A 56,841-nucleotide genomic window follows, 5' to 3' on the forward strand; every position below is an offset into this window, starting at 1 on the left:
TGTCGGAGACGCCGTACTCCGAGGCGAGCTCGGTGACCCGGACACCGCCCGTGGCACGGACCCGATCGAGGATCGCGGCCTGTCTCTGCTGAGCCAACATCAGTTGGACCGCACTAATTCGAACACACTCGAACAGTACCCTGTGATCGGGTTGGTTCGAAAGGGTGAGTTCAGATACCCCGGCCGCGTTTGTGCAGCGCCGACAGCACGTTCTCCACCTTCACGGCCCCGGTCATCGCCGCCAGCGCGATCGCTGTCCGCGGCTCCCGCCAATTCGCTCGCACCGCCTCCTTGCTGTAGCGCCAGGCCGCGCCCCGGTTGCCGGACGCCGCCGACCAGCAGGCCAACTGCCCGTACACCCGGGCCGCCCCCGGACGGCAACCGCTGATCTCCGGGTGCCTCTGCATCATCCACCGCAGCGAAGAGATCTTGGTGGCGTATTCATACGCGTAATGCGAGGTCCGCCCCCACAACACCCGGACCAGCGGCTCGTCCAGGTGCACGACCGGACTGCGGCGGGCCGCCCGCAGCAGAAGATCCCAATCCTCGTTCTGGCTGCCCGGGGCGTCCTCGGCGACCAGCCCGATGGCGTCCTCGGCCAGCGCCTCCCGGCGGAACAGGAACGACGACGAGTGCAGCATCGACATCCGGGAACGGGCCAGATCCTCCACGGTCACCCGGCTCCGGCCGGCCAGCCGCGGGGTGCACCGGCCCTTGTACTCCACCTCGATCGCACACGTGGCGAACTCGGCCGACGGCTCCGCCAGCAGCGCCGCCACCTGACGGCGCAACTTGTCCGGCAGCCACCGGTCGTCGTCGTCACAGAACGCCATCAGTTCGGTGTCCAGCGCCAGCAGACCGGTGTTACGGGCGCCGGCCAGACCCGAGGCCCGCCAGTTCGTCAACACCAGCACCGGTACGCCGTCCGTGGACGCCAGCAGGTAGTCCGGCTCGGTCTGGTCGTACACCACGACGATCTTGAGTTCGCCCGGGTAACGCTGTTCGCGGACCGCGGTGATCGCCCGGCGGACCAGCTCCGGACGGTTCCGGGTGGGGATCACGACCCCGACCGACGGCCAGTTCATCACGCCTCCGATGCGATGTTCAACGGGTAGCCGTACGCCCTCAGCAGCGGCCCGCAGACCGCACCCACCAGGCGCCGCTGCGCGCGCGGCAGGGCGTGCACCCAGGCGTCGTCGCGGCGCAGCGGCAGCCGGCCGACGGCGAAACGCATCGGATTGCCGGCCGCGCTGTGACCGACCCGCAGGTCGGCGTGCTCGGCCCGGAGAAACCCGAGGTCCTCCGGCTGCAGCGCCAGGCCCGCGAAGTCGGCCAGGCGGATCAGGCCGGCCCGCGGATCGGCGAGGAACTCCTCGTAGCGGATCCGGCGCACCGGCACACCCCGGCGGGCGAGCAGGCCGAAGGCGGCGTTGTGCGCGTTCCACAGCAGCGCCGAACGGCCGGGGGAGTAGCGGGTCATCTCGTCGGCGCCGTCGGTCTCCGGGCGGCTCACCGTCTTGGTCCAGGAGTAGGCCACGCCGCGGGCGTCCCGGACCACGTGCACCACCCGCAGGTCGATGCCGTCCGCCCAGCGCAGCACGTGGGCCAGCGACGAGTGCTTGGAGGAGTCGATCACCATCCGGGCACCGGCCACCTCGGCGGCGGCGGCGTAGACCCGGGCGTAGTAGGAGGCGTACTCGCGGACCTGGTCGGTGGCGGCGGTGGCCGAGGCGAGACGCGGGATGTGCCGGGTCCGCTCGACCGCGTCACGGAGGGTGTGAACCCGGTCGACGTCGACGTTGGTCCAGCCGTTGAACGCCAGGTCGCCGACGCGGCGCCAGAACGTGCAACCGGAGAAGCGGGAGCCGCAGCCGCATCGCTCGTCGTCGCGGATGTCGCGTTGCCACAGGTGAACGACCTCACCCAGGGCACACATCCCCGGCAGTTCGCCGAGTAGACGTTCGACGAGCGTGGTTCCGCTTCGCCCCAATCCGCCCAGAAATAGCACTTGTGCCACTTTGGCTCGCCTTCGCTCGTTTCGCTCTGGTAACGAGTGAAGCAGGCAGAAGGAGGCGTTAGGTGACTATCGAGGCTTTCGACCGCGTGCACCTGGATGGCACCGGAATCGACCGCATCACCGAGGACGAGGTCGTCGCCGTGGTCCGGGACGCGATCGCCCACGGACGCGGTGGCCGCATCGTCACCCCGAACATCGACATCCTCCGCCGCGCGGCCGCCGACCCGGCCGTCCGCCGCCACCTCGACGACGCCGACCTCATCGTCGCCGACGGGATGCCGCTGATCTGGGCCAGCCGCCTCGGTGGCGTCCCGCTCCCCGAGCGGGTCGCCGGCAGCAGCCTGATCTGGTCCCTCTCCGAGGGTCTCGGCCGCGACGGGCGCTCCGTCTTCGTGATCGGCGGCACCCCCGCCGACCCCCGGCCGGCCGTTCCTGACTCGGCGGGAGCGTCCAGCGTGATCGGTGGTGCCTCCGCCGATCGGCGGCCCGCCGCTCCGGAACCGGCCGGAGCGGCCCGCGTCATCGGCAAGGTCTCGGGCGATGGGCAGGTCGCGGTCAGTGGCCGATCCTCCGGTACGGCGCCGCCCGGCGGTGACGGCGCGGCCCGTGCGGCAGCCCGGCTCGTCGGCGCGTTTCCCGGCCTGCGGATCGCCGGGACGATCAGCCCCGACTTCGGTTTCGAGCTGGACGAGTCCACCTACGCCGACTTCTGCGCGAAGGTGGCGGACGCCGAACCGGATCTGGTCTTCGTCGGTCTCGGCTTCCCCAAGCAGGAGAACGTGATCGAACGTCTCCGCCGTGATCTGCCCCGCACCTGGTTCGTAGGTTGCGGCGCCGCGATCAACTTCGTGGCCGGTGACATCGAGCGCGCCCCGCGCTGGATGCAGCGAACCGGCCTGGAGTGGGCCCACCGTCTCGGTGTCGAGCCGCGCCGGCTGGCCGGACGCTACCTCCGCCACGACGCCCCCTACGCCCTCCGGCTGCTGGCCCGGGCTCCGCGCCGCCGCGCAGGCCGTCGCTGACTCGGCCGGCAGGGCGTTACCGGTGATGGTTGCCGCCCTCACCGCCCGGGGAGCCCCAGCGGGAGCGGGCGGCGCGGTGACGCTGGGCCCGGCGGAGCGCGCTGCCCGGGATGCCGCGGAAGGTGGCGCAGCGCAGGCCCGCCCGGGTGACCGGCACGCCGAGCGTGGGCTGGGGGAAGCGCTCCGCGTCGTAACCGCTCTGCCAGGGGAACCGGTCGCCCGGGTCGGGCCAGGCGATCTGGAGCAGCCGGACCCGGTCGTCGCCGTAGCGCATCAGGGCGGCGCCGGGGAACAGCTCGGCCCGGATGTCGCCCGCCACGATCCGCACCTCCTGCCCGGTGATCAGGCCCCGGATGCGGTGCCCGTGGCGCAGCTGGAGGCCCTCGTCGCGAACCCGCCCGGCCACCTCGTTGAGCAGCTGGTGACCGACCTCGGGGGAGACCCCGGCGATGGCCAGCTCGGGGTAGCCGTAACCGGTGAGGCCCACCGTGTAGGCGAAGGGGACCGTCTCGGCCGGATCGTCGTCGCCCGGCAGGACGTGCACGACGGCCCACCCGAACCTCTCGATGATCTCGCTCTGTTCCTCGAAGAAGTCGTCGAGGTAGGACACCGGTGACACCCCCGCGGCTCGGTCTGGCTGACTGAGCCAACTATGGAACACACGTACGACACTTTTTCCGGCTTGGTCAACAGTACGCCCGTACGGTTAAGATCTGGTCATGGGTTTTCGCATCGACGACCTGCACCATGTGCAGCTGCTGATCCCGCCCGGTGGCGAGGGTGTGGCCCGAGATTTCTACAGCGGCGTTCTCGGCATGGCCGAGGTCGTCAAGCCGCCGGAGCTGGCCGCGCGGGGTGGCTGCTGGTTCCGGGCGGGCGGCTGGGAGGTGCATCTCGGTGTGGTTCCGGACTTCGCCCCGGCCCGCAAGTCGCACCCGGGTGTGCTTGTCGACGGCCTGGACGCGCTGGCCACCGCGCTCACGGCCGCCGGCCACCCGGTCGAGTGGGATCCCCACTTCCCGGGCCACCGGCGGCTCTACTCGGCCGACGGGCACGGCAACCGCCTGGAGTTCCTAGAGCGGATCAGGGGTTGAAGTAGGGGTCCTTGACCAGGCGCAGGAAGGCCTTGAAGGCCCGGTCGTCCCCGCTGAGCTGGAACTGCTGGTTGGGTCCGTTGCCGTCGGGATCGGACTCGAAGTAGGCGACAGCCTTGATCTGCTTGTTCACCTTGAAGGTCCGTTCGGCGTCCTTGAGCCAGGCGGCTCTCGCCTCCGAGCCCCACGCCCGGGCCACGCCGAACTCGCCGATCACGATCGGTTTCGGACGCTGCGCGGCCCACTGGAGGAACGGTCCCATCAGTGTGCCGATGGGCTGGAACTCGAAGCCGGCGTAGACGTCCACACACGTCCAGTCGACCTGGTCGTCGCCGGGGTAGAACCCGGGGGCGTCGCCGCGGATGAAACCCTCGGCGGTCGGGCACCACACCCAGGAGACGTTGTCGGCCCGTTCCTCGCGGAAGATCTTCCGGACGTACCGCCAGGCCGCGATGTAGTCCTCGCCGGACCACATGGTGGCCCGCAGGTTGGGCCGGTCCATCTCCCACCGCATCCGCAGCATCACCGGATCCTTGATCCGCCGGACCGCGCGGGCCTGCTTGCGGATCAGATCGTCGTGCTCGCCGGCCAGGATGGACCGGTTGTCCCCGGTGGCCCAGCTGATCATCAGTTTGGCGCCGTCGGCGAGGAACGCCTCGTCCGAGGGGGTGCCCATCATCTGCTCGAACCGGCGGTACGTGTTGATGAAGTGCAGCTTGCGGCCCAGCGACTGTTCCAGCGTGGCGACCGCGGTGAGCCGGCCCACCTGGGTCAGCTCCTCCGGCTTGATCCACGCCCCGAAGTAGGCGCCGTGGCGGGGCGGCTCGAACGGGCCGGCCCGGAACGGCCCCTTGGCGACGGCGACCGCCCGTGGCGGCGTGCTCAGGTCGGGCGACGGCGACGGCGGGGGCTCCTTGCGATCGTCCGAGAAGCAGCCGCCGAGCAGCAGGAGCGTGAGGCCCGCGGCGATCAGCCGGCTACGCATGGAGCCGCCGGGCGGTGTAGAGGACGTTCACGGCGTACGCGTCGCTGCCCGGCATCCGTCGTGCCGCCGAGTCGGCGAGCCGCGCCACCCGGTTGTCGTGCAAGGACGGCGTGAGCATGGAGAAGCCCCGCCGCTCGACGATCTCGAAACCGTGCCGGGCGAGGAGCCGCTCGACGTCGTTGTGGGCGAGTTCGGCGAACCAGCGTTCGCCGTTGTGCCGCCGGGCCCGCAGGTGCCGGACCGATCCGGCGTTGCCGTGGTTCTCCACCACGAGCAGCCCGGATCCGCGGTGCGGCAGCACCTTGGCGGCGAACGCCAGGGCCCGGTCGCGGACGGCCTCGTCGACGTTCAGCAGCAGCCGGAAGATCGTGACGACCGCCGGGAACCCGGCCGCGACCGGCTGCGGCACCGGACCGTCCTGCGGAACCAGGTGCCAGTAGGCCCGCGACCCGACCTCGGCGGCTTTCGCCATCATCTCGGCCGACGTGTCGTACCCGTGTGCCTCGCGGACCAGGCCGTGCAGGGCCCGGACGGCCCGGCCGGTGCCGCAGGCGAAGTCGTGCTGGACCGGTGGGTGCTCCGGGAACTCACGGCGCACCAGGGTCCGCAGGTAGTCCCGCTGACGGTCGTTGATCCGCGACGCGTAGCTGTCCGGGGCGTACGTCACGGTCTCGTACTTCTCGACCGCCTCGGTGTCCTGGAACACCCCTGTGTAATCGCTGGTCAACTCTTCCTCCTGAATGCGCCGAGCATCAACGGTCCGCGAAGCAGCCAAGCCCCCAGGGCGTAGGCCGGGACGGCGATCACGATGGCCGCCGGGAAAAAACTGATGGGTCCGAAACAGGTGAGCGCCAGGAGCGCGGCGGCGAGCGTGCCCCGGCCGAACGGGTGCAGGCCGGCGCCGCGGTACACCTGGGCGAGCGGGAGCAGATTGTTCACCACCATCGCGCCGGCCAGCCCGGCCGCCGCTCCGAGCGCCCCCCACCGGGGGATCAGCAGCACGTCCAGGCCGATCGTCACGGTCAGCGCGATCAGCACGTTGCCGAGGTTCAGCGAGGTGCGCCCGGCCATCGCCAGCACCATGTCGACCATGCCGCAGCCGGTCGCCACCAGCATCGCGCCGGCCAGCACCCGGACCACCGGCACACCGGAGGCGTACCCGTCGCCGAACAGCCGCAGATACCACGGCGCGAACGCGATCACCAGCAGGTTGACCGGCCAGGTGACCAGCACCAGCCAGCCGGTCGCGGTCTGGTAGAGCCGTTTCGCGCCGGCCGGGTCACCGCCGCTCAGCGCCTCGGCGAGACGCGGCTGCACCGACTGCGACACGCCCTGGTTCGCGAACTGGATCAGCACCACGAAACGGCCGGCCACCGCGTACATCGCGGCCGGTGCGAGCCCGCCCAGCGCCGCCACCAGCAGCACGTCCACCCGCTGCAACGCGAGTTGGGCGACCGTGGCCACCGCCCGCGGGCCGGTGAAGACCCAGAAATCCCGGCGCAGGCGGCGACGCTCACCCCGACCGACGGTCCGGCTTCCACGACCCGAGGCGTACGCGCGACGCGCGGCCACCGCCGCCAGGATCGCCACCGGCAGATACGGCGCCGCCCAGGCCAGCGCGAAGACCGGCAGGGAGGCCGTGGCCCAGAGCGCCGCCACCCCCGCCGCGCCGACGGCCAGCAGTTGCAGTCCACTGCGCAGCAGCCGGTCCAGCAGGACGGTCGGCCGCATGCTGCGGTAGCCGCGGGTCACGGTGAGCAGCACGTCGGTGAGGGCCTGCAACGGCACGAAGACGGCGAGTACCCGGAGCCCGGCGGTGTGCCCGGCGACCACGTGCGGTGACCCGCCCGCGGTGAGGTGGGCGATGTCCGGCGCGGCCAGCCACATCGCCGCCGCCAGCACCAGCGAGAACACCACCACCGGAGGGATGCCGGCACGCAGGCAGGCGCCCAGCAGGTGCTCCTGCCCGGTGGTCCGCAGCCGGGCCGGCCAGTACACCAGCCCGGTCTGGGTGCCGAGCTTCGCCAGCCCGCCGACCAGCACGAACGCGGCCGTGGCGGCGAAGAACGCGCCGGCCTGCTCGGTGCCGAGCCCGCGGGCCACGATCCAGGTGACCGCGACGCCGGTCCCGCCGGCCAGCGCCGAGCCGGCCATGTTGGCCAGCCCGCCGCGGGCCGCGCCCCGGGTGGCGTTCCGCGGATCCGGCGGCGCGGTCGTCGCCGTCACGGGCGGCGCCAGACCGGGGTGTGCCCCAGCCAGCCGGCCAGCGCCTCGTCGTGCGGCTGGTAGTAGGCGTACAGCTCGCGGCGCAGCCCCGGATCCATGTCGGACTCGCGGGGCCGGGCGTTGTGCCGTTCGAACGCCGGCCGCTCCAGACCGGACGGCAGTCCCAGGAAGTCGCAGACCTCGTCGTAGACCGGCTCCGGATCGCTGAAGAAGCGCTCGCTCTCCACCACGTGGATCCGCTCTCGTCCCACGTGCTGAGCCATCACGCTCAGATAGCGGGCGTACTCGCCGCGAGCCCGGTACGCGTGATGCTGGTGGGCGAAGCTGTAGTACGACGGGTCCAGGGCGAGCCGCTCCTCCTGACGGTGCAGACGGGCCGCCTCCAGGGCCAGGGCCGCGCCGAAGTCGCGTTCCGGCTCGTAGGCGCGGGCGACCTCGTGGTGGTGCTGCGAGTAGGCGCGTTCCACCGGGTCCCGGACCAGGACCACGAGCTTGGCGTACGGCAGGTCGCGGGCGATCCGGGCGGTCGCCTGCGGGTGGTACATGTAGTACGGGCTCGACTCGAAGGTCTGCGCGCGTACCCCGTGCCGTTCGGCGATCCGTTCGGCGCTGCGCAGCGTCGGGAAGTGCCCGCGATACCACTCCGGCCCGCGCTGGTAGGACGTGTCGAAGTAGTGCACGCCCTTGTGCAGCACCGCCTTCAGCACGACCGGGTGCGCGGCCAGCGCCCGGTAGAGCGACGTGGTGCCGCAGCGCTGCCCGCCGCAGATCAGGAACGAGGGCAGCATCCGGCTCTCCGAGGTGAGCCGCCCGTACGACCGGGAGCCGAGGTGCACGAACCGCTTCACCGGCGCGGGCAGATTCCGTACGTGCATGGTCTACAGCTCCTCCACGCGCCGGATCAGCACCGGCAGCAGCCAGGTCCCGAGCACGCCCAGCCGGGCGCCCGCCTCGGCCTGCTTGTCGGTCAGGTAACGGACCGCGAGATCGACCAGATAGAGCAGCGCGGTGATCTCGCGGGCCACCGGAGCCACCCCGAACGGGGCGAGCAGCTCGTCGGCCCGGTGCACGGTCCCCTCGACCGCGGCCCGGGCGTCGCCGGTGGACTGGATACGTTTCTGCAGCTCGTGATGGATGGCGTCGAAGCCGAGCGGCACGCCGATGGCGAACCGCTCCCAGTCCCACACGAGCAGGGCGCCGGCCAGGTTCGCCATGTTCCACGGTGCCCAGTCGCCGTGCCAGGCGCCGTAGCGCAGCGCCGTCTCACCGCTGTGCGCGGCCAGCACGTCCACGGCCGCGGCCAGCCCGGCGCCCTCCGGCCGGTCGGCGACCGCCGCGAGCCGGGACTTCAGCTCCCGCCAGTAGCCGCTGCCGGTGAGCGGCCCGGTCGAGTAGCCGCGGCAGCCGGCGACGTCGAGCATCGCCGCGGTGAGCCGTCGCTGGGTGAGCGGCGCCCGCGGCAGCCAGACCGGCAGCGCCGACTGGACCAGCACCTGCATACCCCGCCACTGCCCGGCGTGCAGCACCCGCGGCACCTTCAGCTTCGTGAGGCCGCTGTCGCCGAGCTCGGTGAGCGCCGCCGTCTCCGCCTTGACCAGGCGCCGGGTCAGCGGCCCGGTGCCCAGCTTGCCGAAGGCGAAGGTGTCGCCGTCCGGGCTGAGCAGTTGGAGCACCGGCTTGCGGTTGGCGCGCGCCGGGCCGATGTGGATGCTGACCGCCAGATCCCGGCGCAGCGCCTCGCTCAGGTAGCCGTCGATGCCGGCCGACAGCGGGCCGGTCACCCGGATCCGGTCCCGGAAGAGCAGGCCGGTGGCCCGGGCGTGCACCGCGGCGACCACGGCGTCCCGCTTGAGCCGGGCGATCCGGCTCTGCGGCTCGGCGTAACGCCGGACGGCGGCCGCCGCGACCGCGGGGGAGTGCGTCGGGACCAGCAGCCGGGGGCGGTGCGCGTTCGGGACGACCAGGTACTCGGTGACCAGCGGACCGGGGGTGCCGTCGGTGCGGCACGGTTCGGGGTAGAGCAGGTGGAGGACCTCGGTCAGGTACTGGGTTCGCAGGGCCGCGTCCCCGGCGGTGAGTTCAGCGGGAGCGGTCCTGACCGGGCTCATGCCGCCACCCCCGCCGCTGAGCCGAATGTTTCGCACGCGAGCTCGCTCAATCGGTGTTCCCCTCGATCCAGTTGCGCCAGAGCAGCGCATATGCCAGAACCATGAAGGCCAGAGGGGTGACCAGCGAGTTGTACCAGAGCATCGCGGAGAAGCTGGAGACGAGCGCCGCGCTGCCGGCGATCCCGATCGGGCTGCGGTCCCGGCGGAACCGCCACAGCCCGTACCCGAAGAAGCCCAGATATCCGGCCGTGCCCACCGCGCCGTGCGCGTAGAGCAGTTGCCAGAGCTGTCCGTTGCCGCCCACGGTGAAGTTGCCGCAGCGCTCGCAGCCGGCGCTCTCCCCGACCGTGATCGAGTTCCGGCCGCCGAGGGTGTTGCGGGTGCCGCCGTACCCGATCACCGGCGATCCGGTGAAACCGTCCACGGCCTTCTCGATGAGGAACGAGCGGACCCCGTTGGACTTGCCGTTGTCCAGCCGGGCCTGCACCGTCGCGCCCAGCGGGGTGGCCGTCAGCGCCACCGCCAGCGCGACACCCACCAGCGGCAGCAGCGCCAGGATCCAGAGCCGCCCGGCCAGCACGTAGCGCACCGCCACGTAGACCAGCACCAGGCCGATCCCGATCCACAGGCCCCGGTTGAGCGACGCCACGGCGGGCACCACCGACACCACCAGGCAGAGCACGGCCGGCACCTTGCGGCCGGCCCGGTGACTCGCCCAGGCCGCCACCACGAGCCACGGCGCCAGCAGGCAGAAGTTGTTGCCCCAGGTGTTCGTGTAACCCCACGGCGCGGCCGGGCGCGGCTTGTCGTCCCCGACGATGTCCATGATCTGCGCGGCGTACGGGTGCACCAGTGACCGTACGAAACCCTTGTTGCGCACCCCGGACGGCAGCAGCCACTCCACCGGCGAGGTGAACTCGAAGGTCCCGGCCACCATGCCGAGCAGCCCGCCCAGCACGGTCAGCACGAACATCCCACCCAGCAGGCGGACCAGCCGGCGGCGGGACAGCTCGGCCTCGGCCAGATTGCCGGCGTACACCAGGAGAACCGTGAGGGACACGTACATCGAAAGCTTGTAGACGACCGCGACCAACCGCTCGCCGGCCCGTTCCGGAACCGTGCCCGGCGGGTCCGCGCCCAGCGCGGCGATGCTGATCACCACCGCGACCAGGAAGATCGCCCACCAGGCGAAGCCTGGCGGCAGCAGCAGCGGGCGGCCCGCCGCACGCCTGCGCAGCAGCAGGAACAGCATCGGCGCGGCCATCAACGGGAAGATCAGCACGCCCAGGCCGAGCGCCCACCACAGCGGATAGAGCAGCAGGATGCCGGCCACCGGCCAGGACGGCAGCGAGCGGTTCTTGGGGGAGGTGCGGGGCGCGGTCCCGGCGTGCGCTACCGCCGCGACCGCGGTCACTTGTCGTCGCCGTCCGCGGTGCCCTTGCCGGACAGGTCGATGACCGCGGTGGCCTCCGGATTGTCCGTCCCGCCCGGGCGTTGCCGGCCGGCGAACGACAACTGCTGCGTCGGGCCCTCGGCGGCCGCGTCCTCGGCGTTCGGCGCCGGCAGGGTGACGGCGGGCTCGGTCAGGTCGCCGGGGCGCATGGCGGTGAGCCGCGGCAGCACCACGGCCCCGAGCAGCCGGGTGCCCACCCGTTGCAGCTGTTCGGTGGCGTCGACCAGAGCCGGGCGCTGGGAACGGCGCAGCTCCACCGCCAGGATCGCGGCGTCGGCCAGGCTCGCGAGGCTCTGCGCGTCCGCGCTGCTGCTGGTCGACGGGGCCTCGATCACCACGTAGCCGCCCTGCTTGCGCAGCGCCTGGAGGGTGTCCTTGAGCCGCTGCGACTGCATCAGCCCGGCCGCGGTGGCCGCCCCGCCGGTGGTGATCACCCGCAGCGACGGGATTCGCGGGGTGCGCTGCAGGGCCCGGTTCAGCCCGACCCGGCCGGCGAGCAGATCGGAGAGGCCCGGCATGGCGGAGACCCCGAACATCCGCGCCAGCGGTGCGGCATCGATCACGCTGTCCGGCAGGTGCGCCCCGATCAGGACCACTTCACTTCCGGTACGGGCGAGCGCGGCCGCCAGGTTCGCCGCGACCAGGGTGCTGGCCGAACCGCGGCTGGTCCCGGTCACCACGATGATCTGGTCGTCGGACTCCAGACTGGCCAGCACCTCGTTGCGCAGCCGGTTGAAGACCCGACCGCCCGGCCCGTACGGCTGGAGGACGTCGTCGAAGTGCGGAGTGCTGCGCTCGTCCAGTGCGGCCAGCACCGGCACCCGGCCCCGGTCGCGTACGTCGTTCGGCGTGACCAGCCGCCGGTCGAACCGTTCCCGCAGATACGCCAGGGACAGCCCGAGCAGCAGCCCGAGCATGCCGCCGGTACCCACGTTGAGCAGCGTGTTCGGGCTGCTCGGCGTGTCCGGCAGGCGCGAGTCGCTGATGATGCTGCCGCCGCCGACCATCGTGGTGGTGAGCTCGTTGAGCCGCCCGGTCAGCGAGTTGAGCTGGTTCTGCGAGTTGTTCCGCAGGCTCTGCAGGTTGCCGGCGGTCGGGCTGTCCTTCGGCGCGACCGCCAGTTTCGCGTTGATCCCGGCCAGCACCGTGGTGAGCTGCCGCACCTTCAGGTTGAGCGACTTGATCTGCTTGTCCAGCTGGGCGCGGGCGCTCTCCTCCCGGTTGCGCAGGTACGCCTCGGCGAACGCGTGCGACCCGGCCTGTGCCTCGCGCGGGTCGTCCGCCTTGAAGGTGATCACCAGGACCGTGGTGTTCGCCGGCACCTGCACCGACACCGACTTGGCCAGCTCGATCGGCGAGCGGTCGCTGCGCAGCAGGGTGGCCGCCTTGACCGCGACCGCTCCCGAGCCGACCAGCTGGGCCTCGGTGTCCAGGTTGACGGCGCCCTTGGTCCGCCCGCCCTGCGCGTTGGTGTCCTGGCCGACCGGCTCCACCAGCACCGACGCCGAGGATTCGTAGACCTTCGGCATGGCCTGTGCCAGGACCGCCCCACCACCCAGGCCGGCACCCGTGGCCACCAGGGCGATCCACCAGTGGCGGCGGAAGGCACCCAGGTAGTGCGAGAGATCGGACGAGGGGCGAGACGGTTCCATCAGTCTTCGGCGGCCCTTCCGGGAAGTGTGCGTGTCAGCTTTGGGCGTTTCGCCCCAGGAAGACAACGCGACACGACCGCCGCGAGTGATGGTCTACGACATTTTGGGCTCCACCCAGCCGCTCTCCACCAGGTAGCCGAGCACCATGTCGACCGCCTCCGGGACGGTCATCGTGGTGGTGTCGACGGTCAGTTCGGCGTTCGTGGGCTCCTCGTACGGGTCGTCGATCCCGGTCATGCCGCGCAGCTGACCGGCGCGGGCCCGCGCGTACAGGCCCTTGCGGTCCCGGCTCTCGCACACCTCCAGCGGCGTCGCCACGTGCACCAGGATGAACCCGGCGCCGGCCTCCACCGCCATCCGCCGGGCCGCCGCGCGGGCCGCCTCGTAGGGCGCGATCGGGCAGGCCACCGCCATGCCCCGGTGCCGGCCCACCTCGGCGGCCACCCAGCCGATCCGGCGGACGTTACGGTCCCGGTCGGCCTTGCTGAAGCCGAGTCCGGCGGTCAGCTCCCGGCGCACCACGTCGCCGTCGAGCAGTGTCACCGTCCGGTCGCCGGTCTCCCGGAGCACGTCGGCCAGGTTGCGGGCGATGGTCGACTTGCCGGAGCCGGACAGGCCGGTGAAGAACACCACCAGGCCACGGTGCCGGCGCGGCGGCCGGACCCGGGACAGCTCCTTGGCGACGGCCGGCGGGGTGTGCCACTCGGGCAGCGGGAAACCGCGGTCCAGCAGGTCGTCGATCTCGGCCGGGGACATCGCCAGCCGCCGGTTGCGCGGCGGGATGTCGTCGCGCCAGCGCCACTGGCCGTCCCGGTTGTCGTAGGCCAGCTCGCGCGGCAGCAGCACCCGCAGGCCGGCCCCGGACAGCGAGTCGCCGGTCGACAGCACGTGCGTGACGCCGTAGGCCTGGGCCACCCGCGCGCGCAGCAGCGCGTCGCGCATCTCGTCGCCGCGGGTGAGCAGCGGCACCGCCGCCACGGTGGCCGGGGGCATCCGGTCGCGGGCCGCGAAGATCGAGCGGACCAGCGCCTCCGGGGGCAGGCCGTCCGGGCCCGGCCCGCTCACCGGGATCAAGATCAAAAGATGAGCCGCGAGGGTACGGGCGGCGTGCGCGATCTGGGCGAGCTGTGGCCGGTGCAGCGGCCGGTCGGCGATCACCCCGAGCACCCGGCCCGGGGGGAGCAGCGCCCGCACCTCCTCCGGCAGGCGCCGCAACCGCTGGAACGGGCCGTGGCCTCCGTCACCCATCCGGCGAACCGGGCCGCCGATGCCGAACCGGTTCTCCCCGCTCTGCCAGATGTCGGTCACCTCGATGGCGGCGACCGGGGCGCCCTCCGGGTCGGTCAGCACCAGGGTCCGCCGGGTGGGGTCGGCCGGGTTCAGCGTGGACGCGATCTCGCCGGGGATCTCGCAGGTCACCGGAACCGGCCAGGAGGCGCCGTCGGCCAGCCGGCCGCGGCGGGCCAGCGAGATCAGGTCGGCGCGCCCGAGGAAGCCGGTCAGCGGCGCGTAGGCGCCGGAGAGCAGCAGTTCGAGGTCCGCCAGCTCGTAGGGGCGGGGCGTGAAGGAGGGAGCATCCCGGAGCACGTCCTCGGGCAGTACCGAACCATTCACTTCGAATCCCCCTGCAGGTATTTGGGGGACAGTTTCGCAGCCTCGATCCAACCGGTCGAGCCGGGCTCTGGGTCTTCCCTCAGTCGGGATGGAAACCCTATAAGGTAAATCTCTGTTTAAATTAGGCAGTTACTGGACAAGTCGCCATGATCGTTTGATACTCGGCCTTTGTGAAACAGACCCGATCCCGACTACTGCATCTCGCCGCACTGACCACGGCCTTCGCCATGTCCGTGACCGCGACCCTGTCCTGGGCGTGGACCGGTGGCGTCGACCAGCTCGGCATCCCGCCGTACGGCGGTCCGACGTTCGTGGACCCGGCCGTCGCACCGGCCACGGTCGCGCCCGGACCGTCGCTCCTGCCACCGCGGATCGAGCCCGATCCCACCTGGAAACCGGGCGACCCGCCACCCGGGGACACCGTGGTCCGGGCCCTCCCCGCGGCGGGCCTCCCCGCGGCGGGCCTCCTCGCTGTGGGCGGCGAGCGGCACACCGTGATGCCGGTCCGGCATCGCGGCGAATCCGGTCGGGGCCGGGACTGCCGCACCGGATCCCGGCTGGTGCCCACCTGCGGGATCCTGTGGGGCGTGGCGCCCGGGGCGCGCACCGAGGAACGGGGCCGGCAGGCGCTCAACGAGTTCGAGCGCAAGACCGGGCGGCATCAGGCGATCTTCCACGCGTACCACAAGGGGACCCGGCAGCTGTTCCCGACCGAGCAGGAGATCCGGATCGCCCGGGAGCCGGGGCGCAAGCGGATCCTGCTGCTCAACTGGAAGCCGGAGACCGCCACCTGGGCGCAGATCGCACGCGGGGACCGGCGCGTCGACGCCTTCCTCGACCGCCTCGCCGTACACCTCAAGGAGAACTTCCGGGAGAGGTTCTTCTTCGCGGTCCATCACGAAGCCGAGGACCAGGTACGCGAACGGGCCGGCTCCGGCTACACGGCCCGCGACTACGCGGCCATGTTCCGGCACGTGGTGAAGCGGCTGCGGGCCAAGGGCGCCACCAACGTGGTGACCGTCCTCGTGCACATGGCGTACGTGCCGCACACCACCAAGAGCTGGTTCCAGCACATGTACCCGGGCGACGACGTGGTCGACTGGATCGGCTTCGACACCTACTCCTACAGCGAACCCGGCTACGGCCACGGCGACTTCGACGAGCTGCTCAACCGCCGGTCCGCGAGCAAACCCGGCTGGCCCGGTTTCTACAACTGGGTCCGCGCCCGGCACCCCGGCAAACCGCTGATGGTCGCCGAGTGGGGCGTCTGGTTCTCCGAACGGAACCCGGGCCACATGGCCGAGTTCTACCGTGAGGTGGGCCGGCAGATCGGCCGGTTCCCGGGCATCAAGGCGATGGTGCACTTCGAGACCCCGGCCAACCACAAAGGCCAGGACTCGTCGGTCGACAGCACACCCGCCGCGCTGCGCGAATACCGTCGTCTCGGCAAGCTGCCGGTCTTCCAGGTCTCGGTAAACTGAGAGCCCGCTGAGAAACCCTGATAGAGCCTCAGGGGTTTTCCCGATCCATCGAGGTGCGCGGTCTTCATAGGCTGTGCCCGTGACCATCATCGTTACGGACGGGCTGACCAAGACGTACGGCGGCGGGGTGACCGCCCTCGCGGACCTCACCGTCGCGGTCGATGCCGGCGTCATCGGGCTCGTCGGCGCCAACGGCGCCGGCAAGAGCACCTTCATCAAAATCATGCTGGGGCTGGTGCCGCCCACCGGCGGCACCGTCCGGGTCTTCGATCTCGACCCCGTCACACAGACCGACCGGGTCCGCGCCCGGGTCGGCTACATGCCGGAGAACGACTGCCTGCCACCGGACGTCTCGGCCGCCGAGTTCGTCACCCACCTGGGCCGGATGAGCGGGCTGCCGAAGACCACCGCCCGCGAGCGCGCCTCCGAGGCGCTGCGGCACGTCGGCCTCTACGAGGAGCGCTACCGGCAGATCGGCGGCTACTCCACCGGCATGAAGCAGCGGGTCAAGCTGGCCCAGGCGCTCGTGCACGACCCCGACCTGCTGCTGCTCGACGAGCCCACCAACGGCCTCGACCCGGCCGGCCGCGACGCCATGCTCGCCCTGGTCCAGCGGATCGGCACCGAGTTCGGCATCTCCGTGGTGGTCTGCTCGCACCTGCTCGGCGAGGTCGAGCGGATCTGTGACTCGCTCATCGCCATCGAGGGCGGCCGCCTGCTGCGCGCCGACCGGATCTCGTCGATGACCGCCGCCTCCGACGTGCTCGCGGTCGAGGTCGCCGACGGCGCCGACGACCTCGCCACCGCCCTCACCGAGATGGGCCTCGCCGTCACCCGGGACGGGCGGGTGCTGCTCGTGTCGATGGAGTCGGATGCCGCGTACGACCGGATCCTGCGGGCCGTCACCGACCTCGACCTCAACCTGCACCGACTCGACCAGCGCCGGCACCGTGTCGCCGAGCTCTTCACCACGAAGGAGACCGCCGATGTCTGAGACCGGCGTAATCCATGACATCGGATACCAGCGGTACGACGGGCCCCGGCTGGGCCGCGCCGCCATGCGGCAGGCGCTCTACGTGCACGGGCTGCGCTCGGCGTACGGGCTGGGCCGCTCCGCCAAGGCGAAGATCTTCCCCTGGCTGGTCTTCGGGATCATGCTGCTCGTCGCCGTGATCCTGGCCGCGGTCCGGTCCACCGTCGGCGAGGTGATCTTCACCTACGACCAGTTCGCCGACCAGATGAGCTTCCTGATCATCTTCTTCGTGGCGATCGTCGCGCCGCAGCTGGTCTCGCGCGACCTGCGGTCCGGCACCCTGCCGCTCTACTTCAGCCGGCCGCTGCGTGCCGCCGACTACGTGACCTCGAAATACGCCGCCCTGGTCAGCGCGATCTGGCTGCTGCTCGGTGTGCCGCAGTTCATCATGTTCCTCGGCGCCGCGTTCACCACCAAGACCGGCTTCAAAGGCGTGTGGAACGAGGTCCTCGACCTGGTGCCCGGCTGGGGCTACAGCCTGCTGTGGGCGCTGATGTTCGCCGGCATCGGCCTGCTGGTCGCCTCCTTCACCGGCAAGCAGGCGTTCGCGGCCGGCGGCATCGTCGCGGTCTTCCTGATGACCACCCCGATCGTCGGCGTGCTCGCCTCGCTGCCCTCCACCACCGCCAACAGCCTGGCCGGCCTGGGCAGCCCGATGACCCTGATCGGCGGCGTCGGTCAGTGGATCAGCGGCGGCCCGGGCATCGGCCTCGACCTGGGCCGGTTCGGGCCGATCTACGCCATCGAGGCGGTCTGCCTGATCGCCGTCTGCCTCCTGCTCCTGCTGGCCCGCTACCGGAAGGTGGCCTCCCTGTGACCGCCCAGACCCTCCCGGCCGAGACGTCCACCGCCGCCACCAACGGCGTGGTCGACCTGGTCAACGTCTCCCGCTGGTACGGCAACGTGGTGGCGGTCAACGACATCTCGATGTCGCTCAGCCCCGGCGTCACCGGCCTGCTCGGCCCGAACGGCGCCGGTAAGACCACCGTGCTGCACATGATGGCCGGCTTCCTCGCACCCTCCCGGGGCCTGGTCACCATCGACGGCAAACCCACCTGGCGAAACCCGGCCGTCTACCGCGACCTCGGCCTCGTCACCGAGCGGGAGGCGGTGCACGGCTTCCTGACCGCCCGCCAGTTCGTGACCGCCTGCGCCAAGATGCAGAAGCTCAAGGACCCGGAGGGCGCCGCCCAGCGGGCCCTGGAACTGGTCGAGATGACCGGCGCCGCCGAACGCCGCATCGAGACGTTCTCCAAGGGCATGCGCCAGCGCACCCGGGTCGCCGCGTCGCTCGTGCACGAGCCCCGCGTACTGCTGCTGGACGAGCCGTTCAACGGCATGGACCCGCGCCAGCGGATGCACATGATGGAGCTGCTGCACTCGCTCGGCGACCGCGGCCACACCATCCTGTTCAGCTCGCACATCCTGGAGGAGGTCGAGCAGGTCGCCGGCCTGGTCCAGGTCATCGTGGCGGGCCGGCTCGCCGCCTCCGGCGACTACCGCAAGATCCGCCGGCTGATGACCAACCGGCCGCACGTCTTCGCCGTGCGCAGCTCCGACGACCGCCGGCTCGCCGTCGCGCTGATGGCCGAGAAGTCGGTCGCCGGCATCGAGATCGAGGCGACCGGGCTGACCGTGCGCGCCTCCGACTACGGCAGCTTCACCCGCGTGCTGCCCCGCATCGCACTCGACCAGGGGATCCGCCTGCACCAGCTGGTGCCGTCCGACGAGTCCCTGGAGAGCGTCTTCTCCTACCTGCTGGAGGGCTGATGTCCACGGTCGCTTTCATCACCGCGCGCGGCCTCTTCGGCCGCCGCCGGGCCCTGCTTCTCCTGCCGCTGCCGGTGCTGCTCATCGGCCTGGCCGCGCTCTGCCGGCTGTACGACGTGTCGCCCGACATGTGGGGCCAGGCGGTCATCGTCGCCCTCGGCCTGGCCGTGGTCCTGCCGGTCGTCGCCCTGATCGTCGGCACCGGCGTTCTCGGCTCCGAGGTCGACGACGGCACCATCGTGCACATCCTCACCAAACCGCTGGCCCGGCGCGACATCATCCTCGCCAAGTACGCGGTGGCCGCCTCGGTCACCACCGTCGTCTCGGCGGTGCCCCTGTTCGTCACCGGCGTCCTGGCCGGCTCGGTGAAGCTCGGCGGCGCCCTGGCGGTGGCAGCCACCGTCGGCGCCTTCGCCTACTCCGCGCTGTTCCTGCTGTTCAGCCTGATCAGCCGCCGCCCGGTGCTGGTCGGTCTGGTCTACATCCTGGTCTGGGAGGGCCTGCTCGGAAACTTCGTCTCCGGCACCAAGAACCTGGCCATCGGCCAGTACGTCATCGCCATCACCGACAAGATCGCGCCGAACGGCATGATGCAGACGCCGGTCGGCCTCACCACGGCCATCGTGATGAGCGCGATCTTCACCATCGTCGGCACCGTCTTCGCCATCAACCGCCTCGGTTCCTTCAGCCTGGCCGGCGAAACCAGCTGACCGCTCAAGACAGCTGGGGAAGGGCCTTACCCATACGGGGAAGGCCCTTCCCCAGCTTGGCGTACGACAACTAGTCTGTTGCTGGTAGGTCGATGACCGTCGGGGCGGGATGTGTTGAACAGAAACGTTCATCAAGGTCTGCACGGTGAGGGTTTCATTTAGGCGCTGGCATGCGCGGGTGGTTTCACCACCTCCCGGATGAATCTGGATCTTGACGGTGTGGACTGGCAGATCGCATGCCCCGGCCCACGTGGGACGACTCGCTCACCCAAGATCGAGGTTCAGGTGAAGACCTCCGCCGAGATCGAGGTCAACGAAGGCAGGATTCGCCATCGGCTGCGTGTCGCCCACTTCAACAACCTGGCCGGTCCGGGCTTCCAGATTCCCCGTTTCTGGCGCTGGTGTCCTCGCGTCGCAGCGCTCGCCGACTGGTATCGGGCCTGACTTACGGACGCGGAACGCGACGCGGTCGCTGCGGGGTGAGGGCCGAGTCCGGGTCGGCGAGGCGAAAGCCCTATGTCGATGCTGGAGAAGCGAGCCTGTCAGGCGATGGCCGCGATGTTGCCGTCGTCGAAGTAGATGGCCTGGTGAAGGCGCCCGCCGAGGGCGGAGGCGTACCGGGCCAACACGTCCTGGCCCGAGATCTTTCCCTGCTCGATCTGGGACACCCGGCCTTTGGTCACGCCCATCCGTTCCGCCACCTGTTGCTGCGTCAAGCCCCGGGCTCGGCGTACCTCGGCCAGCCGATGACCGATGACGGTCGCGAGTATCTCGTTCTTGCCGTCGGCCACGGCCTCCTCGCCGCCCGCTCGTTCGACGTGCTCGTCCCGGATGTCGACCCACCGAGCGTAGCTATTCATCTCGGTCTCCCCCCCTCGTCGGCGCGTTCCTTGAGGTACGTCTCGTAGCGTCGTTCCGCCAGCGGAATGGCCTCGTGGTACCACTCGTTCCAGCGGCCGGACTTGTCTCCTGCCACGAGAAGAATGCTGGACCGCCATGGATCGAAGGCGAACAGGATCCGCACCGTGCCAGGACGTAATTCTTTCAGATTGGCTATGGAGGAGCCGTGGATCGTGTCCACGACCGGACGGCCGAGTCCGGGGCCGTGTTCGGCCAGGAGATCGAGTGCCTGGGTCACCCGTCTGTGGGTGGTGTCGTCGAGTCCTTCGATCCAAGTGCGCACCTCGTTGACAAGGTAGATGTCCCACTCCGCCGTGGCCATACGCGAAAGTGTAGCGATCGGTAAACCTGCGGGAATCGCTGGATCGGAGGTCGGCGTTCGATCGGTAGGCCCTGTGCAAAACCCGCACCTGTGGCGCACCTGTGGCGCACCTGTGGCGCGATCGGCCGGCCGGCAACGCTCGCGTGGTACCGGACGGGCGCTGCGCGACAAGGATCTGGTCGGCCGAGAAGGTAAGGCACAGTCGCGCCTCGCGAGGTGGAAAGCGAGAACGGAACGATGACGGCGAGGCCCCGTACCGGGATCCGGTACGGGGCCTCGCCGTGTGGAAAGGGCGACGGTCAGCCGGTGTTGCGCATGCCGGCGGCGATGCCGTTGACCGTGGTGAGCAGGGCGCGTTCCAGGGCCGTCGAGTCGGACGGGCCGCGGCGGGCGCCCGGGGCGGTCGGCATCTGGCGGCCCGCGTCGCCCAGCTCGCGGTACTGGCGCAGCAGGGCGACCTGGAGGTGGTGCAGCGGCTCCAGGTAGGTGTCGCGGACGCCGAGGGTGCGGGAGAGCTCCGGCTGGTTCGACAGGAGCTCGGTGTCACCGGTGATCGCCAGAACCTCCTGGACGGTCAGCGCGTACTCCTGCTCGATCTTCTCGAAGATCGGGTGCAGCCCCTCGGGGACCAGGGTCTCCACGTAGCGGCGGGCGATCGACAGGTCGGTCTTGGCGAGCATCATCTCGACGTTCGACAGGAACGTGCGGAAGAACTGCCATTGCTCGTGCATGGCGTCGAGTTCGGCGCCGAGGCCGGCGGCACGGACCGCGGCCAGGCCGGTGCCGACACCGAACCAGCCGGGGACGATCTGCCGGGTCTGGGTCCAGCCGAACACCCACGGGATCGCCCGCAGGCCGCTCAGGCCGGCGTCCGCGTTGGGACGCTTGGCCGGGCGGGAGCCGATGTTCAGCGCGCCGAGCAGCTCGGTCGGGGTGGCGGCCCAGAAGTAGGCGGCCAGGTCCGGGTCCTCGACGAGCGACCGGTACCGGGCGAACGCCGCGTCCGAGGCGGTGTCCATCACCGAGTCCCACTCCGCGAGGCGCACCGGGTCGACCGAGAGCGTGGTGTGCAGCAGGGTCGCCTGGAGCACCGCGGCGACGGTCAGTTCCAGGTTCTCCCGGGCCAGCGACGGGAGCGTGTACTTGTCGGAGATGACCTCACCCTGCTCGGTCACCTTGATCGCGCCGTCGAGCGTGCCGTACGGCTGGGCCAGGATCGCCTCGTGGGTGGGACCGCCACCGCGGCCGACCGTGCCACCGCGGCCGTGGAAGAGGCGCAGCCGCACCCCGTGCCGGGCCGCCACGTCACGCAGCGACCGCTGCGCCTTGTGGATGCGCCACTGGCTGGTGGTGATGCCGGCCTCCTTGTTGGAGTCCGAGTAGCCGAGCATGACCTCCTGGATGTCGCCGCGCGCGCGGACGATCTCCCGGTACGCCGGGGTGGAGAGCATCTCGTCCAGCAGGTCACCGCCGGCGTCCAGCTCGGCCGGGGTCTCCAGCAGCGGCACGATGCCGACCTGGGCCCGCCCGGTGTGGATGTCGACGAGCCCGGCCTCGCGGGCCAGCACGGCCGCGGCGAGCACGTCGTCGACGCCGAGGGTCATCGAGATGATGTACGACTCGATGACCTCCTCACCGAACCGCGCCTGCGACTCCCGGATCGTGTTGAACACGTCGAAGGTCTTGCGCGCCGAATCGGTGAGCGGCGTGTCGTTGCTGGACAGCGGCCGCCGCCCGGTCAGTTCGGCGGCGAGCAGCTTGGTCCGTGACGCCCGGTCCAGGGTGGCGTAGTCGTCCACCTCGCCGACCTGCGCGTACATCTGCTGGAGCACCTCGTGGTGCTTCTCGGCGTGCTCGCGCACGTCGAGGACGGCCAGCTGCATGCCGAACGCGGACGCCTTGCGGATCGCGGTGGAGACCACGCCGACGGCGGACAGCTGCCCGGAGTTGCGGGCCAGCGAGGCGCGCATCAGCTCCAGGTCGGAGATCAGCTCGGCGCTGCCCAGGTAGTCGCGGCCGGGCACGTGCGGGGTGCCGTTGACCAGCCGGGCCCGGGTGTTGGCCAGCTTCGCCTTGATCGCCCGGACCTTCAGGCGGTACGGCTCCTCGGCGTTGACCCGGCGGAACCGCGGCGCCACCTCGGGCAGGTTGTCGAGGTCCTGGGCGAGGCTGGCGGACAGGTCGAGGGAGACGCCGCGCAACCGCCGGGAGACCGACAGCTCGTCGATCAGCTTGTCCATCGCCTTCTCGGTGGCCTGGATGCCGTGCTCGTGCTGGATGAGCAGGACGTCCCGGGTGACCGCCGGGGTGACGAACGGGTTGCCGTCCCGGTCGCCGCCGATCCACGAGCCGAAGGTGAGCGGCCGCGAGGTGGGCGCGGTCTCCACACCGAGCCGGCGCAGCGTGTCGGCCAGGTCGTCGAGCACCTGCGGGGCGGCGTCGGCGTACAGATCCTTGAGGTAGTAGACGGCGTTGCGGGCCTCGTCGGTCGGGTCCGGCCGGTCCAGGCGCAGCTCGTCGGTCTGCCAGAGCAGGTCGATCAGCTCGGCGAAACGCTTGGTGGAGGTGGTGGTGTCGGTGTCGCCGAACAGCGCGGCGGCGGCCGACTCGGCGTCCAGCGAGTCGGCGACCTGGCGCAGCTTCGACAGGATCGACCGGCGGGAGGCCTCGGTGGGGTGGGCCGTGAAGACCGGGCGGATGGCGAGGCGGCGGGCCGCGGCGGCGATCTCGTCGGCCGGGACGCCCTTCTCGGCGATCCGCTTGGCGGCCTGGTCCAGCCAGCCGCCGTTCTTCGCCCGGCGGCGGCGCAGATCGCGCGAGCGGTGCACCTGCTCGGTGACGTTCGCCAGGTGGAAGTAGGTGGAGAAGGCCCGGGCCAGCTTCGTGCCGGTGGTGATGTCCATGGCCGAGAGGCGGTCGGCGGCGGCGCGGGCGTCCTGCCGCACCAGGGCGCGGATCTCCTCGACCAGATCGAGCAGGGGCCGCCCTTCCTGGCGGGCCAGCGTCTGGCCGAGCAGCGTACCGATCCGGCGGATGTCGGCACGTAGCGCGGCGTCGGATCCCTCTCGATCGTCGAGTTGGGCAGGCTGCTCTGTCATCGGGGCGCTCCTTCACTCGGATGGCTCCAGGACGGCGCTGTCCCGACTTCGCCGATGTTATCGGCGCACCCCGGTCATGGGGTGGATTGGTTCAAGAGTCTCATGACCCGGTCAGTGATCGTGCATAGGTCGGATACCAGTGACCTGCGGGTGGAGCCCCGGAGACACAGTCACCGTCCGATTCCCCGGGCCTTTTCACCCAGAGGTACGCGTCCGCGAGCCGATGTCCGGTGCGGCGTGTCGGCGCTGTCCCGAGCCGTCGTCCGGGCGGGTTGCACCAGCGCCGGTCGCCGGTCATCCGGCGGGCCGGGCCGTTGCCGTTGCGGCTCGTGTCGACGACGAAATGACGGCCGCCGAGGAGACGGGACACTTCCGTTCCGTACCGCAGGTTGTCGGCCGTGGTCTCGAAGTTGGCGACGTTGAGCGAGAAACCGCGGGCGCGGGTGGCGCCGGCCCGGCGCAGCGCCGGCGCGATCCGGGCGGCCGGGATCCACCGGGGGTGGCCGGCGTCCACGTAGACGGCGACGCCGGGGTTCGCCCGCAGCGTGTCGACGGCGTGGGCGAGCAGCGCGTACCGCTGGGCCACGCCGCGCGGGCCGAGACAGTGCCCGCCGGCGGCGTGCGCCACCGCGTCCGGTTCGAGGATCACCAGGGCGCGGTGCCCGCGCATCGCGCCGGCCATCGAGGAGATCCAGTTCCGGTACGTCCGCGCGGTGCGGGCGCCACCGGCCGAATACCCGCGGCAGTCCCGGTTCGGGATGAAGTAGAGCGTCAGCACCGGCGTCCGCCCGGCCCGGCGTGCCGCCCCGACGAGCGCGCGAGCCCGGTCGGCGAACCCGGGCCGGGCGTCGGTGAACCAGACCGCGGCGGGCCGGTCGGCGATCCGCCGGATGACGGTGGCCTCCGCGTGCCGTCCGGACGCGCGCAGATTACGCAGGTAACGCGCGGCCTGCCCGCCCGGGTCGACGTAGAAGCCGGCGGCCGGTGCGGGGTGGCCGGGCTGGTGCGGGGGCAGCACGCCGCCGCCCGTGCCGAGGAGGAGGGCCAGCAGCAGGGCCCGGCGCCGGCCCGTCAACGAACCGGTCCCCACCGGGCCGGGGACAGTACGCCCTGGTCGCTCACGAGGACAGCATGAGGCACCCGGACGGCGCCGGAGCCGTTCGCCGGCCACGGTCACCCGGACGGCGTAAGCGGGAAAGGAAGCCCCTATACCGGACATATCATGCGATAACGCGCGGGTTGCGGGTTGTGTCGGCGAGTCGGACTAAGCTGAGCAACGCACCCCCGCCCGGGTTTCCGGACCGGGGTCGTTCGTCGTGCCCTCAGGGGGTCTTCTTCCATGCAACTCTCCGGTCTGATTCCCGCCGCCCTGCGCGACCGAGGTCTGGCCCGCGCCCGTGATCTGGCGGCCAAGGGCTTCGTCGACTCCGACTCGCTGGACCTGACCGCACCGGTCTCGCTCCGGCCGTTCGTGGTGGCCACCGTCGCCGGCGCGGCCGACATCGGCGGCGCCCAGCGGCCGGTCCTCGCGGTGACCGCCACCTCCCGGGAGGCCGACGACCTGGCCGACGCCCTCGGCTGCCTGATCGACCCGTCGCTGGTGGCCGTCTACCCGTCCTGGGAGACGCTGCCGCACGAGCGGCTGTCGCCGCGCTCCGACACCGTCGGCCGCCGCCTCGCCGTGCTGCGCCGGCTCGCCCACCCCGGCGACACGCCGCTGCGGGTCGTCGTGGCCCCGGTCCGGTCGATGCTCCAGCCGCAGCTCAAGGGCCTCGGCGACCTCGAGCCGGTGGAGCTGACCGCCGGCGGCGCGGCAGAGCTGGAGACGGTCGCCCGGCGGCTGTCCGACATGGCGTACGCGCGGGTCGACCTGGTCACCAAACGCGGCGAGTTCGCGGTCCGCGGCGGCATCCTGGACGTGTTCCCGCCCACCGACGAGCACCCGTCCCGGGTCGAGTTCTGGGGCGACGAGGTCGAGGAGATCCGCACCTTCGCGGTCGCCGACCAGCGCACCATCGACCAGGTGCCGCGGCTGTGGGCGCCGCCCTGCCGCGAGCTGCTGCTCACCCCGGCCGTCCGGGACCGCGCCCGGCAGCTGTCCACGCGGTACCCGGAACTGGCCGAGATCCTCGACAAACTCGCCGAGGGCATCCCGGTCGAGGGCATGGAGTCGCTGGCGCCGGCGCTGCTCGACGACACCGACAGCATGGAGCTGCTGATCGACTGCATGCCGGCCGGCACCCACGTGCTGCTGTGCGACCCGGAGCGGATCCGCACCCGGGCGCACGACCTCACGCGTACCTCCGACGAGTTCCTGGAGGCCTCCTGGGCGGCGGCCGCCGTCGGCGGCCAGGCACCGATCGACGTCGGCGCCGTCGCTTTCAAGAGCCTCGCGGACGTCCGTGCGCACGCGGCCGTTCTCAAGCAGCCGTGGTGGACCGTCTCCCCGTTCGGCCTGGCCACGGCCGAGGCGCCGGCGGAGGCGCTGCCCTGGGAGGACGCCACCCCGGTCGAGGTGAGCCCGGATCTGGGCGACGCCGTCGCGCTGGCCGCCCAGCCGGTCCCGCTCTACCACGGCGACACCGCCCGCCTGGCCGCCGACCTGTCCGGATGGGCCGCTCAGGGCTGGGCCATCGCGCTCGTCTTCGAGGGCAAGGGCACCGCGCAGCGGGCCGCCGAGCTGCTGCGCGACGCCGGCCTGGGCGTCACCCCGGTCGACGCGATCCCCTCGGCCATCCAGGACGGGCAGCTGCTGATCACCTGCGGCGGGCTGAACCACGGCTTCGTCGACGAGGCGTCCCGGCTCGCGGTGATCACCGGCAACGACATCTCCGGCGGCCGCGGCGCGTCCACCAAGGACATGCGCAAGATGCCGGCCCGGCGCCGCAACACCATCGACCCGCTGGAGCTCAAGACCGGCGACTTCGTGGTGCACGAGCAGCACGGCATCGGCCGCTACATCGAGCTGGTGCAGCGGACCGTCAACGGCGCCGACCGGGAGTACCTGGTCATCGAGTATGCCGCGTCCAAACGGGGCCAGCCCGGCGACCGCCTCTACGTGCCCACCGACCAGCTCGACCAGCTGTCCCGCTACGTCGGCGGGGAAGCGCCCAGCCTGCACAAGATGGGCGGCACCGACTGGCAGAAGAGCAAGGCGCGGGCCAAGAAGGCGGTCAAGGAGATCGCCGCCCAGCTCATCCAGCTGTACGCGGCACGCCAGGCCTCCTCGGGCCACGCGTTCGGGCCGGACACCCCCTGGCAGCGCGAGCTGGAGGACGCGTTCCCGTACACCGAGACCCCGGACCAGATGGCCGCCATCGTCGAGGTCAAGCACGACATGGAGCTACAGGTCCCGATGGACCGGCTGATCTGCGGCGACGTCGGTTACGGCAAGACCGAGATCGCGGTACGGGCGGCGTTCAAGGCGGTGCAGGACGGCAAGCAGGTGGCCGTGCTCGTGCCGACGACGCTGCTCGCCCAGCAGCACTACAACACGTTCACCGAGCGGATGAGCCAGTTCCCGGTGCAGATCAAGCAGTTGTCCCGGTTCCAGACGCCGAAGGAGGCCGCCCTCACCCTGGAGCAGGCCGCCGACGGCACCGCCGACATCGTCATCGGCACCCACCGGCTGCTCTCCAAGGCGACCCGGTTCAAGAACCTCGGCCTGATCATCGTGGACGAGGAGCAGCGCTTCGGCGTCGAGCACAAGGAGCAGCTCAAGGCACTGCGCGCGTCGGTGGACGTGCTGACCATGTCGGCCACCCCGATCCCGCGGACCCTGGAGATGGCGATCACCGGCATCCGGGAGATGTCCACCATCGCCACCCCGCCGGAGGAGCGGCACCCGGTCCTCACCTACGTGGGGGCGTACGACGAGAAGCAGGTGGCCGCCGCCATCCACCGCGAGCTGCTGCGCGACGGCCAGGTCTTCTACCTGCACAACCGGGTCGAGTCGATCGACCGGGCCGCCCGCAAACTGCGGGAGCTGGTCCCCGAGGCCCGGGTCGCGGTGGCGCACGGCCAGATGAGCGAGGAACAGCTCGAGAAGGTGATGGTCGGCTTCTGGGAGAAGGAGTTCGACGTCCTGGTCTGCACCACGATCGTCGAGTCCGGCATCGACATCCCGAACGCCAACACCCTCATCCTGGAACGCGCCGACCTGCTCGGTCTCGCCCAGCTGCACCAGATCCGCGGCCGGGTCGGCCGGGGCCGCGAGCGGGCGTACGCGTACTTCCTCTACCCGCGGGAGAAGCCGCTCACCGAGCACGCCCACGAGCGGCTCGCCACCATCGCCCAGCACACCGAGCTCGGCGCCGGCATGTACGTCGCGATGAAGGACCTGGAGATCCGCGGCGCTGGCAACCTGCTCGGCGGCGAGCAGTCCGGCCACATCGAGGGCGTCGGCTTCGACCTGTACGTGCGGATGGTCGGCGAGGCGGTCGCCCAGTTCAAGGGCGAGCGCCCGGAGGAGGAACCGGAGGTCAAGATCGACCTGCCGGTGGACGCACACCTGCCCACCGAGTACATCTCGGTCGAGCGCCTGCGCCTGGAGATGTACCGCAAACTGGCCGAGTCCCGCGACGAGCCGCGGCTCTCCGAGGTCGTCGCCGAGATGACCGACCGGTACGGCGAGCCCCCGGCCCAGGTGGCCAACCTGATCGCGGTCGCCCGGTTCCGGCTGCTGGCCCGGGCGTACGGGCTCAGCGACGTCTCCATGCAGGGAAAGCACATCCGGCTCTCCCCGCTGGCCCTGCCCGACTCCAAGCAGTTGCGGCTCAAGCGCTACCACCCGGACGCCGTCTACAAGACCGGCGCCGACCAGGTCAGCGTGCCCCGGCCCAGCACCCGCCGGGTCGGCGGCGAGCCGCTGCGCGACCAGGCCCTGCTGCAGTGGTGCGCCCAGCTGCTCAAGGACGTGCTCGGCGAGGCACCGGCCCCGGCGCCGGTCGTGGTCAAGGGATGAGATCGACAAGGGGCCGGGGCGATGAAGGTCACAGGGGACGTGAGAGAGTGTTGACCATGCTGTGTGCTCGCCGAGTCGCCTCCGCCGTTGTCGCCGCGTCCCTCGCCGTGGGCGGCCTCTCCGCCTGCCGTACGGACTCGACCGTGGCCGCCTATCTCGGCGACGCCGGGCAGGTGTCCGAGCAGGAGGTCCAGAGGATCTGGGACGAGGCGTACGACAGCCTCACCACCCAGGCCCGGGCCGCGGCCGCCGAGGCCGAGCGGCAGCAGCGCGCCAAGGAGGAGGAGCTGCGGCAGGCCGAGCAGGAGGTCACGCCCGCGCCGACCATCACGGCCACCCCCGTGCAGATGCCGTTCAGCCGGGGCGACATCGTGCACGCGCTGGTCAGCCGGGAGCTTTACGACCGGGTCGCCGCGCAGCGCTCGATCACCCTGCCCGCCGACGTGCCGTACGAGGAGGAGGCCGCCCAGCGCAAGCTGCCCGCCGGCCTGGAGTACACCAAGCTCTACATCGACAACCTCTACCTGCAGACGCTGCTGCTCCAGTCGTTCCTCTCGTCCACCCCGCCGGCCGAGGAGGACATGCGCCTGGTCTACGACAGCCTGGGCGCCGCCGGCGGTGTCGAGCCCGGCCAGGACTTCACCACCTGGATGTCCCAGCAGTCCGAGCAGAACCTCCAGGTGGTGGCGGCCGCCGCTCAGGTCCGTGAGCAGGTGGAGAGCGCCGCCGACCAGCTGCACGTCAAGGTCAACCCGCGCTACCAGCCGTTCCGGGTGAGCGTGCTGGAGATCCAGGGCGAGACCGACGCGCTCCAGCTGCTCGGCACCGACCTCGGCGACGACCAGTCCATGCCGGTGGCCGACGTCTCTTGAGCATCCGGATCATTCTGCTGGTCACCTCGCCACGGCTGCCGGCCGGGCTGCTGACCGCGGAGGCGTGGGACGCCGTCCGGGCGTACCCGGTCTTCGCCGCCGCGGACAGCGCCCAAGCCGAGGCCCTGCGGGTGACCGGTGTCGCGGTCACGATCCTGGACACCGACCCGCAAGGCCTGCTCGACGCGATCGCCGGGCAGCCGGCCGCGGTGTGGCTCGCCGGACCGCACGGCGACCAGGACTTCGCCCGGCAACTCGGGCTGCGCCTGGCCCGCGAGCCGGGCCTCGCCGAGCTGGAGCTGATGTACGGCTCGTGGGACCCGCCCGGCGCCCGTCTGCTGGACGCCGTCACCGTGATGGACCGTCTCGCGTCACCCGGCGGCGACCCGTGGAAACGGGCACAGACCCATCTGACGCTCGCCCCCTACCTGATCGAGGAGGCGTACGAGGCGTACGACGCGATCGCCGGTGACGACGCGGGCGCGCTCCGCGAGGAGCTCGGCGACGTGCTGCTCCAGGTGGTGCTGCACGCCCGGCTCGCCGAGGACCACGACGAGAGCGACCGCTGGAGCATCGACGACGTGGCCGGCGACCTGGTGGAGAAGATGATCCGGCGCAACCCGCACGTCTTCGCCGGCGAGCGGATCGAGGACATCGAGGAGATCACCGCCAACTGGGAGCGGATCAAGCGCGAGGAGAAGGCGCGGGATTCGGTGCTGGACGGGATCGCGATGAGCCAGCCGTCGCTCGCCCTGGCCGCGAAGATCCTGCACCGGGCCGAACGGGCCGGGCTGGACGTGCCGCTGCCGGCCGGCGAGGACCTGGGCAGCCTGCTGTTGCGGGTGGTCGCCGAGGCCCGGGCCGCCGGTCTGGACCCCGAGGCCGAGTTGCGGGCCGCCACGATTGCTTTCGCCGAGGCGGTGCGTGCGGCGGAAAACGCCGGTCCGTCCGAGTAGGTTTCACGGCATGCCGGAGTTCGTACCGCTTGCCGAGCGGATCGTCGACGCCCTGTTGGAGAGCGACCCCGTCACCGCCTTCTACGCGGGCGAGCATCGCTTCGACGACCGCCTGCCCGACCACTCCGACGCCGGCGTGTCCGGTAGGCTCACCATGCTGCGTGACGCCGGTGACGCGCTCAGCGGCGTCGACCCCGACGGGCTCGATCCGGAGGACCAGGTCGACCACGCCATCCTCACCGGCCAGGTGGACCGGGCGCTGTTCGAGCTGAGCGAGATCCGTGAGCACGAGTGGAACCCGTTGGAACACAATCCCGGGCCGCTGCTGCACGGGCTGATCGCCCGCCCGTTCGCGCCGCCGGCGGAGCGGCTGACCAGCCTGGCCGCCCGGCTCGGCGCGATCCCGGACGCGCTGGCCACCGCCCGCGCCGTGCTGCGTGACGTGCCCCGGATCCACATCGAGACCGCGGTCGGCCAGTTCGCCGGCACGGCCGGGCTGATCCGTGCCGAGATCCCCGCCATGCTCACACAGGAGCCCGGGATGCGGGCCACCGTGGAGCCGGCGGCCGAGGCGGCACTCGCCGCGTTGGGCGAGTTCGACGGCTGGCTGCGCGCCCGGCTGGACAGCGGCGAGCCCGGCCGGGACCCACGGCTCGGCCGCCGCCTGTGGGAGGCCCGGCTCTGGCACACCCTCGACACCGAACTGTCCGCGGCCGAGGTGCTCAGCCGGGCACGGGACAACCTGGACCGGGTCGGTGAGGCGCTGCGGGCGGCGTCGGCCGAGCTGGTCGGCGGCCCGGCCACCGACGAGACGGTTCGCCGCGCCCTCGACTCGATCGCCGAGCGGCATCCGGACAACACCTCCATCGTCGGCCTGGCCAAGGTGACGATGGAGGAGGCGACCGAGTTCGTCCGGCGGCACGACATCGTTTCCCTGGTGGACGATCCGTGCGTCATCGAGGAGATGCCGGAGTTCGCCCGGGGCGTCGCGGTGGCCTACTGTGACCCGCCGGGCCCGCTGGAGACCGCCGACGTCCCCACCTTCTACTGCATCGCCCCGGCCCCGGCGGACTGGCCCGCGGAGCGGATCGCCAGCTTCTACCGGGAGTACAACGACGAGATGCTGCGCAACCTCACCGTCCACGAGGCGATGCCCGGCCACTTCCTGCAGATCGCCCACTCGCGGCGGTTCCGGGCCGCGACCCGGGTCCGTGCGCTCGGCTGGTCCGGTCCGTTCGTCGAGGGCTGGGCGGTGTATGCGGAGGAGCTGATGACCGGCCTCGGCTTCGGTGGCCTGCCGGTCCGGCTGCAGCAGCTGAAGTTGCAGCTGCGGATGAGTCTCAACGCGATCATCGACCAGCTCACGCACTGCGAGGGGATGGCCGAGCCGGAGGCCATGGAGCTGATGACCGGCCGCGGTTTCCAGGAGGAGGGCGAGGCGGCCGGCAAGTGGCGGCGGGCGTTGCTCACCTCGACGCAGCTGTCCACCTATTTCGTCGGCTACACCGAGGTCGCGGCGATCGCGGCGGCCCGGCCGTTCGGCGCCACCCCGAAGGCGTGGCACGACGCCATGCTGGCGCATGGTTCTCCACCGCCCCGCCACCTGCGCTCTCTGCTGGGCGTCTGAGCGTGTTGAGTTGAGGCGCGAATCGCGCCTCAACTCAACACGCCAAGCGGGGTGGTCGGCCGTACGTCAGGCGGGGTGGCCGCCCGGTGGGCGGTCAGCCGGTTCGGTGGTCGACGAAACGCGCCCCGGCGGGCATGACGAAGTCGAACTCACCGGCGTGCGGCTGGTAATCGGTCAGCACCATCTCGACCGGGGCGCCGGCCACCGTCCCGGTGAAACCGGCGATGGCCCCCTCGACCGTCACACAGACATCGAAGTCGGGCGTCGCCACATGATCCACTCCACCCAGCTGGAGGCAGGAGGCGGTCCGCTCGGCGATCGTGGTCTCCCGCGTCCGGACCGCCAGGTCCGGGTCGATCGCCGCCGCGTTCAGCAGCGTGAGGACCGTGTCCGGCGTCACCAGGCCGGCGGTGGGCGGCAGCTCGTCGGCGGTGCCGCGCGGATCGGTGGCGGTGCAGACGGTCTCCTCGCCGGCGTCGGCGCACCGGGTGAGGGCGTCCGGCGTCCGGATCAGGCGGCCGGACGGGTAGGCGTAGGCGACACGGGCCGGCTCCTGCGAGCGGGTGATCCGGGCGGCCTCGCCGCCGGCCAGCCGGTAGGTGGCCGTCCAGCTCTGGCCGCCCGCGCCGGCCAGCCGATCGGCGACCTCGCTGACCAGGTCGGCTCCAGCGACACCGGCGGCCCCGGCCGGGTCGATTCCGGTGCAGCCGGAGGCGCCGAGAAGACCGAGGACGAGCAGGGAACCGGCGAGCCGGGAGCCGGCGGGGACGCGGCGCGGGGTGGCGGGCACGAGACCACCCTTGCGTACCCGGCCCACCCCGCGCAATCGAGTATCCCGTGGCGATCGTCGATTAATTGAGGACCAATGGACTGACATTTTCAGGGCGGAGGGCCCCAATTTCGGAATCGGTATTCCACGCCCGATTTCCGGGAATCATCGGAGGCTGACGACCTCGGCCCGCCCCTGCGCCGCGATCGCCTCGGCACCGATCGCCTCGGCGGCCGCGGCCTCCCGCCTCGCCATGGCCTGGAGGCGGAACACGTACCGTCGGATGATTCTGGCCTGTTGCTCGTTGTGATCGAAGATCGCCACCATCTCGACCATGAGCGGGCCGCGCACCGGAACCTGCTGCTGCAGCGAACTCACCCGCAGCGCGGTGGCCGGGAACTCCACCACCTCGGTGCCCAGCTGCACCCGGAGCAACATCTGCTCGCCCGGCCGCAGCTCGACGTTGCTGAAGTGGGCGCGCACGGACCGCTCGCTGATGTCGTGCACCTTGCCGATGGCCTGCGGTTCGTTGGCACGTACCAGCAGGATGCTCTCACCCCCGCCGCCCCGCACGTAGTTCCGCAGCTGTTCGATCTCCGGCTCACCGGGCAGCGTCACGTCGATCCGGTTCTCGTCGACCCGCACCACCGTCCCGCGCTGCACGTACCGGCCACGAGGGCCGGCCGGCCAGCGGAGGGTCACCGGGGAGCCGGTCGTCAGCGGGACGTCGACGAGGGGCAGCGACAGGGTCACGGTGGCCTCGGCGACCCGGACCACCCGAACTTCCGGGAGGCTCCGGTCTCCATGGTCCATCTCGACGCGCGACCCGTCGGCGGGAAACAGGCTACTGGTCATAGTGCCCACCGATTCGGCAGCTCCGTCGCGGGTTTGAGGCATAGTGGGCGTCGAGTTGACCGGCCCCGCGAACATGCGAGTGCTCGACTAGATACGCTCTCCGGTGTGGTCGGCCCGCAGGGTCGCGGACCGAAACTGTGTATTCGTACAAACGTTAGGGAGCGACACGACCAATGGCCACCATTGAAGCAATCGTCGCGCGCGAGATCCTCGATTCTCGGGGCAACCCGACCGTTGAGGTCGAGGTGGGCCTGGACGACGGATCGGTAGGCCGCGCCGCGGTGCCGTCCGGCGCCTCCACCGGTGCGTTCGAGGCGCTCGAGCTGCGCGACGGCGACAAGGGCCGCTACCTCGGCAAGGGTGTCGAGAAGGCGGTCAGCAACATCGAAGAGCAGATCGTCGAGGAGCTCGTCGGGTACGAGGCCTCCGACCAGCGTCTGATCGACCAGAAGATGCTCGACATCGACGGCACCCCGGGCAAGTCGAACCTCGGCGCGAACGCCATCCTCGGCGTCTCGCTCGCCGTGGCCAAGGCCGCCGCCGCCTCCGCCGAGCTGCCGCTGTTCCGCTACCTCGGCGGACCGAACGCGGCGCTGCTGCCCGTGCCGATGATGAACATCCTGAACGGTGGGTCGCACGCCGACTCCAACGTCGACGTGCAGGAGTTCATGATCGCCCCGATCGGCGCCCCGACCTTCCGTGAGGCCGTGCGCAGCGGCGCCGAGGTCTACCACGCGCTCAAGTCGGTGCTGAAGAAGAAGGGCCTGTCCACCGGCCTCGGCGACGAGGGCGGCTTCGCGCCGAGCCTGTCGGCGAACGTCGCGGCCCTGGAGCTGATCGCCGAGGCCGTGCAGGCCGCCGGTTACACCCTGGGCAGCGACATCGTGCTGGCCATGGACGTCGCTGCGACCGAGTTCCACAAGGACGGTGCGTACGTCTTCGAGGGCGCCCCGAAGTCGACCGAGGAGATGATCGCGTACTACGCGAAGCTCGCCGCCGACTTCCCGATCGTCTCCATCGAGGACCCGCTGGACGAGGAGGACTGGGCCGGCTGGAGCGCGATGACCGCCGAACTCGGTAGCAAGATCCAGATCGTCGGCGACGACCTGTTCGTCACCAACCCGCAGCGCCTGGCCCGCGGCATCGCCGAGAACGCCGCCAACGCCCTGCTGGTCAAGGTGAACCAGATCGGCTCGCTCACCGAGACGCTGGACGCCGTGGAACTGGCCCACCGGGCCGGCTTCAAGACGATGATGTCGCACCGCTCCGGTGAGACCGAGGACGTCACCATCGCCGACCTGGCCGTCGCGGTCGGCTCCGGCCAGATCAAGACCGGCGCCCCGGCCCGGTCCGACCGGGTCGCCAAGTACAACCAGCTCCTGCGCATCGAGGAGCAGCTGGAGAGCGCCGCCCGGTACGCCGGTGCGGGCGCGTTCCCGCGTTACCGCGTCGGCTGACCCACCGGCGTCGGATCATCGAGTTTGTGGCACCCGCCTTCGGAGACATAGATTTCCGGGTGGGTGCCACGAACACGTGACGGTAGGCGGGGGAGGGCGAGATGGCGGAACGCCGTACACCGAGCGGCCAGGGCCCGGCCCGGCGAACCGGTGGCCGCCCCACCCCGCCCCGGACGAGGAACACCGGCCCGATCCGGGTGCCGGCCTCCCGGCGTAGCTCGTCCGGGGCCGGCGGCACGGCCGCGAAACGTACCGAGGCGCCGCGTCCGCGCGCGCTGACCGGCCGGGCCACCGTCCTGATAGCCCTGGTCGTCGCACTGGCGCTGGCGTACACGTACCCCGTCCGGGTGTATTTGAAGCAAGAGGCCGAGATCGCCGAGATGGAGCGGGCGCAGGCCGTGCAGCGGGCCGAGATCGCCGAGACCGCGAAGACCCTCGAGAAGTGGAACGACCCGGAGTACCTGCGCATCCAGGCCCGGGAGCGGATCTTCTACGTGCGCCCGGGTGAGACGCCCCTGCTCGTCGTGAACGACAAGGACGGCGCCGCCCGCAAGGCGGACGGGCAGACCCCGGCGGCCGCCCCGGACCGCTGGTACGACACGCTGTGGAGCAGTGTCCAAGCCGCCAACGCAGAGCCCCAGGACTGATTTCGGACTGATGGAAGAACCCACGCCCGCCGACCTCGACATCGTGGCGGCCCAGCTAGGCCGCCGTCCCCGGGGGACCCGGGCCGTCGCGCACCGCTGCCCGTGCGGCAACCCCGACGTGGTGGAGACGTCGCCACGCCTCGACGACGGCACACCGTTCCCGACCCTCTTCTACCTCACCTGCCCGCATGCCACGGCCGCCTGCAGCCGTCTGGAGTCGGCCGGTGTGATGCGCGACATGCAGGAGCGTCTCAGCACCGATCCGGAGCTCGCCAAGAGATACGCGGCCGCCCATCAGGACTATCTGGACCGGCGAACCGCCATCGAGGACGTTCCGGAGATCAGCCACGTCTCGGCGGGCGGCATGCCGGACCGGGTCAAGTGCCTGCACGTCCATCTCGGGCACGCGCTGGCGGCCGGCCGGGGTGTCAACCCGTTCGGTGACGAGGTGCGCGACGCGATCGAGCCGTACTGGGCCGGTGGCCCGTGCGTGCGCCCGGCGGTCGACGAGTGATCATCCGTCGTGCCCGGACCGGCGACGTCCGGGCGATCCGGGCGCTCGTCGACACGTACACCACCGATCGCCGCCTGCTCAGCAAGGCCACCGTCACCCTGTACGAGCAGGTGCAGGAGTTCTGGGTGGCGGCCGACGAGGAGGACCGGGTCGTCGGCTGCGGGGCCCTGCACGTGATGTGGGAGGACCTCGCGGAGATCCGGACCGTCGCGGTCGACCCGGCACGCCGCGGCCGCAAGATCGGCCACAAGATCGTCGCCGCGCTGCTCGACCAGGCGCGCGAACTCGGCGTACGCCGGGTGTTCTGCCTCACCTTCGAGACCCGTTTCTTCGGGTCGTTCGGGTTCACCGAGATCGACGGCGCGGCCGTGCCGCACGGCGTCTACGAGCAGTTGCTGCGCTCCTACGACGAGGGCGTCGCCGAATTCCTCGACCTGGAACGGGTCAAGCCGAACACGCTGGGGAACACCAGAATGCTGCTGCACCTATGAGCGAGTCGCCGACCTCGACGTGGAATCCACGCGGCGGGAGCGTCCGGGTCGCCGCCATCGACTGCGGCACCAACGCGATCCGTCTGCTGATCGCCGACGTCGACGGGGACAAGCTCGTCGACGTCGCCCGGCGGATGGAGATCGTGCGCCTCGGTGAGGGCGTGGACCGTACCGGGATGCTGGCCCCGGCCGCGATCGAGCGGACCCGGCAGGCGCTGCTCGGCTACGCCGCCGAGATCGCCGAGCTGGGCGTCACCCGGGTCCGGATGTGCGCCACCTCGGCCAGCCGGGACGCGTCGAACGCGCAGGACTTCCGCGACATGGTGCGCGGCGTGCTCGGCGTCGACCCCGAGGTGATCACCGGCGAGCAGGAGGCCCAGCTCTCCTTCGACGGCGCCGTCCGCGGCCTCGGCGCCCAGGGCCCCTACCTGGTCTTCGACCTGGGCGGCGGCTCCACCGAGTTCGTCACCGGCGTCACCGGCGTCGAGCGTGCCGTCTCGATGGACATCGGCTGCGTCCGGATGACCGAGCGGCACCTGCACAGCGACCCGCCCACCCCGGCCGAGCTGGCCGCCGCCGAGGCCGACGTCGCCGAGGCCGTCGACACGGCGCTCGCCGCCGTCTCCGGCCGTGAGGCCCGGACTCTGGTCGGCCTGGCCGGGACGGTCACCACCGTCGCCGCTCTCGCTCACGATCTGGAGGTGTACGACTCCGCGCGCATCCACCACAGCCGGGTCGACGCCGCGGCCGTGGCCCGGGTGACCGGCGATCTGCTGGCCATGACCGTCGCGGAACGCCTCGCCCTGCCGGTGATGCACCCCGGCCGGGCCGACGTGATCGGCGGCGGCGCCCTGATCATGAAGATGATCATCGAGCGTTCCGGCCACGACTTCGTGATCGCCTCCGAACACGACATCCTCGACGGCATCGCTTTCGGGCTGGCTCTCTGATTCCGCGCACCACCCCGCCGGGTATTGCGCTGTTGACGGTACTTCGGATTGCGCAGTAGTGTGCTCCGCGTGGATCCGACCCAGTTACTCAAGGGCGTGCTCGATCTCGCCGTCCTCGCCGTCCTGCGCGACGAGGACGGATACGGCTACGACATCCTTCGCCGTCTGCGCACGGCCGGCCTGGAGGACGTCGGCGACGCGTCCGTCTACGGCACGCTCCGCCGGCTGTTCAACAACGGCCTGCTGAACAGCTATGTCGTGCCCAGCGACGAGGGCCCGCACCGGAAGTACTACGCGCTCAACGCGGCCGGTCGCACCGAGCTGCAACGCTCGGGCAAGGTCTGGAGCGGCTTCGCATCGATCATGGATGATCTTCTTCGCGAGCGGGGGAAGGCGTGAACCTCACGGCACAGGACGAGATCGCCGTCTACATGGAGGGCGTCCGGCTGGCACTGGCCGGCCTGCCGGCCGCGACCCGGGACGAGTTGCTCGAGGACCTGCCCGAGCATCTGGCCGAGGTCCTCGCCGAAGGCGGTGGATCCCTCACCGACCGGCTCGGGCCACCGGAGGCCTACGCGGCCGAGCTCAGCGCCAGCGCCGGCCTCGCCACCGGCGGGCACTCCTCCGAGAGTCGCTCACGCTACGCGGCGGTCACCGACCGGGCTGCCCGGCATCGTGCCCGCGTCCGCCAGGCGATGCACCGCGCCGACGTGCGCACAGGCCCCATCCTGGGGTACGCGAGGGCAAGCGAATTCCTGGTGCTCCTACGACCGGCCTGGTGGGTTCTCCGCGGCTACCTGGCGGCCATGGCGGTCGCCTTCATGCTGGACGGCAACGCCCCCATCGGTCTGGTGCCCCGGGCCGGCGGCGACGACTTCGCGGCCGTTCTGCTGCTGTCCCTCGGCATCCTCGGCTCCATCTGGCTCGGCCGCCGCGGCACCCCGGCCCGCAAGTGGCCCCGCCGCGCGCTCCGCCTCGCCAGCGCCTACCTGGTGATCTTCGCCCTGGTCGGCTTCTTCGAGGTCGACTCCGCGGCCCGGCGGGACGGCTACCAGGAGGTCGGCTACAACGGCTGGAACGAGTTCACCGACGTCCGCGATGTGTATGTCTACGACCGCGACGGCCGCCTGATCTCCGGCGTCCAGCTCTACGACCAGGACGGCAACCCGATCCGCCTGGGCGAGCCCTACTGCGAGGACCCGGTGAGCGGCCTGGGTGTCCCCAGCCGCACCCTCGGCTACCCGCACTGCCCCGACGCCGCCCCGTACCGCACCGGCGACCCCACCACCACGCCGAAAGCCTCGGACGCGCCAACCACCTCGGCACCAACCACCTCGGCGCCGTCCACGAACGCCTCGGCCACCCCGGCGGCCTCGCCCAGCGGCGCCCCGACCCCGGCCGACGGGGCCCCGGCCGACGGGGCGAAGCCGTCCGTCAAGCCACCCGCCCCGGTCCCGGTCGGCTGAGGCGGCGCGGGAGAGGGGCAAGCCGGGCCGCTCAAGCTGATCGGCATGGCCGGCATCGCTGGTGGAGGAGAGAGAAGGGGAAAAGGGGGATCGCGCGTCAGCGATGGTGATCGCTATTCTCGCCGTCCCGGCGATCGATATCCGGTCGTGCCCCCGGAAGGACCCCCATGACTGACCCGGTTGCGCCCACTCAGCCCGGGGGCGTCGTCCCGCCGGGCGAGGATGGGACCGTCCCGCCGCCGAGCAGCGGTCAATCCGGGTCCGCAACGTCCCCGGCCGCGTCTGCCGGTTCGGCTGCGTCTGCCGGTTCGGCTGCGTCTGCCGGTTCGGCCGCGCCTGTCGGTTCGGCCGCGCCTGTCGGTTCGGCCGCGCCTGTCGGTTCGGCCGCGCCCGCTGTAGTGCCGGATCTTCCGACCGGCTCCGCCGGGCCGCCTGTGGCATCGGGCGTTCCGGGGGATCCCATCGCGTCGGCTGTGGCGGCCGGTCATGCCGGAGGGCCGGGGCTCGCCGGAGGGCCGACTGTGCCGCCTGCCGAAATTGCGGCTCCAACTCTCCTGGGTGGGCCTGACCCGGTGCCGGGGTATGCGCCCACCGTGGTCGGGTTTCCGGGCTTTCCGCCGCCGTCTGGTTTCGCGTCTCCGAGCTCTCCCCCGCCGTCTGGTTTCGCGCCGTCCGGCTTTCCTCCGGAGACGGCCCCGCCGAAGAAGAAGGTGCTCGGCAAGGTCCTCGGCATCCTCGGCGCCATCGTGGTGATCGCCGTCGTCGCGGTGATCAAGGTTGCGGTCGTTCGGCTGGCGGGTGAGTCGACGGCGGAAGCCGAAGCAGGTGACTGCGTCTCGATCGGCAAGGAGCTGGATTCGGAGGTGTCCGAGACCACGGCCGACCTCGTCGACTGTTCCTCCAGCGAGGCCGCCTACACCGTCGTGGGCCGGGTCGACGGCACCACCGATGTCCTGGGCAGCGCCTGCGACCAGTACTTCAAAGAGGGCGACGACGCGGTCGTCCTCGCCGGTGGTGACGGCGGCGACGGCTACCTGCTCTGCGTGATCGCCAGGCCCTGACCGCCGAGCGGGCCCGATATCGCGGCGCCAGGCCGGTCTCAACCGGTTCGGGACAGCTTTCCCGAACGGCTGGATCCCGCCCGCCGGCTCGATGAGCACGTGTCGCGGCTCGGTGGCGACGGCGTCCACGGTTTCGCATGGTCTTCCGGGCGGCTACGGCGTGGCTTGGTAGGCCACTGCTCGGTCCACGGCCGGCCCGGCAGACTGCGGCGGGTTCGGCGGGTCCCGGCTCGGCTTACGGCGGGTTGGCGGCCACTGCCCGGTTCACGGCGGGCCTGGCAGACTGCGGCGGGTTCGGCGGGTCACGGCTCGGCTTACGGCGGGCCCGGCAGATGGGTGAGACGTCACCTTGCGGCGGACCCGGGTGCTCGGCGGTAGTGGGGGGATGTTGTGCTGGACGGGTGTTGCCGTCCGGCGCGTCCGCGCGTACCCCTGAGGAAGTCGTCACCCAGGCGGCCGGGGCCGCGTCGCTGGGCGTGCTCGACGCCGGGGTCGCGGATTGTTTCGCCTGCCCACGCCTGGTCGCCTGGCGCACCGACATCGCGGTGACACGGCGGGCGGCGTTCCGGGACCAGGAGTATTGGGGGCGGCCCGTTCCGGGGTTCGGCCCGGCGGACGCCGAGATCGCCGTCCTGGGGCTGGCGCCGGCCGCGCACGGCGGCAACCGCACCGGTCGGATCTTCACCGGCGACCGGTCGGGAGACGTGCTGTTCGCCGCGCTGCACCGGGCCGGCCTGGCGAACCAGCCGACAAGTGTGGCCGCCGACGACGGCCTGGAGCTGCGGCACACCCGGATCTTCGCGGCGGTCCGGTGCGCGCCGCCGGACAACAAGCCGCTGCCGCAGGAGCGGGACACCTGTGCGCCCTGGTTCCGGCGGGAGCTTCAGCTGATCGGGCCGACGGTGCGGGTGGTGGTGGCGCTCGGCGCCTTCGCCTGGGCCGCGTGGTGGCCGGCGATGACCGCCGCCTATCGGGTGCGGCCACCCGTGCCGCGCCCGAAATTCGGGCACGGCGTCCAGGTCAGCGTGCCGGGTGCGCCGACCCTGCTGGGCTGTTTCCACGTCAGCCAGCAGAACACCTTCACCGGCCGTCTGACACCGGACATGCTCGACGCGGTGTTCGCCCGTGCGAAGGTTCTGGCGGGCCTGGCATGATGCGAGGCCTGTCGACAAACCCCGAGTCACGGATCTGAGCCTCCGCATGGATTTCGCCGCACTGCGCAGATGGTGGCCACTGGCCGCCGTCCTCGGGCTGCTCTTCGTGGTCTCGCTGGCCGCGACCCGGTCCGCCCCGCAGCTGGACCAGATCAAACCGGACGCGACGGCCACGACCCGGCCGCCGCTGCTGCCGCCGCGGCCGTCGGGGACGCCCAGCCTCGAGCAGGCCGTTCCCGAGCCGGCGCGGCAGCTGCCCGGTTGGGTGGGCACCGTGACGCTGGCGGTCCTGAGCGTGATCGCGCTGCTCCTGGTGGTGGGCCTGACCTGGGCGCTGGTTCGGGACTATCTGCGCCGCCGCCCGGCTCGCAGCGGCCGGCACGAGCCGCGCCGCCCGACCCGGACGGCCGATGATCTGGTGGCCGCGCTCGACGCCGGCCTGGAGGAGCTCTCCGACACCGACCGTGACCCGCGCCGGGCGGTGATCGCCTGCTGGGTGCGGCTGGAGGACGCGGCGGCCGCGGCCGGCACACCCCGGCATCCGGGGGACAGCCCCACCGACTACGTCGGACGGCTGCTGGCCGAGCAGCAGGTGGACGCCCGGGTGCTGGCCGCCCTGCTGGAGGTCTACCGCGAGGCGAGATATGCCACGCACACCGTCGACGACCAGATGCGGCAGCAGGCACGGTCCGCGCTGGAGCGCCTGCGCGCCGATCTGGGCGCGACCCGGGCCGGAGCGATCTCGTGAGTGAGTCATCGGTCTTGGCCGGGCCCTCGGGGCGGCTCCGGAGCGAAGCGGAGGTGGCGCCGTGAGTGACGGTGGGCTGGACGAGCTGTTCGGCGCCGCCGACGGGCGGGTCGCCGAGGAGCGCGAGACCGTGGTCAAGCGACGTTCGACGGCGGTCACGCTGGTCGGCAACGCGGCGGTGATCGGGCTGGCCACCGTGGTGGTGACGGCCGGACTGCGGGCGGTCGGCCTGAGCATCTCGCTGCTGCTGCTGATCGCCCTGCTGACCGGCTTGCGCCTGCTGATCCACGCGGTGTCGGCGGTGGCGCCGCCGCCCGGGCCCCGGCTGCGTTCGGGGATCGGCGCGGAGGCCCCGCCGGTGGTGGACGCGCTGCGTGCGACGGTCCGCCGCTGGGAGCGAAACCTGGACCGGGCGCACTCGGACCCGGATTTGTATGCGCGTAACGTCTTGCCGGTGCTAGCGGAACTCGCCGACGAACGGCTGCGTCTGCGGCACGGCATCACGCGGGCCAGCGACCCCCGCCGGGCCCGGGAGCTGCTAGGTGACGGTCTCTGGACGGCGTTGTCCGGTCCGGGGCGCCGCGCGCTCAAGGCACGGGACGTCGAGACTTACCTAGACGCTATGGAACGACTGTGAGAAAGGTGCGCCGGTGACGCAGGCTCTTCCCCCGTACGAGGTCGGGCGGCTGGCCGGGGCGGTCCTCGACTCAATCGGCACCGTCGTGGTGGGCAAGCGGGACTCGCTGGAGCTGGTGCTGGCCGGGATCCTGGCCGGCGGCCACGTGCTGCTGGAGGACATGCCAGGCCTGGCCAAGACACTGACTGCCCGGTCTTTCGCGCAGGCGCTCGGGCTCGACTTCCGCCGTCTCCAGTTCACCCCGGACCTGCTGCCGGCCGACGTCACCGGCTCTTTCCTGTACGACCAGCGCAAGGGCGACTTCGCGTTCCGGGCCGGCCCGGTGTTCACCAACATGCTGCTGGCCGACGAGATCAACCGGACGCCGCCGAAGACCCAGTCCGCCCTGCTCGAGGCGATGCAGGAGAAGCAGGTGTCGGTCGAGGGCGTCACCTACCGTCTGGACCCGCCGTTCCACGTGATCGCGACGGCCAACCCGATCGAGTACGAGGGGACGTACCCGCTGCCCGAGGCGCAGCTGGACCGGTTCCTGCTCCGGGTGTCGTTCGGCTATCCGACGGCGGAGGAGGAGTGGACGGTCCTGCAGCGCCGGATGGCCCGCCGTCAGGAGGAGGCCATCCTCGCCCCGGTGGTCGACGCCCGTACGTTGCAGATGATGCAGGCGGCGCTGGAGTCGGTCGCGGTGGAGGATTCGATCGGCCGCTACATCGTGGCGCTGGCCTCGGCCACCCGGGAGCACGGCGCGGTGCTGGTCGGCTCCTCGCCACGTGGCTCGCTCGCCCTGCTGCTGCTGGCCCGGGCCCGCGCCGTGCTGGCCGGCCGTGACTACGTGGTGCCGGAGGACGTGAAGGACGTCGCGATTCCGGCGCTGGCGCACCGGATCACGCTGCGACCGGAGATGTGGCTGCGCCAGGTGAACCCGTCGTTCGTGGTCCAGGAGGTGCTCACCGCGGTGCCGGCGCCGGCGAGTGGGGCGCTCCCGACGTACGCCCGGCATGACTGACCTGTTGCGCCTGCGGCCGGCCGTGCCCTCGGACGAGGCCGGTGAGCCGGCTTCCGGACCGATCTGGGTGCCCACCCGGGCGCTCGGCCGGACGGTGCTGCTCACCGGTCTGCTGCTGCTGCTCGGGGTGGCGCTGGGCCGGGTCGATCTGGTGTTGCTGGCGGCCCCGTTCGCGATCGGGGCGGCGATCAACCTGCGCCGCATCCCGTCCGCGTCTCCGGAGATCGCCATCCGGACCGACGAGTCGTACCTGGTCGAGGGCGGGAAGGTGGACGCCGGGCTGACCGTCTCGAACCCGGACATGATCGGCTACGACCTGGTGGTGGTGCGTACGCGTACCTCGCGCTGGCTCAAGCTGGAACACGCCGACCGGCCGTTCGCGATCACCGTGGCCGCCGACGGCTGGGCCGCGATCGACCTGCCGGGCGAGGCGACCCGCTGGGGCCGGCAGGACGTCGGTCCGGCCGCCGCCCGGGCTGCCGCCTGCGGTGGGCTGCTGGCCTGCCGCCCGGTGGTGACGCCGGCCGCCGGGGTGCGGGTCTATCCGGTGACCGAGCCGTTCAACGCCACCGAGGCGATGCCGGCCGCCGCCGGTCTGGTCGGCGCGCACCGCTCGCGGCGGCCGGGTGAGGGTGGCGAGCTGGCCGGGGTTCGGCAGTTCGCCCCCGGTGACCGGTTGCGCCGTATCGACTGGCGGGTCTCGCTGCGGACCCGTGACCTGCATGTCGCCTCCACCCTGTCGGACCGGGACGCCGAGGTGTTGCTGCTGCTCGACGTGCTCGGCGAGATCGGGCTGTCCGGTGGGGTGCACGGCGGCTCGTCGGTGCTGGACACCACGGTCCGTGCGGCGGCCGCGGTCGCCGAGCACTATCTGCACCGGGGCGACCGGGTCTCGCTGCTGGAGTACGGTTCGACCGCGCGCCGGCTGCGCCCCGCCTCCGGCCGCCGGCAGTATTTGACGGTGCTGGAGTGGCTGCTCGACGTACGGGCCGATCCGGTCGATTCGGAGCAGTACGAGAACGTCTTCGGAGCCCACCACGTCTCCTCGTCGGCGCTGGTCGTGGTCCTGACCCCGCTGGTCGACCCGCGGGCCGCCGACATGCTGGCCCAGCTCACCCAGTCCGGCCGGTACGTGGTGGCGGTCGACACCCTGCCCCCGCAGGCCGCCCCACCGGTGAAGAACCAGTGGACTCCGCTGGCCACCCGGCTGTGGCGCCTGGAACGGGAGAACGTGCTGGGCCGGCTCCGCGAGCACGGCGTGCCGGTGGTGGCCTGGGCCGGCGCCGGCAGCCTGGACCTGGTGCTGCGTGACGTGGCCCGGCTGGCCTCGGCTCCGAGGGGGCGCTGACGTGCGGAACGATGTGACCCGGCGGATGGACCGGTGGCGCGGTGCGGCCGGGCGCGCCACCGCCGTCCCGTTCATGGTTCGCTGCGGGATCCTGCTCTCCGGCCTGCTCGCGACCGCTGTCGCCTGGCCGCTGGAGATGCTGTCGAACCCCCGGCTGATGAGCCTGCCGGTGGCGGCGGTGATCTGGGCGACGATGGCCCCCCGGGGCCGTGGTGGGACGGCCGCCGCGCTGAGCGTGATCGTCGGATGGCTGGTGAACAGCACCGGGTTCGGGGCTTCGATCGACCTGTGGCGGGTGCTGACCCTCGCCGCACTCCTCTATCTGGGGCACACGTTGACCGCGCTGGCCGCCGTGCTGCCCTACGACGCGATGGTCAACCTCGACGTGCCGGCGCTGTGGCTGGGCCGTGCCCTGGTCGTGGTGCTGGTCTCGGCGGTGGTCATCGTCCTGGCTCTCGGCCTGACCGCCGATCTGGGCGGGGACGCCTTCCAGTTGGCGACGTTGATCGGTCTGGCCTCCGCCGCAACAGTGACATTGGTCCTGACTCGCATGGTCCGGCGCTAGTGAAATTCTGAGTGTTAAGTCACTTGACTTGCGCCGTTGTCATCGTCACAGAACCGCGCACTGAATGGTTGGGGGCGCGACAATAGGGCGGTGAATCCGCCGCGCATAGTCGTCGTAGGAGCAGGTCACGTCGGGCTTTACGCCGCCCTCCGCCTGTCCAAGAAGCTGAACCGCAATCGGGCCGAGGTTGTCGTTATCGACCCTGTTCCACACATGACTTACCAGCCGTTCCTGCCTGAGGCGGCGGCCGGTAACATTTCGCCGCGACACGCCGTGGTGCCGCTGCGCCGGGAGTTGAAGAAGTGCCGCATCGTCTCCGGTGAGGTGACCCGGGTCGAGCACGCACGCAAGACGGTGACCGTCCAGCCGATCGACGGTCCCGCCTACGAGCTGGAGTACGACCACATCATCGTGGCGCCCGGCTCCGTCTCGCGGACTCTGCCGATTCCCGGCCTCAGTGACATGGGCATCGGCCTCAAGACCATCGGTGAGGCCATCTACCTGCGCAACCACATCCTCGACCGGCTGGACGTCGCCGCTGTGACGCCGGATGAGGAGGTGCGCAAAGCCTCGCTGAACTTCGTGTTCGTCGGTGGTGGCTTCGCCGGCATCGAGGCGCTCGCCGAGATGCAGGACGTGGTCTCCGACGCGCTGAGGTACTACCCGGAGCTGGACCCCAAGGAGGTTCACTTCGTCCTGGTCGAGGCCACCAACCGGATCCTGCCCGAGGTCGGCCCCGAGATGGGTGCGTACACCGCTCGCCAGCTCGCCGCCCGCGGCGTGGACCTGCGCCTGAGCACCTTCCTGCAGTCGTGCGTCGACGGCCACATCGTGCTCTCCGACGGCGACTCGTTCCGTGCCGAGACCCTCGTCTGGACGGCCGGTGTCAAGCCGTCGCCGATGCTGGCCAACACCGACCTGCCGCTCGGGCCGAAGGGGCACGTCAACTGCCTGCCCACCCTCCAGGTCGCCGACACCGAGACCGGCGAGGCCTGGGACGGCGCCTGGTCCGCGGGTGACTGCGCGCAGGTGCCGGACCTGACGAACCCGGGCGGCTGGTGCTCGCCGAGCGCCCAGCACGCGGTCCGCCAGGCCAAGGTGCTCGCCGACAACATCGCACAGGTGATCCTCGGTGGCGCCCCGAAGGCGTACAAGCACAAGCACGTCGGTGGCGTCGCCGGTCTCGGCCTCAACAAGGGTGTCGCGCACGTCTACGGCATCAAGGTCAAGGGTTACCCGGCGTGGATCATGCACCGGACCTACCACGTGAGCCGGATCCCGTCACTCAACCGCAAGATCCGGGTGCTCGCCGACTGGACCCTGGCGCTGTTCCTCAAGCGGGAGACGGTGGCGCTGGGCCAGCTGCACCGCCCGCGTGAGGAGTTCACCGAGGTGACTCCGCCGGTCGAGATGCCCTCGGCGAAGAGGGTGGGCGCCGGATCCCGTTGATCCGGGCAATGCCGTTTCCATCGCCTGGGCGGCACCAGCTACGGTGTTCGCAGGCCGCCCGGGTGGTGGAATGGCAGACACGGCCGCCTTAAAAGCGGCTGCCCGAAAAGGCGTGCGGGTTCGAGACCCGCCCCGGGCACCATCTACCGCGGCCGCGGCGTGAAGCCGCGGCCGCGATCTTGCCCACATGGCCGCTGACCAGCACGGACGTCGGTCATTTTCAGGTGGCTCACAGCTTCTGGGAGCGGCGGGAAGTAGACAGACGGCTTACCCTTGAGCGACAGGCACAGCGCCGTAACCTCAAGGGAGGCTGGAAACAGTGAAGACATCGAACCCGGTGCTCTCGCGCCTCGGCCAGGCGGCCGAGCGGGAGCGAGCGGCCGGGTACGGGCCATACGGGCCGGCCGCGCAGCCGGGTTACGGTCAGCCGGCTTACGGCGATCCCTACCCCACTGCGACGGGCTACCCCTCCGCTCCTCCGGCCGTTCAGCCGATGACGATCGACGACGTCGTCGTCAAGACCGTCATGCTTCTCGGCCTGACCGGCATCTCCGCGATCGCCGCGTGGAACCTGATCCCGGATGCCCTGATCGGTCCCGCCTGGATCGGCGCGGCTCTGGTCGGCCTCGTGCTCGGCCTGGTCATCTCGTTCTCGCGGATGGCCAACCCGGCCCTTGTCCTGACCTACGCGGTCATCGAGGGCGTCTTCGTCGGCATGGTCAGCAAGTTCTTCCAGGACATCATGGGCTACCAGGGCATCGTCCTGCAGGCCGTGGTGGCCACGTTCGGTGTGTTCTTCCTGATGGCAGGGCTCTACAAGGCCCGCGTCATCCGGGCGACGCCGAAGTTCGCCCGTGCGCTGATCTCCGTCATGGCCGGCCTCTTCGCGGTCATGCTGATCAACTTCGTGCTGGCGCTCTTCGACGTCAACACCGGGCTGCGTGACAGCGGACCGGTCGGCTACATCTTCAGCCTGGTCTGCATCGTCGTCGCCTCGCTGAGCTTCATTCTGAACTTCAACGAGATCGAGGAGGGCGTGCGGATGGGTCTGCCGCAGCGCTACTCCTGGACCGCGGCGTTCGGCATCCTGGTCGGCCTCGTCTGGCTCTACATCGAGATCCTGCGCCTGCTGAGCTACTTCCAGGGCGACGACTGACGGTTCGTCCGTCGTCGCGGACAACGCCCGGCCCGACTCCCCGCGAACCGGGCGTTGTCCCCCCGCTTGAAGCGAGCCCGCCCGCACTCCGTGCCGGGCGGGCCTCGCCGTTTCCGGCCGGGTATCGTCGCCGGGTGCCCGACTTCGCCACCTCCGTAGAGCGGCTGCTCACTCAGGTCCACCACTGGGATGAGCCGCGCTGGCGAGCCGCCGCCGACTCGGGCACCCGCTCCCAACGGGTCCAGGACTTGTTGCAGCGCCTCGCCGACCTGGGCGCCGAGGCCGAGGACCGCCCCCGCCGCCGTGTCCCGCACATCCACGATCTGGTCCTGCGCGACCAGATCCGTGTGCTGGCCGACGACATCCTCGCCGCCGCACCCTCCGCCGACCTGCTCGTCCGCGCCACCGCGGCGGTCGACGAGGTCCGCCGCGCCCTCTGACGGCTCTCCTTCAAACCCCTCATCGGTACGAGCTGAGCCAACCCAACCGCACATTCCCCGCCCCGCCGAGCCACGCGAGGCGCTGCCTGCTCCAGGCCGCAGCGCGCCCGCCGGTCCACCTGCAGGGTCACCCCGGCCCGCGCCCGTCCAAGCGGCGTGTGGGTTTCGGGCGCGAATCGCGCCCGAAACCCACACGCCGCTTGGACGGGCGCGGGAGAGGGTTGTTCAACGGCCGGGATGGGTGCGGTCTGCGGGAGAGCGGCCCGGCACGCGGTGCGGGCGTGCCGGGCCGGGTGTGGAGGGTCAGCTGAGGCGTTCGACGACGAGGGCCATGCCCTGGCCGCCGCCTACGCACATGGTCTCCAGGCCGATGCTCTTGTCGTGCCAGTCGAGGGAGTTGAGCAGGGTGCCGGTGATGCGGGCGCCGGTCATGCCGAACGGGTGGCCGACGGCGATGGCGCCACCGTTGACGTTGAGCTTCTCGAGCGGGATGCCGAGGTCCTTGTACGACGGGATGACCTGGGCCGCGAAGGCCTCGTTGATCTCGACGAGGTCGACGTCGCCGATGGTCATGCCGGCGCGCTTGAGGGCCTGCTTGGACGCCTCGACCGGGCCGAGGCCCATGATCTCGGGGGAGAGGGCCGTGACGCCGGTGGAGACGATCCGGGCGAGCGGGGTGATGCCGAGCTCGCGGGCCTTCGTGTCGCTCATGATCACGACCGCGGCGGCGCCGTCGTTGAGCGGGCAGCAGTTGCCCGCGGTGACCCGGCCGTCCTCGCGGAAGACCGGCTTGAGCTGCGACACCGCGTCCAGGGTGACGCCGGGGCGGGGGCCGTCGTCCTTCGACACGACGGTGCCGTCGGGCAGGGTCACCGGGGTGATCTCGCGGTCCCAGAAGCCGTTGGCGATGGCCTTCTCGGCGAGGTTCTGGCTGCGGACGCCGAACTCGTCCATCTCCTCGCGGGTGACGTTCTTGATCTGGGCGAGGTTCTCGGCGGTGTAGCCCATCCCGATGTAGATGTCCGGGAGCAGGCCGTCCTCGCGCGGGTCGTGCCAGGTGGCGCCGTTTTTCGCGGAGGCGATCGTACGGGCCTGGGCTTCCGCGAAGGCGGGGTTGGTCCACGGGCCGACGATCTCCTGCGCGGCGGAGGGCAGACCGTCCGAGCTGCCGCGGGCGAAGCGGGAGACGGTCTCCACGCCGGCCGAGACGAAGATGTCGCCCTCTCCGGCCTTGATGGCGTGGAACGCCATCCGGGTGGTCTGCAGCGACGAGGAGCAGTATCGGGTGACCGTGGCGCCGGGCAGGCCGTCCAGGCCCAGCTTGGTGGCGACCACACGGGCCATGTTGAAGCCCTGTTCGCCGCCGGGCAGACCACAGCCGAGGTACAGGTCCTCGATGAGAGTGCGGTCGAGCTGCGGCACCTTGGTCAGGGCGGCGTCGACGATCGTGGTGGCGAGGTCGTCGGGGCGCAGATCCTTCAGCGAACCCTTGTGGGCGCGGCCGATGGGGGAGCGGGCAGTGGCGACGATGACAGCTTCCGGCATGGGCACATTTTACTCATCGGTAACATGGTCGGAAGCGCGAATTTGTCACACACCGTGAAAATACTTCTAGACGCCGGTCATCGCGGCTTTCGCCACCGCCGGATAGAGCGCGTGAGCCCAGACCCGATAGCCGTCGGCGGACGGGTGGAAGCCGTCGTAGCACAGCGTCCCGGCGTCGGCGCGGAACACCGCGCCCGTCTCGGCGGCCAGGTCGACGACCACCCCACCGGCCTCGGCCACCGCCTTGGCCTGGGCCCGCGCCATCCGGCGGCCGATCAGCCCGGCGATCTGCCGCAGCGGCGGCGCCATCGACCGGGAGGCCCCCAGGTCGGGGCAGGTGCCGACGACCACCTGTACGCCGGCCGACCGCAACCGGCGCACCGCCTGGCCCAGATGGGCGGCCGCGTCCTCGGGACCGCGCCCGGACGCCGCGTCGTAGGAGCCGATCAGCACCACGGCCACATCCGGCCGGTCGCCGAGCAGGGATCGCGCCACCTGCGTGGACAGGTCACTCGAACGGGACCCGGCCACCCCGACGCTGGACAGCAGCACGTGCCGCGGACCCAGGTCGGCCGAACCGTCGGCGAGCAGCTGGGCCAACTGGCCGCCGACCGTGTCGGAAAGCCACTCCACGCCGACGCCGACGGCCGCCGAGTCGCCGAGCAGCACCAGGCGCAGCGGAGGCGCGCTCTGCGGGCCCATCGAGGTGCGCAGGGCCAGTCCCATCGTCGGTTTCGCGTAGCGGCGCGCCTTCGCGGCGAGCAGCTCGCCGACGATCAGGGCGGCCCCGCCCACGGCGCCGGCCAGCAGGCTCGTGGCCGCGGCCCTGGTCACCCGTTCCGGCAGCCCAGCCATGTCCCGCCTCCCTGAGTCAGCCGACCTGATGATCCTCTGGCGTATACCCTACGACCCCGATCGTGGAGTCACCGCTGGGAACAGAGGCCGACGGCCGTGAACTGAACCAGCGGTACCGGCGCATCCGGGCCCACCGGCCGGCCGGCGCCACCTCGGTGCCGGGCGCGCGGACCGCCTCGTCGGCCGCCTCCGGCAGGGCGCGCACGTCCTCGGCGACCGGCACCGGGGCGCGGTCGTCGGTGGCGAGCACGGCCATCACCGTCGGCATCATCGCCGCAGCCGCCCTGGCATACCCCTCCGCCGACGGGTGGAAACGGTCTTCGCTGTACATCCGCCCGGGGTTCGCCTCGAACATCGGGCCCAGCAGGTCGCCCAGCGACACCGTCCGGCCGCCGGCCTCCACCACGGCGATCGTCTGCGCGGCGGCCAGCTGCCGGCTCCACCGCCGGGCCAGCCAGCGCAGCGGCGGCTTGATCGGCTGGATCGCGCCGAGATCGGGACACGTGCCGACCACGACCCGGCAACCGGCGGCGCGCAGCCGGCGCACGGCGTCACCCAGATGGCGGACGGCCCGGTCGCGCGCCGAGAAGTGAGTGACGTCGTTACCCCCGATCAGGATGATCGCGAGGTCCGGCTCGTGCTCGACGGCCACGTCCACCTGGTACGGAAGCCCGGCCGAGACCGAGCCGACCACTGCCAGCCGGTAGAGCCGCACGGGGCGGCGGAGACGGCGGGACACCCCGGTGGCGAAGAGGGCGCCGGGTGTCTCACGGGGACGGTGTACGCCGTACCCCGCGGCGGAGGAGTCGCCCAGGACCACCATGGTGAGCGGTTCGCCGGCGAACTTGGTCCCGTAGAGGCCGTCACCGCGCGGGGGCGGCGCCTCGGCCATCGGGATGATCCGGCGGGCGTCGGCGGCCTGGCGGTACAGCAGGCCGACGGTCAGCGCGGAGAGGCCGGCGATCGCGCCGGCGACCCGGGCGCCCGTCCTGATCCACCGCCAGTGGGCACTTGTCGCATCGATGGTGCTCATAGTCTCCCTCGCTGTCGCTCGAAGGGAACCATCCGGGTCGCCCAAGATCGGCGCTTGCTGTCGGAATTCGAGGCTAACTCGCGATGGCGAGAGGCAATCATGGCGCGGCCACGTCATGCTTGAGTTGCCGAAAGGGGAACACAGATGGCCAAAACGTTGAAACGTGCGGCGGCCTTCGCCGCACTCGCCCGGGCGCTCACCGCGGGCAACCGGGGCGGGCCCTCGATCGCCCAGAGGCTGGGCGCGCTGCCGAGGATGATCGTGGCCACCGCCAGAGGGCAGTATGACGGGGGCCTGCGCCTGGCCCTGATGGTGGCCGCCACGGCGTATGTGGTGTCACCCGTCGACGCCGTTCCGGAGTTGATCGTCCCTCTCCTCGGGCTCGTCGACGACGCGTTCGCGGTCACCTGGCTGGCCGGCACGATCCTCAGTGAGACGGAGCGGTTCCTGGAGTGGGAGCGGACCCGGGCACGCCTGGTCGTAGAGTGAAGCGTGCGCTATTACGACAACGTGGTCGAGATCATCGGTAACACCCCGCTGGTCCGATTGAACAGCGTGACCGAGGGCATCAGCGCTACCGTGCTGGCCAAGGTCGAGTACATGAATCCCGGCGGCTCGGTCAAGGACCGGATCGCCCTGCGGATGGTGGAGGACGCCGAGAAGGCGGGCCTCCTCAAGCCCGGCGGCACGATCGTCGAGCCGACCAGCGGTAACACCGGGGTCGGCCTGGCCCTGGTGGCGCAGCAGCGGGGCTACAAATGCGTCTTCGTCTGCCCCGACAAGGTCAGCGAGGACAAGCAGAACGTGTTGCGGGCGTACGGCGCGGAGGTGGTGGTCTGTCCGACCGCCGTCGCGCCCGAGGACCCGCGTTCCTACTACAACGTGTCCGACAAGCTGACCCGGGACATCCCGGGAGCCTGGAAACCGGATCAGTACAGCAACCCGGCCAACCCACGTTCGCACTACGAGCAGACCGGCCCGGAGCTCTGGGAACAGACCGCCGGGCGGATCACCCACTTCGTGGCGGGCGTCGGCACCGGTGGCACCATCACCGGTGTCGGCCGCTACCTCAAGGAGCAGGGCCCGGTCCGGGTGATCGGCGCCGACCCGGAGGGCTCCGTCTACTCGGGCGGGACCGGCCGGCCGTACCTGGTCGAGGGGGTCGGCGAGGACTTCTGGCCGACCGCGTACGACCGGGAGGTCACCGACGAGGTGATCAAGGTGAGCGACTCGGACTCCTTCGAGATGACCCGCCGCCTGGCCCGTGAGGAGGGCCTGCTGGTCGGCGGCTCGTGCGGGATGGCCGTGGTGGCGGCGCTCGAGGTGGCCCGCAAGGCCGGTCCCGACGACGTGGTGGTGGTCCTGCTCCCGGACGGCGGCCGCGGCTACCTTTCCAAGATCTTCAACGACCGGTGGATGGCACGGTACGGGTTCCTGCACACCCAGGAGGCCACCCCCACGGTGGCCGACGCCCTGGCCGGCAAGGCTTCCGAGATTCCGCCGCTGATCCACGTGCACCCCACCGAGACGGTCCGCGACGCCATCGACTACATGCGGGAGTACGGCGTCAGCCAGCTCCCGGTGCTCAAGGCCGAGCCGCCGGTGGTCACCGGTGAGGTGGCCGGCTCCATCTCGGAGAAGGTGCTGCTGGACGCTCTCTTCACCGGCCAGGCCCACCTGCACGACACGATCGAGCGGCACATGAGCGAACCGCTGCCGATGATCGGTGGCGGCGAGCCGGTGGCCGAGGCGGTCGCGCTCCTGGAGAAGGGCGACGCCGCGATGGTCCTGGTCGACGGCAAGCCGGCCGGCGTGCTCACCCGGCAGGACCTGCTCGCCCACCTGAGCTAGCGGTCCCGCGAATCGCGGCCCTCGATGCCTCGCATCGAGGGCCGTTCCGCGTCCGGAGGCCCGGTCCATGGATTGTTACGGATAGTCGCCGCAGTCGCACAGACAGTCCGACCAGCTGACGGTTCGCTGCGGTTGTATGTGTCGTGACGGAGCTATGAGCCACTCCCGGACGAAGGGGTAGGGGATGGTTGACGTCGACGAGGCGGCGCCCGCCGACATCGTGGACCGCCTGCTGTGGCGGGACGCGCAGCGGATGCTCGGGCGCCACACGGCGGCCGGCGTGGACGGCGACTGCGCCTGGTGCGGATGGCGCTGGCCGTGCTCGGCCCGCCGGCTGGCCGAGCGCGCCGCAGCGGTCGCCCGACGGCCGTGGCGCGAGGCGTGGACCATGCGCCACGACCTGAACAGCATGCGTGCCCTGCCCGGCAAGAGAACCGGTGTGGACGAGATAGGTGGCCGTTACGCCACCGGTCCGTACCACCGCAACGACGACCCCCGGAGGTACCAGGCTTGACCACAAGGACCATGACGTCGCCACACGCTTGACCGTCCCCCGGCAAGTAAGGGCTTCCCGGCCCGGCTGACGTCGCCCGGCGGTGACACCGGTGCGCCCCGCCAGCGTTCCGGTGTCCCGCGCCCAGACCCGCTCTTGAACTGGATCCCCGATCGGCACGCCTCCGTCGATCCAGCGCCTCCGGCCAGGCGCATCCGGTTCGGGCGGGGCGGTGGGCGGGAGCACGAGACCAACAGGTTCCCCCGCATTCACTCGGTCCCGTGCTCCCGCCCGACCAGCGCCCCTACAGCGGATGTGAGTACCGCAGCTGCGGAAGGTCCCGGTCGTTGACCGGGGCCACCCGGGTCGCCCCGTCCGGCGACCAGCCGCCGCGCTCGTAGAAGCGCCGGGCCACCCCGTTGTCCGCCAGCACCCACAGCACGGCCCGCTCGGCGCCGAAACCCGCCAGCTCGTCCAGCGCGTGGATCATCAGGCGCCGCCCCACGCCGGCGCCGACCCACGACGGGTCGAGATGAATCGCGTACAGCTCGGCGGCGCCCTCGGTCTCGCTCGGCCCCACGTAGGTGAAGCCGGCCAGCTCGCCGTCGACCTCGGCGACGGTCATCAGGTGCGTCTCCCGCTCCCACCGACGGCGCTCGATCCACCACGCGCTCATCGCCTCCGGCCCGCGTGCCGCGAACGTCTCGGCCGGAATCAGATGGGCGTAGGCGGCGGCTCGGGAGCGATGGTGCAGCGCGCCGATCGCGGCCACATCATCGTCGGTCGCCGGGCGAAGCGAAACGGTCATGGCCCGACGTTAGCCGGTGTTCCGGAAGGGATGGCCGGCTGCGGCTCCGCCCCTTGGCGAAACACCGGCTAACCCGGCGCCGGCGGCTGACGCCGCGGCGGCACCGGCACCCGCGACAGATCCTCGGCGATCACGATCGGGCCGTCGAACTCCTTGCGCGCCTCCTCCAGGAAGCGGTTCGGCTCCGGATAGCGCTGCGAGAAATGCGTCAGAACCAGTTTCCGTACGCCGCACTCGCGCGCCACCGCGGCCGCCTGCCCCGCCGTCAGATGCCCCACCTGGGCGGCCATCGCCGCGTCCTCGGACAGGAAGGTCGACTCGATCACCAGCATGTCCACGCCGTCGGCCAGCGCATACACGCTGTCGCACAGGCCGGTGTCCATCACGAAGGCGAAGCTCTGGCCGGGGCGGACCACGCTCACCTCCTCGAGCGTGACGTCGCCGAGCCGGCCGGCCCGCTGCAGCTCGCCGACCGCGGGGCCGCTGATGCCACGTTCCGCCAGCAGGGCCGGGACCATCCGGCGGGAGTCGGGTTCGGCCAGGCGGTACCCGTACGTCTCGATGGAGTGCCGGAGCGGCAGCGCGGTGAGGCGCCCCGCCGAGGTCTCCACCGCGAAGCCGGCGCTCACCGGAGCGGGCACGATGTCGGCGTTGTCCCAGTAGCTGGTGGCGTGGCGGAGCCGGTCGAAGAACTCGCTACCGCCGGCCGGGTAGTGGACGGTGACCGGGTGCGGCACCCGGTCCAGCGAGATCCGCTGGAGGATGCCGGGCAGGCCGAGGCTGTGGTCGCCGTGGAAGTGGGTGATGCAGATCCGGCGCAGCGGGGTGACCGGAAGGCCGGCCATCAGCAGCTGGCGCTGGGTGCCCTCGCCCGGGTCGAAGAGGATCACCTCGTCGTCCCAGCGCAGCAGGTAGCCGTTGTGGTTGCGCAGCCGGGTGGGCACCTGGCTCGCCGTGCCGAGCGTGACGAGCTCCCGCATCGCCTCTCCCCCCCCGGCTGGATATGAAGCGACCCCTGGGGACTTCCACACTCGCGGACGAGTGTGGTCCGGTCGGACAAGGCCGGATCCCCAGGGGTCGGGTGGCTGTCTGGTACTCGCCGGACCGCTGCCACACGGTCTCGACTGGCTGATCTCTCGAGTTCTCTAAGATCAAATTCGGTTGCTTGTCGAGAAGAGCGTTCGGCAAAACAACCCGAGCTGTCGAGGACAGCGGCTAGCGGACAGCCACCTCACGAGTCCCGTTGCTACTCAACTGTGGACCACCTCCCTTCACGTGTACGGCCACGTTATCGACGAGGGGCCGGGAGCGCCAACGGTTTTGAATCACTAGAGACGCGGGAATACCTGGGGGGATGTGTTGGGATTTTCCACCACGAGATTGGCGGGTCCCACGATCAGCGGGTCCGGCCTGCCGACGATCTCGGGCTCCTTGCCCTCGTAGTCGAAGCGGTGCAGCACGTACCGCATCGCCTCCAGACGGGCCCGCTTCTTGTCGTTGCTCTTCACCACCGTCCACGGGGCGTCCGCGGTGTCGGTGTAGAAGAACATCGCCTCCTTGGCCTCGGTGTAGTCGTCCCACTTGTCCAGCGACTCCAGATCCATGGGGGAGAGCTTCCACTGCCGGACCGGGTCCACCTGCCG

General features: G+C 71.2%; 56 protein-coding genes and 1 tRNA gene (2 of these 57 running past the window's edge). 33 read left to right on the forward strand and 24 right to left on the reverse strand.

What is annotated here, in order from left to right; translation table 11 throughout:
- The 3 genes from AB0I88_RS05215 to AB0I88_RS05225 form a co-directional block, all read right to left on the reverse strand.
- Positions 1–100: the 5' end (the start) of a DeoR/GlpR family DNA-binding transcription regulator gene (locus AB0I88_RS05215; protein WP_361018528.1), read on the reverse strand. It extends 677 nt beyond the left edge of the window; only the first 100 of its 777 coding nucleotides appear in the window; the start codon lies at positions 98–100; its stop codon lies beyond the left edge, outside the window.
- A 70-nt stretch (positions 101–170) separates the two neighbouring features.
- Entirely contained in the window at positions 171–1,085 is a 915-nt protein-coding gene (locus AB0I88_RS05220) for a glycosyltransferase family A protein (RefSeq protein WP_361018531.1), read from the reverse strand.
- The gene (locus AB0I88_RS05225; protein ID WP_361018534.1) at positions 1,085–2,008 is read right to left on the reverse strand and encodes a sulfotransferase; all 924 of its coding nucleotides are present in this window, start codon (positions 2,006–2,008) and stop codon (positions 1,085–1,087) included. Before AB0I88_RS05225 ends, AB0I88_RS05220 begins: the two co-directional genes overlap by 1 nt.
- Before the next feature lie 71 nt (positions 2,009–2,079).
- Between AB0I88_RS05225 and AB0I88_RS05230 the strand changes: the two genes are divergently transcribed.
- Positions 2,080–3,039, forward strand: coding sequence for a WecB/TagA/CpsF family glycosyltransferase (locus tag AB0I88_RS05230; RefSeq protein ID WP_361018537.1), 960 nt, complete (start codon positions 2,080–2,082; stop codon positions 3,037–3,039).
- 16 nt (positions 3,040–3,055) lie between these two features.
- On the opposite strand, the gene AB0I88_RS05235 is transcribed toward AB0I88_RS05230, so the two are convergent.
- Entirely contained in the window at positions 3,056–3,649 is a 594-nt protein-coding gene (locus AB0I88_RS05235) for a DUF4262 domain-containing protein (protein WP_361018539.1), read from the reverse strand.
- A 109-nt stretch (positions 3,650–3,758) separates the two neighbouring features.
- Here AB0I88_RS05235 and AB0I88_RS05240 point away from each other — a divergent pair, with 109 nt between their 5' ends.
- The gene (locus tag AB0I88_RS05240) at positions 3,759–4,133 is read left to right on the forward strand and encodes a glyoxalase (RefSeq protein ID WP_361018542.1); all 375 of its coding nucleotides are present in this window, start codon (positions 3,759–3,761) and stop codon (positions 4,131–4,133) included.
- On the opposite strand, the gene AB0I88_RS05245 is transcribed toward AB0I88_RS05240, so the two are convergent.
- The 8 genes from AB0I88_RS05245 to cysC form a co-directional block, all read right to left on the reverse strand.
- Complete coding sequence (locus AB0I88_RS05245) at positions 4,123–5,118, reverse strand: endoglucanase (RefSeq protein WP_361018545.1); 996 nt, start codon at positions 5,116–5,118, stop codon at positions 4,123–4,125. The two genes, AB0I88_RS05240 and AB0I88_RS05245, sit on opposite strands and share 11 nt — an antisense overlap.
- Complete coding sequence (locus tag AB0I88_RS05250; protein ID WP_361018548.1) at positions 5,111–5,845, reverse strand: class I SAM-dependent methyltransferase; 735 nt, start codon at positions 5,843–5,845, stop codon at positions 5,111–5,113. The genes AB0I88_RS05245 and AB0I88_RS05250 overlap by 8 nt, the downstream gene beginning before the upstream one ends.
- Positions 5,842–7,344 (reverse strand): MATE family efflux transporter, encoded by a 1,503-nt coding sequence (locus AB0I88_RS05255; RefSeq protein WP_361018551.1) that lies wholly within the window; start codon positions 7,342–7,344, stop codon positions 5,842–5,844. Before AB0I88_RS05255 ends, AB0I88_RS05250 begins: the two co-directional genes overlap by 4 nt.
- Positions 7,341–8,219: a sulfotransferase domain-containing protein gene (locus AB0I88_RS05260; protein WP_361018554.1), complete on the reverse strand. Its 879-nt coding sequence runs from the start codon at positions 8,217–8,219 to the stop codon at positions 7,341–7,343. Before AB0I88_RS05260 ends, AB0I88_RS05255 begins: the two co-directional genes overlap by 4 nt.
- A gap of 3 nt (positions 8,220–8,222) precedes the next feature.
- Positions 8,223–9,452 carry a hypothetical protein gene (locus AB0I88_RS05265; protein ID WP_361018557.1) on the reverse strand — a complete coding sequence of 410 codons (1,230 nt, stop codon included), beginning with the start codon at positions 9,450–9,452 and terminating at the stop codon, positions 8,223–8,225.
- Between the two features lie 46 nt (positions 9,453–9,498).
- Positions 9,499–10,866 carry a hypothetical protein gene (locus AB0I88_RS05270; protein WP_361018560.1) on the reverse strand — a complete coding sequence of 456 codons (1,368 nt, stop codon included), beginning with the start codon at positions 10,864–10,866 and terminating at the stop codon, positions 9,499–9,501.
- Positions 10,863–12,557: a Wzz/FepE/Etk N-terminal domain-containing protein gene (locus AB0I88_RS05275; protein WP_361018563.1), complete on the reverse strand. Its 1,695-nt coding sequence runs from the start codon at positions 12,555–12,557 to the stop codon at positions 10,863–10,865. The genes AB0I88_RS05270 and AB0I88_RS05275 overlap by 4 nt, the downstream gene beginning before the upstream one ends.
- A 93-nt stretch (positions 12,558–12,650) precedes the next feature.
- Positions 12,651–14,171: an adenylyl-sulfate kinase gene (gene cysC / locus AB0I88_RS05280; protein WP_361018565.1), complete on the reverse strand. Its 1,521-nt coding sequence runs from the start codon at positions 14,169–14,171 to the stop codon at positions 12,651–12,653.
- A 170-nt stretch (positions 14,172–14,341) separates the two neighbouring features.
- Here cysC and AB0I88_RS05285 point away from each other — a divergent pair, with 170 nt between their 5' ends.
- The 6 genes from AB0I88_RS05285 to AB0I88_RS05310 all read left to right on the forward strand — a co-directional run bounded on the left by AB0I88_RS05285 (position 14,342) and on the right by AB0I88_RS05310 (position 19,609).
- Positions 14,342–15,652: a glycosyl hydrolase gene (locus tag AB0I88_RS05285; RefSeq protein ID WP_361018568.1), complete on the forward strand. Its 1,311-nt coding sequence runs from the start codon at positions 14,342–14,344 to the stop codon at positions 15,650–15,652.
- A gap of 79 nt (positions 15,653–15,731) precedes the next feature.
- Positions 15,732–16,646, forward strand: a complete 915-nt coding sequence (locus tag AB0I88_RS05290; protein ID WP_361018571.1) for an ABC transporter ATP-binding protein — start codon at positions 15,732–15,734, stop codon at positions 16,644–16,646.
- The gene (locus AB0I88_RS05295) at positions 16,639–17,502 is read left to right on the forward strand and encodes an ABC transporter permease (protein ID WP_361018574.1); all 864 of its coding nucleotides are present in this window, start codon (positions 16,639–16,641) and stop codon (positions 17,500–17,502) included. Before AB0I88_RS05290 ends, AB0I88_RS05295 begins: the two co-directional genes overlap by 8 nt.
- Positions 17,499–18,455: an ABC transporter ATP-binding protein gene (locus AB0I88_RS05300; RefSeq protein WP_361018578.1), complete on the forward strand. Its 957-nt coding sequence runs from the start codon at positions 17,499–17,501 to the stop codon at positions 18,453–18,455. Before AB0I88_RS05295 ends, AB0I88_RS05300 begins: the two co-directional genes overlap by 4 nt.
- A complete protein-coding gene (locus tag AB0I88_RS05305) occupies positions 18,455–19,165 on the forward strand; it encodes an ABC transporter permease (protein ID WP_361018581.1) in 711 nt (236 codons plus the stop codon). Before AB0I88_RS05300 ends, AB0I88_RS05305 begins: the two co-directional genes overlap by 1 nt.
- 219 nt (positions 19,166–19,384) lie before the next feature.
- A complete protein-coding gene (locus AB0I88_RS05310; RefSeq protein WP_361018584.1) occupies positions 19,385–19,609 on the forward strand; it encodes a hypothetical protein in 225 nt (74 codons plus the stop codon).
- Positions 19,610–19,707: 98 nt separating this feature from the next.
- On the opposite strand, the gene AB0I88_RS05315 is transcribed toward AB0I88_RS05310, so the two are convergent.
- From AB0I88_RS05315 to AB0I88_RS05330, 4 genes are all read right to left on the reverse strand, one after another.
- Complete coding sequence (locus AB0I88_RS05315; RefSeq protein WP_361018587.1) at positions 19,708–20,025, reverse strand: helix-turn-helix transcriptional regulator; 318 nt, start codon at positions 20,023–20,025, stop codon at positions 19,708–19,710.
- The gene (locus AB0I88_RS05320) at positions 20,022–20,387 is read right to left on the reverse strand and encodes a type II toxin-antitoxin system RelE/ParE family toxin (protein WP_361018590.1); all 366 of its coding nucleotides are present in this window, start codon (positions 20,385–20,387) and stop codon (positions 20,022–20,024) included. Before AB0I88_RS05320 ends, AB0I88_RS05315 begins: the two co-directional genes overlap by 4 nt.
- Before the next feature lie 299 nt (positions 20,388–20,686).
- Entirely contained in the window at positions 20,687–23,485 is a 2,799-nt protein-coding gene (gene ppc / locus AB0I88_RS05325) for a phosphoenolpyruvate carboxylase (RefSeq protein ID WP_361018594.1), read from the reverse strand.
- Between the two features lie 100 nt (positions 23,486–23,585).
- Positions 23,586–24,560 carry a glycoside hydrolase family 6 protein gene (locus AB0I88_RS05330; protein ID WP_361018597.1) on the reverse strand — a complete coding sequence of 325 codons (975 nt, stop codon included), beginning with the start codon at positions 24,558–24,560 and terminating at the stop codon, positions 23,586–23,588.
- A 264-nt stretch (positions 24,561–24,824) separates the two neighbouring features.
- On the opposite strand from AB0I88_RS05330, the gene mfd reads away from it, so the two are divergent.
- Genes mfd through AB0I88_RS05350 form a run of 4 tightly spaced genes read left to right on the forward strand, consistent with a single transcriptional unit; the run spans position 24,825 to position 31,903 of the window.
- On the forward strand, positions 24,825–28,448 hold the full coding sequence (gene mfd, locus AB0I88_RS05335) for a transcription-repair coupling factor (protein WP_361018600.1): 3,624 nt from the start codon (positions 24,825–24,827) through the stop codon (positions 28,446–28,448).
- 56 nt (positions 28,449–28,504) lie between these two features.
- Positions 28,505–29,320, forward strand: a complete 816-nt coding sequence (locus AB0I88_RS05340; protein ID WP_361018603.1) for a hypothetical protein — start codon at positions 28,505–28,507, stop codon at positions 29,318–29,320.
- Positions 29,317–30,276 (forward strand): nucleoside triphosphate pyrophosphohydrolase, encoded by a 960-nt coding sequence (locus tag AB0I88_RS05345; protein ID WP_361018606.1) that lies wholly within the window; start codon positions 29,317–29,319, stop codon positions 30,274–30,276. The genes AB0I88_RS05340 and AB0I88_RS05345 overlap by 4 nt, the downstream gene beginning before the upstream one ends.
- 10 nt (positions 30,277–30,286) lie before the next feature.
- Positions 30,287–31,903 (forward strand): DUF885 domain-containing protein, encoded by a 1,617-nt coding sequence (locus AB0I88_RS05350; RefSeq protein ID WP_361018608.1) that lies wholly within the window; start codon positions 30,287–30,289, stop codon positions 31,901–31,903.
- A gap of 94 nt (positions 31,904–31,997) precedes the next feature.
- On the opposite strand, the gene AB0I88_RS05355 is transcribed toward AB0I88_RS05350, so the two are convergent.
- Both AB0I88_RS05355 and AB0I88_RS05360 read right to left on the reverse strand, forming a co-directional pair.
- Positions 31,998–32,693 (reverse strand): hypothetical protein, encoded by a 696-nt coding sequence (locus AB0I88_RS05355; protein WP_361018611.1) that lies wholly within the window; start codon positions 32,691–32,693, stop codon positions 31,998–32,000.
- Between the two features lie 144 nt (positions 32,694–32,837).
- On the reverse strand, positions 32,838–33,527 hold the full coding sequence (locus AB0I88_RS05360) for a hypothetical protein (RefSeq protein ID WP_361018614.1): 690 nt from the start codon (positions 33,525–33,527) through the stop codon (positions 32,838–32,840).
- Positions 33,528–33,700: 173 nt separating this feature from the next.
- Here AB0I88_RS05360 and eno point away from each other — a divergent pair, with 173 nt between their 5' ends.
- The 18 genes from eno (at position 33,701) to AB0I88_RS05450 (ending at position 48,613) form a co-directional block, all read left to right on the forward strand.
- Positions 33,701–34,984 carry a phosphopyruvate hydratase gene (eno, locus tag AB0I88_RS05365; RefSeq protein WP_361018617.1) on the forward strand — a complete coding sequence of 428 codons (1,284 nt, stop codon included), beginning with the start codon at positions 33,701–33,703 and terminating at the stop codon, positions 34,982–34,984.
- A 101-nt stretch (positions 34,985–35,085) separates the two neighbouring features.
- Positions 35,086–35,631: a septum formation initiator family protein gene (locus tag AB0I88_RS05370; RefSeq protein WP_361018620.1), complete on the forward strand. Its 546-nt coding sequence runs from the start codon at positions 35,086–35,088 to the stop codon at positions 35,629–35,631.
- A 10-nt stretch (positions 35,632–35,641) separates the two neighbouring features.
- On the forward strand, positions 35,642–36,145 hold the full coding sequence (locus AB0I88_RS05375) for a DUF501 domain-containing protein (RefSeq protein ID WP_361018623.1): 504 nt from the start codon (positions 35,642–35,644) through the stop codon (positions 36,143–36,145).
- A complete protein-coding gene (locus tag AB0I88_RS05380) occupies positions 36,142–36,636 on the forward strand; it encodes an amino-acid N-acetyltransferase (RefSeq protein WP_361018626.1) in 495 nt (164 codons plus the stop codon). Before AB0I88_RS05375 ends, AB0I88_RS05380 begins: the two co-directional genes overlap by 4 nt.
- Positions 36,633–37,586, forward strand: a complete 954-nt coding sequence (locus AB0I88_RS05385) for a Ppx/GppA phosphatase family protein (RefSeq protein ID WP_361018629.1) — start codon at positions 36,633–36,635, stop codon at positions 37,584–37,586. Before AB0I88_RS05380 ends, AB0I88_RS05385 begins: the two co-directional genes overlap by 4 nt.
- Positions 37,587–37,655: 69 nt before the next feature.
- Positions 37,656–37,985 (forward strand): PadR family transcriptional regulator, encoded by a 330-nt coding sequence (locus AB0I88_RS05390; protein ID WP_361018632.1) that lies wholly within the window; start codon positions 37,656–37,658, stop codon positions 37,983–37,985.
- Positions 37,982–39,052 (forward strand): hypothetical protein, encoded by a 1,071-nt coding sequence (locus AB0I88_RS05395; RefSeq protein WP_361018635.1) that lies wholly within the window; start codon positions 37,982–37,984, stop codon positions 39,050–39,052. Before AB0I88_RS05390 ends, AB0I88_RS05395 begins: the two co-directional genes overlap by 4 nt.
- A gap of 710 nt (positions 39,053–39,762) precedes the next feature.
- Positions 39,763–40,113 carry a porin gene (locus AB0I88_RS05400; RefSeq protein WP_361018638.1) on the forward strand — a complete coding sequence of 117 codons (351 nt, stop codon included), beginning with the start codon at positions 39,763–39,765 and terminating at the stop codon, positions 40,111–40,113.
- Between the two features lie 401 nt (positions 40,114–40,514).
- Positions 40,515–41,267, forward strand: coding sequence for a uracil-DNA glycosylase (locus tag AB0I88_RS05405; RefSeq protein WP_361018641.1), 753 nt, complete (start codon positions 40,515–40,517; stop codon positions 41,265–41,267).
- Positions 41,268–41,313: 46 nt separating this feature from the next.
- The gene (locus AB0I88_RS05410) at positions 41,314–42,015 is read left to right on the forward strand and encodes a DUF4129 domain-containing protein (RefSeq protein ID WP_361018644.1); all 702 of its coding nucleotides are present in this window, start codon (positions 41,314–41,316) and stop codon (positions 42,013–42,015) included.
- 61 nt (positions 42,016–42,076) lie between these two features.
- Positions 42,077–42,652: a hypothetical protein gene (locus AB0I88_RS05415; protein WP_361018647.1), complete on the forward strand. Its 576-nt coding sequence runs from the start codon at positions 42,077–42,079 to the stop codon at positions 42,650–42,652.
- A gap of 13 nt (positions 42,653–42,665) precedes the next feature.
- On the forward strand, positions 42,666–43,655 hold the full coding sequence (locus AB0I88_RS05420; protein WP_361018650.1) for a MoxR family ATPase: 990 nt from the start codon (positions 42,666–42,668) through the stop codon (positions 43,653–43,655).
- Positions 43,648–45,003 carry a DUF58 domain-containing protein gene (locus tag AB0I88_RS05425; RefSeq protein WP_361018653.1) on the forward strand — a complete coding sequence of 452 codons (1,356 nt, stop codon included), beginning with the start codon at positions 43,648–43,650 and terminating at the stop codon, positions 45,001–45,003. Before AB0I88_RS05420 ends, AB0I88_RS05425 begins: the two co-directional genes overlap by 8 nt.
- A gap of 1 nt (position 45,004) precedes the next feature.
- Positions 45,005–45,568: a hypothetical protein gene (locus AB0I88_RS05430; protein ID WP_361018656.1), complete on the forward strand. Its 564-nt coding sequence runs from the start codon at positions 45,005–45,007 to the stop codon at positions 45,566–45,568.
- A 90-nt stretch (positions 45,569–45,658) separates the two neighbouring features.
- A complete protein-coding gene (locus AB0I88_RS05435) occupies positions 45,659–47,017 on the forward strand; it encodes an NAD(P)/FAD-dependent oxidoreductase (protein WP_361018659.1) in 1,359 nt (452 codons plus the stop codon).
- Positions 47,018–47,073: 56 nt separating this feature from the next.
- Positions 47,074–47,159, forward strand: a tRNA-Leu gene (locus tag AB0I88_RS05440).
- Positions 47,160–47,336: 177 nt separating this feature from the next.
- Positions 47,337–48,173: a Bax inhibitor-1/YccA family protein gene (locus AB0I88_RS05445; protein WP_361018662.1), complete on the forward strand. Its 837-nt coding sequence runs from the start codon at positions 47,337–47,339 to the stop codon at positions 48,171–48,173.
- A 134-nt stretch (positions 48,174–48,307) separates the two neighbouring features.
- Positions 48,308–48,613, forward strand: a complete 306-nt coding sequence (locus AB0I88_RS05450) for a hypothetical protein (RefSeq protein WP_361018666.1) — start codon at positions 48,308–48,310, stop codon at positions 48,611–48,613.
- A gap of 303 nt (positions 48,614–48,916) precedes the next feature.
- On the opposite strand, the gene AB0I88_RS05455 is transcribed toward AB0I88_RS05450, so the two are convergent.
- The 3 genes from AB0I88_RS05455 to AB0I88_RS05465 form a co-directional block, all read right to left on the reverse strand.
- The gene (locus tag AB0I88_RS05455) at positions 48,917–50,158 is read right to left on the reverse strand and encodes an acetyl-CoA C-acetyltransferase (protein ID WP_361018669.1); all 1,242 of its coding nucleotides are present in this window, start codon (positions 50,156–50,158) and stop codon (positions 48,917–48,919) included.
- A gap of 66 nt (positions 50,159–50,224) precedes the next feature.
- Positions 50,225–51,013 (reverse strand): SGNH/GDSL hydrolase family protein, encoded by a 789-nt coding sequence (locus AB0I88_RS05460; RefSeq protein WP_361018672.1) that lies wholly within the window; start codon positions 51,011–51,013, stop codon positions 50,225–50,227.
- Between the two features lie 16 nt (positions 51,014–51,029).
- Positions 51,030–52,046, reverse strand: coding sequence for an SGNH/GDSL hydrolase family protein (locus AB0I88_RS05465; protein ID WP_361018675.1), 1,017 nt, complete (start codon positions 52,044–52,046; stop codon positions 51,030–51,032).
- A gap of 144 nt (positions 52,047–52,190) precedes the next feature.
- On the opposite strand from AB0I88_RS05465, the gene AB0I88_RS05470 reads away from it, so the two are divergent.
- From AB0I88_RS05470 to AB0I88_RS05480, 3 genes are all read left to right on the forward strand, one after another.
- Positions 52,191–52,535, forward strand: a complete 345-nt coding sequence (locus AB0I88_RS05470; RefSeq protein WP_361018678.1) for a YkvA family protein — start codon at positions 52,191–52,193, stop codon at positions 52,533–52,535.
- 3 nt (positions 52,536–52,538) lie between these two features.
- A complete protein-coding gene (locus AB0I88_RS05475) occupies positions 52,539–53,897 on the forward strand; it encodes a cystathionine beta-synthase (RefSeq protein WP_361018681.1) in 1,359 nt (452 codons plus the stop codon).
- Positions 53,898–54,081: 184 nt separating this feature from the next.
- A complete protein-coding gene (locus tag AB0I88_RS05480) occupies positions 54,082–54,411 on the forward strand; it encodes a hypothetical protein (protein WP_361018684.1) in 330 nt (109 codons plus the stop codon).
- 283 nt (positions 54,412–54,694) lie between these two features.
- Here AB0I88_RS05480 and AB0I88_RS05485 read toward each other — a convergent pair whose 3' ends face one another.
- The 3 genes from AB0I88_RS05485 to ppk2 form a co-directional block, all read right to left on the reverse strand.
- On the reverse strand, positions 54,695–55,198 hold the full coding sequence (locus AB0I88_RS05485) for a GNAT family N-acetyltransferase (protein WP_361018687.1): 504 nt from the start codon (positions 55,196–55,198) through the stop codon (positions 54,695–54,697).
- Positions 55,199–55,266: 68 nt separating this feature from the next.
- Positions 55,267–56,178, reverse strand: a complete 912-nt coding sequence (locus AB0I88_RS05490) for a ribonuclease Z (RefSeq protein WP_361018690.1) — start codon at positions 56,176–56,178, stop codon at positions 55,267–55,269.
- A gap of 348 nt (positions 56,179–56,526) precedes the next feature.
- Positions 56,527–56,841 carry the 3' end of a polyphosphate kinase 2 gene (gene ppk2, locus AB0I88_RS05495; RefSeq protein ID WP_361018693.1) on the reverse strand. The gene runs 627 nt beyond the window's last position, so 315 of the gene's 942 nt are visible here — the last part of the coding sequence; the start codon falls outside the window, past its right edge; the stop codon is at positions 56,527–56,529.

This window comes from Actinoplanes sp. NPDC049802 (genome assembly GCF_040656595.1).
Taxonomy (GTDB): Bacteria; Actinomycetota; Actinomycetes; order Mycobacteriales; family Micromonosporaceae; genus Actinoplanes.

Coding starts and splice junctions, on each gene's coding strand:
- AB0I88_RS05455 (WP_361018669.1), bottom strand. CDS start 50,158: ATGCCGGAAGCTGTCATCGTCGCCACTGCCCGCTCCCCCATCGGCCGC.
- AB0I88_RS05320 (WP_361018590.1), bottom strand. CDS start 20,387: ATGGCCACGGCGGAGTGGGACATCTACCTTGTCAACGAGGTGCGCACT.
- AB0I88_RS05410 (WP_361018644.1), top strand. CDS start 41,314: ATGGATTTCGCCGCACTGCGCAGATGGTGGCCACTGGCCGCCGTCCTC.
- AB0I88_RS05275 (WP_361018563.1), bottom strand. CDS start 12,557: ATGGAACCGTCTCGCCCCTCGTCCGATCTCTCGCACTACCTGGGTGCC.
- AB0I88_RS05360 (WP_361018614.1), bottom strand. CDS start 33,527: ATGACCAGTAGCCTGTTTCCCGCCGACGGGTCGCGCGTCGAGATGGAC.
- AB0I88_RS05265 (WP_361018557.1), bottom strand. CDS start 9,452: ATGAGCCCGGTCAGGACCGCTCCCGCTGAACTCACCGCCGGGGACGCG.
- AB0I88_RS05470 (WP_361018678.1), top strand. CDS start 52,191: ATGGCCAAAACGTTGAAACGTGCGGCGGCCTTCGCCGCACTCGCCCGG.
- AB0I88_RS05385 (WP_361018629.1), top strand. CDS start 36,633: ATGAGCGAGTCGCCGACCTCGACGTGGAATCCACGCGGCGGGAGCGTC.
- AB0I88_RS05305 (WP_361018581.1), top strand. CDS start 18,455: ATGTCCACGGTCGCTTTCATCACCGCGCGCGGCCTCTTCGGCCGCCGC.
- AB0I88_RS05480 (WP_361018684.1), top strand. CDS start 54,082: ATGGTTGACGTCGACGAGGCGGCGCCCGCCGACATCGTGGACCGCCTG.
- mfd (WP_361018600.1), top strand. CDS start 24,825: ATGCAACTCTCCGGTCTGATTCCCGCCGCCCTGCGCGACCGAGGTCTG.
- AB0I88_RS05490 (WP_361018690.1), bottom strand. CDS start 56,178: ATGCGGGAGCTCGTCACGCTCGGCACGGCGAGCCAGGTGCCCACCCGG.
- AB0I88_RS05295 (WP_361018574.1), top strand. CDS start 16,639: ATGTCTGAGACCGGCGTAATCCATGACATCGGATACCAGCGGTACGAC.
- AB0I88_RS05315 (WP_361018587.1), bottom strand. CDS start 20,025: ATGAATAGCTACGCTCGGTGGGTCGACATCCGGGACGAGCACGTCGAA.
- AB0I88_RS05485 (WP_361018687.1), bottom strand. CDS start 55,198: ATGACCGTTTCGCTTCGCCCGGCGACCGACGATGATGTGGCCGCGATC.
- AB0I88_RS05425 (WP_361018653.1), top strand. CDS start 43,648: ATGACTGACCTGTTGCGCCTGCGGCCGGCCGTGCCCTCGGACGAGGCC.
- AB0I88_RS05220 (WP_361018531.1), bottom strand. CDS start 1,085: ATGAACTGGCCGTCGGTCGGGGTCGTGATCCCCACCCGGAACCGTCCG.
- AB0I88_RS05350 (WP_361018608.1), top strand. CDS start 30,287: ATGCCGGAGTTCGTACCGCTTGCCGAGCGGATCGTCGACGCCCTGTTG.
- AB0I88_RS05375 (WP_361018623.1), top strand. CDS start 35,642: ATGGAAGAACCCACGCCCGCCGACCTCGACATCGTGGCGGCCCAGCTA.
- AB0I88_RS05340 (WP_361018603.1), top strand. CDS start 28,505: ATGCTGTGTGCTCGCCGAGTCGCCTCCGCCGTTGTCGCCGCGTCCCTC.
- AB0I88_RS05260 (WP_361018554.1), bottom strand. CDS start 8,219: ATGCACGTACGGAATCTGCCCGCGCCGGTGAAGCGGTTCGTGCACCTC.
- AB0I88_RS05465 (WP_361018675.1), bottom strand. CDS start 52,046: ATGAGCACCATCGATGCGACAAGTGCCCACTGGCGGTGGATCAGGACG.
- AB0I88_RS05245 (WP_361018545.1), bottom strand. CDS start 5,118: ATGCGTAGCCGGCTGATCGCCGCGGGCCTCACGCTCCTGCTGCTCGGC.
- ppc (WP_361018594.1), bottom strand. CDS start 23,485: ATGACAGAGCAGCCTGCCCAACTCGACGATCGAGAGGGATCCGACGCC.
- AB0I88_RS05460 (WP_361018672.1), bottom strand. CDS start 51,013: ATGGCTGGGCTGCCGGAACGGGTGACCAGGGCCGCGGCCACGAGCCTG.
- AB0I88_RS05240 (WP_361018542.1), top strand. CDS start 3,759: ATGGGTTTTCGCATCGACGACCTGCACCATGTGCAGCTGCTGATCCCG.
- eno (WP_361018617.1), top strand. CDS start 33,701: ATGGCCACCATTGAAGCAATCGTCGCGCGCGAGATCCTCGATTCTCGG.
- AB0I88_RS05370 (WP_361018620.1), top strand. CDS start 35,086: ATGGCGGAACGCCGTACACCGAGCGGCCAGGGCCCGGCCCGGCGAACC.